General features: G+C 46.0%; 54 protein-coding genes, 1 pseudogene and 1 other annotated feature (1 of these 56 cut by a window edge). Of the genes and pseudogenes, 43 read left to right on the top strand and 12 right to left on the bottom strand.

Annotated features, from left to right (window positions below):
- From R5H20_RS17550 to motS, 10 genes are all read left to right on the top strand, one after another.
- Positions 1-2,983, top strand: partial view of a DNA translocase FtsK gene (locus R5H20_RS17550; protein WP_088272774.1) — the 3' portion only. 56 nt of this gene lie to the left of the window's left edge; the window shows 2,983 of its 3,039 coding nt (coding positions 57-3,039); its start codon lies beyond the left edge, outside the window; it ends in the stop codon at positions 2,981-2,983.
- A gap of 281 nt (positions 2,984-3,264) precedes the next feature.
- The gene (murC, locus tag R5H20_RS17545; RefSeq protein ID WP_006638030.1) at positions 3,265-4,563 is read left to right on the top strand and encodes a UDP-N-acetylmuramate--L-alanine ligase; all 1,299 of its coding nucleotides are present in this window, start codon (positions 3,265-3,267) and stop codon (positions 4,561-4,563) included.
- 169 nt (positions 4,564-4,732) lie between these two features.
- Positions 4,733-5,155, top strand: a complete 423-nt coding sequence (locus tag R5H20_RS17540; RefSeq protein WP_006638029.1) for a DUF948 domain-containing protein — start codon at positions 4,733-4,735, stop codon at positions 5,153-5,155.
- 3 nt (positions 5,156-5,158) lie between these two features.
- Entirely contained in the window at positions 5,159-5,557 is a 399-nt protein-coding gene (locus R5H20_RS17535) for a YtxH domain-containing protein (RefSeq protein WP_006638028.1), read from the top strand.
- Positions 5,558-5,582: 25 nt separating this feature from the next.
- The gene (gene ytxJ, locus R5H20_RS17530; protein WP_006638027.1) at positions 5,583-5,906 is read left to right on the top strand and encodes a bacillithiol system redox-active protein YtxJ; all 324 of its coding nucleotides are present in this window, start codon (positions 5,583-5,585) and stop codon (positions 5,904-5,906) included.
- Positions 5,907-6,057: 151 nt separating this feature from the next.
- On the top strand, positions 6,058-6,426 hold the full coding sequence (locus tag R5H20_RS17525; protein WP_254726425.1) for a hemolysin XhlA family protein: 369 nt from the start codon (positions 6,058-6,060) through the stop codon (positions 6,424-6,426).
- A 243-nt stretch (positions 6,427-6,669) separates the two neighbouring features.
- A complete protein-coding gene (locus R5H20_RS17520) occupies positions 6,670-7,746 on the top strand; it encodes a bifunctional 3-deoxy-7-phosphoheptulonate synthase/chorismate mutase (RefSeq protein ID WP_006638025.1) in 1,077 nt (358 codons plus the stop codon).
- A gap of 319 nt (positions 7,747-8,065) precedes the next feature.
- On the top strand, positions 8,066-9,070 hold the full coding sequence (gene ccpA / locus R5H20_RS17515; RefSeq protein WP_006638024.1) for a catabolite control protein A: 1,005 nt from the start codon (positions 8,066-8,068) through the stop codon (positions 9,068-9,070).
- Positions 9,071-9,165: 95 nt separating this feature from the next.
- Positions 9,166-9,978, top strand: a complete 813-nt coding sequence (motP, locus tag R5H20_RS17510; protein ID WP_006638023.1) for a flagellar motor protein MotP — start codon at positions 9,166-9,168, stop codon at positions 9,976-9,978.
- Positions 9,968-10,663 (top strand): flagellar motor protein MotS, encoded by a 696-nt coding sequence (gene motS, locus R5H20_RS17505; RefSeq protein WP_006638022.1) that lies wholly within the window; start codon positions 9,968-9,970, stop codon positions 10,661-10,663. The genes motP and motS overlap by 11 nt, the downstream gene beginning before the upstream one ends.
- Positions 10,664-10,705: 42 nt before the next feature.
- Here the strand turns inward: motS and R5H20_RS17500 are convergent, their stop codons facing one another.
- Genes R5H20_RS17500 through R5H20_RS17490 form a run of 3 tightly spaced genes read right to left on the bottom strand, consistent with a single transcriptional unit; the run spans position 10,706 to position 13,161 of the window.
- Positions 10,706-11,866, bottom strand: a complete 1,161-nt coding sequence (locus R5H20_RS17500) for an acetoin utilization protein AcuC (protein ID WP_006638021.1) — start codon at positions 11,864-11,866, stop codon at positions 10,706-10,708.
- The gene (locus tag R5H20_RS17495) at positions 11,863-12,507 is read right to left on the bottom strand and encodes an acetoin utilization AcuB family protein (RefSeq protein WP_006638020.1); all 645 of its coding nucleotides are present in this window, start codon (positions 12,505-12,507) and stop codon (positions 11,863-11,865) included. The genes R5H20_RS17500 and R5H20_RS17495 overlap by 4 nt, the downstream gene beginning before the upstream one ends.
- Positions 12,508-12,528: 21 nt before the next feature.
- Positions 12,529-13,161 (bottom strand): GNAT family N-acetyltransferase, encoded by a 633-nt coding sequence (locus R5H20_RS17490; RefSeq protein ID WP_006638019.1) that lies wholly within the window; start codon positions 13,159-13,161, stop codon positions 12,529-12,531.
- 153 nt (positions 13,162-13,314) lie between these two features.
- Between R5H20_RS17490 and acsA the strand changes: the two genes are divergently transcribed.
- The 3 genes from acsA to R5H20_RS17475 all read left to right on the top strand — a co-directional run bounded on the left by acsA (position 13,315) and on the right by R5H20_RS17475 (position 16,898).
- Entirely contained in the window at positions 13,315-15,033 is a 1,719-nt protein-coding gene (gene acsA, locus R5H20_RS17485; protein WP_006638018.1) for an acetate--CoA ligase, read from the top strand.
- Between the two features lie 53 nt (positions 15,034-15,086).
- Positions 15,087-15,321: a binding site (T-box leader), on the top strand.
- A gap of 49 nt (positions 15,322-15,370) precedes the next feature.
- The gene (gene tyrS, locus R5H20_RS17480; protein WP_006638017.1) at positions 15,371-16,636 is read left to right on the top strand and encodes a tyrosine--tRNA ligase; all 1,266 of its coding nucleotides are present in this window, start codon (positions 15,371-15,373) and stop codon (positions 16,634-16,636) included.
- A gap of 127 nt (positions 16,637-16,763) precedes the next feature.
- Positions 16,764-16,898, top strand: coding sequence for a hypothetical protein (locus R5H20_RS17475; RefSeq protein ID WP_006638016.1), 135 nt, complete (start codon positions 16,764-16,766; stop codon positions 16,896-16,898).
- A gap of 325 nt (positions 16,899-17,223) precedes the next feature.
- On the opposite strand, the gene rpsD is transcribed toward R5H20_RS17475, so the two are convergent.
- Positions 17,224-17,826, bottom strand: a complete 603-nt coding sequence (gene rpsD / locus R5H20_RS17470; protein WP_006638015.1) for a 30S ribosomal protein S4 — start codon at positions 17,824-17,826, stop codon at positions 17,224-17,226.
- A gap of 333 nt (positions 17,827-18,159) precedes the next feature.
- On the opposite strand from rpsD, the gene R5H20_RS17465 reads away from it, so the two are divergent.
- Positions 18,160-19,869 (top strand): sensor domain-containing diguanylate cyclase, encoded by a 1,710-nt coding sequence (locus R5H20_RS17465; RefSeq protein WP_040348250.1) that lies wholly within the window; start codon positions 18,160-18,162, stop codon positions 19,867-19,869.
- A gap of 20 nt (positions 19,870-19,889) precedes the next feature.
- Here the strand turns inward: R5H20_RS17465 and R5H20_RS17460 are convergent, their stop codons facing one another.
- Positions 19,890-20,384: a GAF domain-containing protein gene (locus R5H20_RS17460; RefSeq protein ID WP_006638013.1), complete on the bottom strand. Its 495-nt coding sequence runs from the start codon at positions 20,382-20,384 to the stop codon at positions 19,890-19,892.
- A 126-nt stretch (positions 20,385-20,510) separates the two neighbouring features.
- Here R5H20_RS17460 and refZ point away from each other — a divergent pair, with 126 nt between their 5' ends.
- Entirely contained in the window at positions 20,511-21,149 is a 639-nt protein-coding gene (gene refZ / locus R5H20_RS17455) for a forespore capture DNA-binding protein RefZ (protein WP_006638012.1), read from the top strand.
- Here refZ and hisJ read toward each other — a convergent pair.
- On the bottom strand, positions 21,146-21,955 hold the full coding sequence (hisJ, locus tag R5H20_RS17450) for a histidinol-phosphatase HisJ (RefSeq protein WP_006638011.1): 810 nt from the start codon (positions 21,953-21,955) through the stop codon (positions 21,146-21,148). The genes refZ and hisJ overlap by 4 nt on opposite strands.
- A gap of 186 nt (positions 21,956-22,141) precedes the next feature.
- Between hisJ and ezrA the strand changes: the two genes are divergently transcribed.
- The gene (ezrA, locus tag R5H20_RS17445) at positions 22,142-23,836 is read left to right on the top strand and encodes a septation ring formation regulator EzrA (RefSeq protein WP_006638010.1); all 1,695 of its coding nucleotides are present in this window, start codon (positions 22,142-22,144) and stop codon (positions 23,834-23,836) included.
- A 110-nt stretch (positions 23,837-23,946) separates the two neighbouring features.
- Here the strand turns inward: ezrA and brnQ are convergent.
- Positions 23,947-25,283: pseudogene (gene brnQ, locus R5H20_RS17440) on the bottom strand (branched-chain amino acid transport system II carrier protein).
- 197 nt (positions 25,284-25,480) lie between these two features.
- Here brnQ and R5H20_RS17435 point away from each other — a divergent pair.
- From R5H20_RS17435 to R5H20_RS17415, 5 genes are all read left to right on the top strand, one after another.
- On the top strand, positions 25,481-26,626 hold the full coding sequence (locus R5H20_RS17435; RefSeq protein WP_006638008.1) for a cysteine desulfurase family protein: 1,146 nt from the start codon (positions 25,481-25,483) through the stop codon (positions 26,624-26,626).
- 6 nt (positions 26,627-26,632) lie between these two features.
- Complete coding sequence (gene thiI / locus R5H20_RS17430) at positions 26,633-27,838, top strand: tRNA uracil 4-sulfurtransferase ThiI (protein WP_006638007.1); 1,206 nt, start codon at positions 26,633-26,635, stop codon at positions 27,836-27,838.
- Positions 27,839-27,951: 113 nt separating this feature from the next.
- Complete coding sequence (locus tag R5H20_RS17425; protein WP_006638006.1) at positions 27,952-28,167, top strand: alpha/beta-type small acid-soluble spore protein; 216 nt, start codon at positions 27,952-27,954, stop codon at positions 28,165-28,167.
- A 169-nt stretch (positions 28,168-28,336) separates the two neighbouring features.
- Positions 28,337-29,926 carry an acyl-CoA synthetase MbcS gene (gene mbcS, locus R5H20_RS17420; RefSeq protein ID WP_006638005.1) on the top strand — a complete coding sequence of 530 codons (1,590 nt, stop codon included), beginning with the start codon at positions 28,337-28,339 and terminating at the stop codon, positions 29,924-29,926.
- 38 nt (positions 29,927-29,964) lie between these two features.
- Complete coding sequence (locus R5H20_RS17415) at positions 29,965-30,393, top strand: MarR family winged helix-turn-helix transcriptional regulator (RefSeq protein WP_006638004.1); 429 nt, start codon at positions 29,965-29,967, stop codon at positions 30,391-30,393.
- 146 nt (positions 30,394-30,539) lie between these two features.
- On the opposite strand, the gene R5H20_RS17410 is transcribed toward R5H20_RS17415, so the two are convergent.
- A complete protein-coding gene (locus R5H20_RS17410; protein WP_006638003.1) occupies positions 30,540-31,340 on the bottom strand; it encodes an NAD kinase in 801 nt (266 codons plus the stop codon).
- Positions 31,341-31,528: 188 nt separating this feature from the next.
- On the opposite strand from R5H20_RS17410, the gene sppA reads away from it, so the two are divergent.
- The 15 genes from sppA (at position 31,529) to R5H20_RS17335 (ending at position 44,849) form a co-directional block, all read left to right on the top strand.
- Entirely contained in the window at positions 31,529-32,536 is a 1,008-nt protein-coding gene (sppA, locus tag R5H20_RS17405) for a signal peptide peptidase SppA (RefSeq protein WP_006638002.1), read from the top strand.
- 14 nt (positions 32,537-32,550) lie between these two features.
- Positions 32,551-33,069 carry an RDD family protein gene (locus tag R5H20_RS17400; RefSeq protein WP_006638001.1) on the top strand — a complete coding sequence of 173 codons (519 nt, stop codon included), beginning with the start codon at positions 32,551-32,553 and terminating at the stop codon, positions 33,067-33,069.
- Positions 33,070-33,193: 124 nt separating this feature from the next.
- Complete coding sequence (locus R5H20_RS17395; protein WP_006638000.1) at positions 33,194-33,877, top strand: DUF2953 domain-containing protein; 684 nt, start codon at positions 33,194-33,196, stop codon at positions 33,875-33,877.
- A 12-nt stretch (positions 33,878-33,889) separates the two neighbouring features.
- A complete protein-coding gene (gene ytfJ, locus R5H20_RS17390) occupies positions 33,890-34,345 on the top strand; it encodes a GerW family sporulation protein (protein ID WP_006637999.1) in 456 nt (151 codons plus the stop codon).
- 134 nt (positions 34,346-34,479) lie between these two features.
- A complete protein-coding gene (tpx, locus tag R5H20_RS17385) occupies positions 34,480-34,983 on the top strand; it encodes a thiol peroxidase (RefSeq protein ID WP_006637998.1) in 504 nt (167 codons plus the stop codon).
- Between the two features lie 83 nt (positions 34,984-35,066).
- Positions 35,067-36,053 (top strand): class I SAM-dependent methyltransferase, encoded by a 987-nt coding sequence (locus R5H20_RS17380; RefSeq protein ID WP_006637997.1) that lies wholly within the window; start codon positions 35,067-35,069, stop codon positions 36,051-36,053.
- Positions 36,054-36,278: 225 nt separating this feature from the next.
- On the top strand, positions 36,279-37,466 hold the full coding sequence (locus R5H20_RS17375) for an acetate kinase (protein WP_006637996.1): 1,188 nt from the start codon (positions 36,279-36,281) through the stop codon (positions 37,464-37,466).
- Positions 37,467-37,576: 110 nt separating this feature from the next.
- Positions 37,577-38,092, top strand: coding sequence for a MogA/MoaB family molybdenum cofactor biosynthesis protein (locus R5H20_RS17370; protein ID WP_006637995.1), 516 nt, complete (start codon positions 37,577-37,579; stop codon positions 38,090-38,092).
- Positions 38,093-38,265: 173 nt separating this feature from the next.
- Positions 38,266-39,477 carry an argininosuccinate synthase gene (locus R5H20_RS17365; RefSeq protein ID WP_006637994.1) on the top strand — a complete coding sequence of 404 codons (1,212 nt, stop codon included), beginning with the start codon at positions 38,266-38,268 and terminating at the stop codon, positions 39,475-39,477.
- Positions 39,474-40,853: an argininosuccinate lyase gene (argH, locus tag R5H20_RS17360; RefSeq protein ID WP_224254429.1), complete on the top strand. Its 1,380-nt coding sequence runs from the start codon at positions 39,474-39,476 to the stop codon at positions 40,851-40,853. Before R5H20_RS17365 ends, argH begins: the two co-directional genes overlap by 4 nt.
- Before the next feature lie 76 nt (positions 40,854-40,929).
- On the top strand, positions 40,930-41,070 hold the full coding sequence (locus tag R5H20_RS17355; protein WP_006637992.1) for a hypothetical protein: 141 nt from the start codon (positions 40,930-40,932) through the stop codon (positions 41,068-41,070).
- A 200-nt stretch (positions 41,071-41,270) separates the two neighbouring features.
- Positions 41,271-42,032 (top strand): SDR family oxidoreductase, encoded by a 762-nt coding sequence (locus tag R5H20_RS17350; protein ID WP_006637991.1) that lies wholly within the window; start codon positions 41,271-41,273, stop codon positions 42,030-42,032.
- Positions 42,033-42,071: 39 nt separating this feature from the next.
- A complete protein-coding gene (locus R5H20_RS17345; protein ID WP_006637990.1) occupies positions 42,072-42,755 on the top strand; it encodes a metal-dependent hydrolase in 684 nt (227 codons plus the stop codon).
- Between the two features lie 111 nt (positions 42,756-42,866).
- Positions 42,867-43,430 (top strand): PadR family transcriptional regulator, encoded by a 564-nt coding sequence (locus tag R5H20_RS17340; protein ID WP_006637989.1) that lies wholly within the window; start codon positions 42,867-42,869, stop codon positions 43,428-43,430.
- Positions 43,431-43,526: 96 nt separating this feature from the next.
- Positions 43,527-44,849: a CBS domain-containing protein gene (locus tag R5H20_RS17335; protein ID WP_006637988.1), complete on the top strand. Its 1,323-nt coding sequence runs from the start codon at positions 43,527-43,529 to the stop codon at positions 44,847-44,849.
- Between the two features lie 27 nt (positions 44,850-44,876).
- Here the strand turns inward: R5H20_RS17335 and R5H20_RS17330 are convergent, their stop codons facing one another.
- Entirely contained in the window at positions 44,877-45,179 is a 303-nt protein-coding gene (locus R5H20_RS17330) for a YtpI family protein (RefSeq protein WP_006637987.1), read from the bottom strand.
- A 146-nt stretch (positions 45,180-45,325) separates the two neighbouring features.
- Between R5H20_RS17330 and R5H20_RS17325 the strand changes: the two genes are divergently transcribed.
- On the top strand, positions 45,326-46,267 hold the full coding sequence (locus R5H20_RS17325) for a DHH family phosphoesterase (protein ID WP_006637986.1): 942 nt from the start codon (positions 45,326-45,328) through the stop codon (positions 46,265-46,267).
- Between the two features lie 170 nt (positions 46,268-46,437).
- On the opposite strand, the gene R5H20_RS17320 is transcribed toward R5H20_RS17325, so the two are convergent.
- The 3 genes from R5H20_RS17320 to R5H20_RS17310 all read right to left on the bottom strand — a co-directional run bounded on the left by R5H20_RS17320 (position 46,438) and on the right by R5H20_RS17310 (position 47,562).
- Positions 46,438-46,617, bottom strand: coding sequence for a YtzJ family protein (locus R5H20_RS17320; RefSeq protein ID WP_006637985.1), 180 nt, complete (start codon positions 46,615-46,617; stop codon positions 46,438-46,440).
- A 103-nt stretch (positions 46,618-46,720) separates the two neighbouring features.
- Positions 46,721-47,224, bottom strand: coding sequence for a sporulation membrane protein YtrI (ytrI, locus tag R5H20_RS17315; RefSeq protein WP_006637984.1), 504 nt, complete (start codon positions 47,222-47,224; stop codon positions 46,721-46,723).
- Positions 47,221-47,562 (bottom strand): sporulation membrane protein YtrH, encoded by a 342-nt coding sequence (locus R5H20_RS17310; RefSeq protein ID WP_006637983.1) that lies wholly within the window; start codon positions 47,560-47,562, stop codon positions 47,221-47,223. The genes ytrI and R5H20_RS17310 overlap by 4 nt, the downstream gene beginning before the upstream one ends.
- A gap of 139 nt (positions 47,563-47,701) precedes the next feature.
- Between R5H20_RS17310 and dnaE the strand changes: the two genes are divergently transcribed.
- From dnaE to pyk, 6 genes are all read left to right on the top strand, one after another.
- On the top strand, positions 47,702-51,046 hold the full coding sequence (gene dnaE, locus R5H20_RS17305; RefSeq protein ID WP_006637982.1) for a DNA polymerase III subunit alpha: 3,345 nt from the start codon (positions 47,702-47,704) through the stop codon (positions 51,044-51,046).
- Between the two features lie 140 nt (positions 51,047-51,186).
- A complete protein-coding gene (locus R5H20_RS17300; RefSeq protein ID WP_006637981.1) occupies positions 51,187-52,422 on the top strand; it encodes an NADP-dependent malic enzyme in 1,236 nt (411 codons plus the stop codon).
- Positions 52,423-52,787: 365 nt separating this feature from the next.
- Positions 52,788-53,663, top strand: coding sequence for an acetyl-CoA carboxylase, carboxyltransferase subunit beta (gene accD, locus R5H20_RS17295; protein ID WP_006637980.1), 876 nt, complete (start codon positions 52,788-52,790; stop codon positions 53,661-53,663).
- Positions 53,648-54,625 carry an acetyl-CoA carboxylase carboxyl transferase subunit alpha gene (gene accA / locus R5H20_RS17290; protein ID WP_006637979.1) on the top strand — a complete coding sequence of 326 codons (978 nt, stop codon included), beginning with the start codon at positions 53,648-53,650 and terminating at the stop codon, positions 54,623-54,625. Before accD ends, accA begins: the two co-directional genes overlap by 16 nt.
- Before the next feature lie 240 nt (positions 54,626-54,865).
- The gene (gene pfkA, locus R5H20_RS17285) at positions 54,866-55,825 is read left to right on the top strand and encodes a 6-phosphofructokinase (RefSeq protein ID WP_006637978.1); all 960 of its coding nucleotides are present in this window, start codon (positions 54,866-54,868) and stop codon (positions 55,823-55,825) included.
- 26 nt (positions 55,826-55,851) lie between these two features.
- Complete coding sequence (pyk, locus tag R5H20_RS17280; protein WP_006637977.1) at positions 55,852-57,609, top strand: pyruvate kinase; 1,758 nt, start codon at positions 55,852-55,854, stop codon at positions 57,607-57,609.
- The last annotated feature ends 62 nt before the right edge of the window (positions 57,610-57,671 follow it).

The following is a 57,671-nucleotide window of genomic DNA, read 5'->3' as shown; positions in this document are numbered from 1 at the left end:
AAAGAAAACGAAAAACATGTCAGAAGAGCCGCAATATGGGTCGTCTTTTGAAGAAAATGAAGAAATGCCGCAAATATCAGACGCAAAAGTCGTTTATGAATATCCAAAGGGAAAATTCCGCTTTCCGGTGATTCCTGATCAAAAGGTGCAGCAAAGGGAAAACAGCAGGGAACGCCAGCAAAGGAACCGCCAATCCTACAGCAATCCTTCAGTCCGGCAGCGTCCTTCCGATTTTTCAAGAAAGGAAACCGAAAAACCGGCAAAAAGGCCGTTTAAACCGTCTGTCATTCCTTCGCCAGTTTACGGCTTCCACGAACAAAAAAGGGTCAAGCCAAATGATTTGCAGAAAAACAAAACAAGCAATAAACAAAAAGAACAGCGCGTGACGCTTTTCACAGAGGAAATTGAAAAGGAGCAGCGCTTTTTTGAAGAAAGACAGCCATTCCCGCTTCCAGAAGCCGAAGCTGTGAAAACGCCCGCAAAAATGACACAAAACAGCGATCAAATTCCTGTGCATGAAGCTGTACAAACGTTAGAACCCGAATCCCTGGCTGTCGGCGAATCAGCAAGCGAAGCGCCGCTGGCGGAAACACATGAAGAACAAAACGGTCCAGAGGAAAAAGAGGCGCCGGCGGAACAGTCGCAGGCCTATGAAGCTGTACAGGAATCCGCAGAACCCGAATCCCTGGCTGTCGGCGAATCAGCAAGCGAAGCGCCGCTGGCGGAAACACATGAAGAACAAAAAGGTCCAGAGGAAAAAGAAGCGCCGGCGGAACAGTCGCAGGCCCATGAAGCTGTACAGGAATCCGCAGAACCCGAATCCCTGGCTGTCGGCGAATCAGCAAGCGAAGCGCCGTTGGCGGAAACACATGAAGAACAAAAAGGTCCAGAGGAAAAAGAAGCGCCGGCGGAACAGTCGCAGGCCTATGAAGCTGTACAGGAATCCGCAGAACCCGAATCCCTGGCTGTCGGCGAATCAGCAAGCGAAGCGCCGCTGGCGGAAACACATGAAGAACAAAACGGTCCAGAGGAAAAAGAAGCGCCGGCGGAACAGTCGCAGGCCCATGAAACTGTACAAGAGCCCGCAGACAGCGGCAAAGAACAAAGCTTTTTTGAAGAGAAAGAGACAGCAGCATTTGAGTCTCTGCCGCATAAAAGCACGCAAGAGGAACCTTTGATAGCATCAATCAGTACCCCTGATGAACCAAAGATGCCGTATGAACAGGAGGCTGTTCTTGAGAACGAAGCGATTTCAGAAGCTGATGTTCAACATGAAGACGATTCTGACAAGGACGCGGCAGCCGGCGAAGCGCCGGAACGGGCAGAAACAAATGCAGATGAGCCGGAGTTGTTTGCGAAAGAAAGAGCAGAGGACGCCGGACAGGAAGCTGATGAAAATCAAAAGCAGCGGTTCTTTTCTGATTCGAAGACGGGCCGTGAAAAGAACGGATCTTCCGCCGAATCAAAACCGCAGCGCGGATCTTCCGCCGTACCGTTTAATGTCATGATGCTGGCTTCTGACAAACAAAAAGGAACACCTTCAAACGCTTCCGGCGGGTATGAGTTCCCCAACTTGGCGCTCCTAGATGTTCCTCCCGCCCAAAAACAGGGCGATCAAGCATGGGTAAACGAGCAGCGGGAGCTTTTGGATGTGACGCTTGAAAACTTTAATGTCAAAGCACATGTCGTCCATGTCACACAAGGTCCTTCGGTGACTAGATTTGAAGTGCATCCGGAGCCGGGAGTGAAAGTCAATAAAATTACGAATCTTTCAGATGATATCAAACTCAGCTTATCGGCAAAAGACATTCGCATTGAAGCGCCGATACCCGGAAAAAACACAATCGGCATCGAAGTGCCGAACCTACATAGCAAGATGGTGTACTTGCGTGAAATGATCAGGAGCCCGGAATTTAGAACGAATCCGTCTCCTTTAACAGCAGCTCTCGGGCTCGACATTTCCGGAAAACCCGTCGTGGCCGATCTGAAAAAAATGCCTCATGGTTTAATTGCGGGCGCCACAGGGTCCGGAAAAAGCGTATGTCTCAACACGATTTTAGTGAGCCTGCTGTTTAAAGCGGCCCCTTCAGAGGTGAAGCTGCTGCTCATTGATCCTAAAATGGTGGAACTTGCGCCTTATAATGAAATTCCGCATCTTGTCAGCCCGGTTATTACGGATGCCAAAGCGGCAACGGCGGCATTGAAATGGGTTGTAGAAGAAATGGAGCGGCGCTATGAATTGTTCGCCCATTCCGGAGTTCGCGGCATCGAGAGATTCAATGAAAAGGTTTATGAAGAGAAAATGGGTGAAAAACTGCCATACCTTGTCGTCGTCATCGATGAGCTGGCCGATCTCATGATGGTCGCTCCAAATGAAGTCGAAGAAAGCATTTGCCGAATCGCTCAAAAAGCGAGAGCGTGCGGCATTCACCTGCTGATTGCGACACAGCGTCCTTCGGTCGATGTCATTACCGGCTTGATCAAAGCGAATATCCCGACCAGAATCGCATTTTCCGTTTCAAGCGGCGTCGATTCCAGAACGATTATCGACATGGCCGGGGCGGAAAAGCTGCTTGGAAAAGGGGATATGCTCTTTTTGGAGAATGGATCAGGCAAACCGGTGCGCCTTCAGGGCAACTTTGTATCAGATCAAGAAATCGACCGGGTCGTCTCTCACGTCAGAAAGCAGCAGAAACCGTCTTATTTATTTGAGCAGGAAGAATTGATCAGACAGAATCCGGCTGGCTTTGATCATGACGAACTGTTTCTGGAGGCGTGTGAATTTGCCGTTGAGCAAAACAGCGCCAGCACGTCAAGCCTGCAGAGACGGTTCCGCATCGGCTACAACAGAGCTGCCAGATTAATCGATATGATGGAGAGAGAAGGCATGATATCGGAAGCAAAAGGAAGCAAGCCGAGAGAAGTGCTGATCACACGCGCCGATTTGGAACAGCTGATAGAAAGTAGTTCACTTTTCAGCTAAACATGGTATGATAGCAGATGGGTGCGTTTTTCCCGTTTTTTATGCGCGCCGCAAATTAAAGCGCCGTCAGCGGCGTTTTCAATTATTTTTTTAGATGTTTATTGAAGGGTGCAGAAAATCCTTCATTTAAGGTTTAATCAAACTTAAAAATGTCTGATACTAAAATATCGAGCTGATGCTCAAACAATGAGAAGAAAATGGATGCGGCCGTGCTTTAGGTTGCAAATTGAAATAAGCGTCATATACTGGGAAGCAGATAGACGTTTGTTGGAGGTACAATTATGACTGTTTATCATTTTGTCGGAATAAAGGGGACAGGTATGAGTCCTCTTGCCCAAATTCTCCATGATAATGGATATACTGTCCAAGGATCGGATATCGAAAAGTATATTTTTACACAGAATGCGTTAGAAGAAAGAAACATTCCCATTTACCCTTTTGATCCCGACAACATTAAGCCGGGAATGACCGTTATTGCGGGGAACGCCTTTGCCGATACACATCCGGAAATTGAAAAAGCCCATGCAGAAGGGCTTCCTGTTGTCCGGTATCATAAATTTCTCGGTGACTATCTGAAAAAGTTCACAAGCATCGCTGTAACCGGTGCGCACGGAAAAACATCAACGACAGGACTGCTTTCACATGTCATTCAAAAAGCAAAGCCGACATCTTATTTAATCGGAGACGGCACAGGAAAAGGCAGCACAAACAGCGAATATTTTGTGCTTGAAGCTTGTGAGTACCGCAGGCATTTTCTCAGCTATCAACCGGATTATGCAATCATGACAAATATCGATTTTGACCATCCTGACTATTTTGCAAATATCGATGATGTGTTCGATGCCTTCCAAACGATGGCCCTCCAGGTGAATAAAGGGATCATCGCGTGCGGAGATGATGAATACTTGATGAAGATTCACGCCAACGTTCCTGTCGTATACTACGGCTTTGCGGAGGAAAACGATTTTCAGGCGAGAAATGTCATCAAAAATACGGAAGGCACCACCTTCGATGTTTTTGTCAGAAATACATTCTATGACACGTTCTATATACCTGCTTACGGAAGCCATAACGTCCTGAACGCTTTGGCCGTTATTGCGCTTTGCCATTATGAGCAGGTGGATGTCGATATTATTAAAGAAGGGCTGAAAACATTCCGGGGCGTAAAGCGGAGATTTAATGAAAAAATTGTCGGCAATCAAGTACTGATTGATGACTATGCCCATCATCCGACTGAAATCAAGGTAACGATTGAAGCGGCAAGGCAGAAGTACCCGGACCGGGAGATCGTTGCGGTGTTTCAGCCGCACACGTTTACGCGGACGCAGTCTTTCCTGAATGAATTTGCGGAAAGTCTGAAAAAAGCCGATTATATTTATCTTTGCGACATCTTCGGTTCAGCCCGCGAAAACGCAGGAAAGCTGACAATCGGCGATCTGCAGGAAAAAATCGGCGAGGCGAAGCTTATCGATGAACATGACACATCCGTTTTAAAGAAGCATGAAAACGGAGTTCTGATTTTCATGGGAGCCGGAGACATTCAAAAATATTTAAGAGCATATGAAAATGTATTAGCATAGCATAAAAAAGGCAGTGTGAGTCCAATCCGCTGCTTTTTTGTACATATAAGGCGGGCATTCGGCGAAAGGAATTCATTTGTCCGCGTAGAAAAAATATATAGGAATGAGGTTTACAATTCTGCCTATTGGGTAAACAGATCATTGTAAGCCCGAATGTAAGGAGGATTAGATGATTATTATTCTTTATTTAAGCGCTGCACTCATTGCTGTTGCTTTTCTTATTTTAGTAATCTACTTATCAAAAACGTTAAAATCGCTTCAAATGACGCTTACGAACGTGGCATCGACATTAGAGGGGCTTGAAGGCCAGATGAAAAGCGTGACCGCTGAAACGGCGGAGCTCCTTCATAAGACAAATCGTCTGGCGGATGACATTCAGGAAAAATCGCTGAAGCTGAACACGGTGGTAGATGCGGTTCAGGAGGTCGGAACATCAGTCCGGCAATTTAACGCTTCGATTCAGCAGGTGTCTGACTCTGTTACGTCAGCAGCGGAACAAAACCGGGAAAAAATTTCTCAAGTTGTGAGCTGGAGCAATGCAGCTTTGGAAATTTGGAATAAATGGAAGAGAAAGAAGATGGAGGAGGAATAAAAAATGAGCAAAGAAGGAATGAATACTAAAGATTTTCTCATCGGCACATTCGTAGGCGGAATCATCGGAGCAGCGGCGGCATTGCTTATGGCGCCGAAATCAGGCAAGGAGCTTCGCAACGACCTTGGCAATCAGGCCGCTGTGATCAAGGATAAAACCGGAAGGCTGACGAACGAAGCGAAGGAAAAAGGCGCAGAATATGTCAGCATTGCAAAAGACAAAACATCTTCCATTTCACAGCGTGTAGCCGATCAATCAGCACAGCTCATGGATAAAGTCAGGGATTTGCGGAGCCAGGGAGCTGAAAAGGCTGATGAAGTGAAGAAAGATGCTGCTGCTGCTATTGAGGAGGAGGCAGAGGAAACAAAAGCTGAAGGAAAAGAACAAGAAACAGCCCAGTAATTGAACGCGGAAAGGGAGATCCATCATGCCAAAGCAGCTCATTCAAACAGAGGATGAATTTAACCAGCTGGACCACGACGGAACATTCGTCTTTTTTAAGCACAGTGTGACATGCCCGATCAGCGGGCGCGCTTTCGAGGAATTTGAAACCTTCGTCAAACAGTATGAAGACATTCCGGCCTATTATTTACAGGTGCAGGAAAGCCGCCCGTTGTCAAACTATATTGCCGAGCAGTACGGCATCAAGCACGAAAGTCCCCAAGCCATCATTTTTAAAAACGGGAAAGTAAAATGGCACGCTTCCCATTCACAGATTACCGCCCAGTCTCTTGCAGAAAACAGCAAATAAATTTGGAAAATCATAAAAAAGACCAATTCGTACATCGATTTGGTCTTTTTTTGCTGATTCTAAGGCTTTTGCCTCTTGGAAATGCCTTTTTGCGAAAAGGCATCGTTTCGAACCGTGGTAATGCGATATAATAAAGCCAGCGGGAGGTGACATGATGAACAGCGAATTAAAGGACATGCTTCAATCCGTATTAAAGGAAGAAATCAATCCGATCAATCAGCGCCTTGACGGACTAGATCAGCGCCTTGACGGACTAGACCAACGCCTTGACGGACTAGACCAACGCCTTGACGGACTAGATCAGCGCCTTGACGGGATGGATCAACGCCTTGACAGCATTGAACATGATATGAAAGAAATGAAAAAGGGACAGGAACAGCTTCAGAAGAATGTCATTGAAAGCATCGGCCAATATACAGATAAAATCATCGACTATGTTGACGACAAGACTGATGCTTTAAACCAAAGGTTTTATGCCGCGGAAACCGAAATACAGCGTCTAAAGAGAAAATCAAGCTGAAGAATCAAATCATGATTGATTCTTTTTTTTTATGCTAAAATCATCCTTTCTTCTTTAAAAAATACAGGCTAAAAGCATACACGGCACTAAATATGCTGCATACAATACTTTATCACTTAAAAGCGTTTGGGCAATAAAGAATTTTTTCGTGACATTTTAAGAAACATTGTTTATAATTAACCCTAAATCAATTGAACTCATTCTGATTTTAATAGGGTGAAGCCAAAAGAAAGGATGGATAACATGAGCAATACTGAACTTGATTTGCTGAGGCAGCAGGCAAACGAATTGAACTTGCAGATTTTAAAATTAATTAATGAGCGGGGCAGAATCGTTCAGGAGATTGGAAAAGCGAAGGAAGCGCAAGGAATCAACCGCTATGATCCTGTCAGAGAAAGAACGATGCTGAACAGCATTATTGAAAATAATGATGGTCCGTTTGAAGATTCTACCATTCAGCATATTTTCAAGGAAATTTTCAAAGCCGGGCTGGAGCTTCAGGAAGATGACCACAGCAAAGCCCTTCTCGTCTCCCGGAAGAAAAAGCCTGAAAATACGATTGTTGATCTGAAAGGTGAAAAAATCGGCGACGGTGAACAAAGATTTATTGTCGGTCCATGTGCTGTTGAAAGCTATGAACAAGTGGCCGAAGTCGCAGCTGCAGCTAAAAAACAAGGCTTGAAACTTCTTCGCGGCGGCGCATTTAAACCGCGTACAAGCCCTTATGATTTCCAGGGGCTCGGTGTTGAAGGCCTAAAGATTTTAAAGCGTGTAGCTGACGAATATGATCTGGCCGTCATCAGCGAAATCGTGAATCCGGCGCATATTGAAGAAGCGATCGATTACATTGATGTCATCCAAATCGGCGCCCGCAACATGCAAAACTTTGAGCTGCTGAAAGCGGCCGGCTCTGTGAAAAAGCCTGTTCTATTAAAACGCGGTCTTGCCGCTACGCTGAAAGAATTCATCAATGCTGCAGAATACATCATTTCCCAAGGAAATGATCAAATCATCCTTTGCGAGCGCGGAATTAGAACGTATGAAACGGCGACAAGAAACACGCTCGATATTTCGGCTGTGCCGATTCTTAAACAGGAAACACACCTTCCAGTATTCGTTGATGTCACCCATTCAACCGGACGTCGCGACCTGCTGCTTCCAACTGCAAAAGCAGCACTTGCGATCGGTGCTGACGGCGTAATGGCCGAAGTTCATCCAGATCCATCTGTTGCTCTTTCAGATTCTGCACAGCAAATGGATATTCCAACGTTTGAAAAATGGCTGAATGAACTGAAGCCGCTTGTACAAGTCAAAGCATAACCGCTTCATCCTTTTTTCGACCGCTTATCAGAGCGGTCTTTTTTGTGTACTGTAAAAATTGTCGGAAAAATGTCGTATTTTTATCAAAATCAGCTGTTTTTTCTCATTTAAATTAATTATAAAAATAAAGGGAACGTTTTCATATTAGGTAAAACCGTGTATAATTTCAAAGAGACCCCTTTTGTTTTGCATGATAATGAAAAATAATGTAAACTTGTGATCTGTTTATTTTACATAAAGTTTTACATTTTGACATGTCTCGACATGAAAATGTTTATGCTATAGAAAAAGAGTGTACCCAGTTGAAGGAGTGGTTAAAATGAGTAATGTTACAATATATGATGTAGCACGAGAAGCAAATGTAAGTATGGCGACAGTATCCAGAGTGGTAAACGGAAATCCGAACGTAAAGCCGACAACCCGAAAAAAGGTGCTTGAAGCCATCGAGCGTCTTGGCTATCGTCCCAATGCCGTGGCAAGGGGTCTTGCAAGTAAAAAAACGACAACTGTCGGCGTGATTATACCGGACATCTCCAGCATCTTTTATTCTGAGCTGGCAAGGGGAATCGAAGATATCGCCACAATGTACAAGTACAATATTATTTTGAGCAACTCTGATCAAAATATGGACAAAGAACTGCACCTGCTCAATACGATGCTTGGAAAGCAGGTCGACGGCATCGTGTTCATGAGCGGCCATGTAACGGAAGACCATGTTGAAGAATTCAAGCGTTCTCCGGTTCCGATCGTCCTTGCGGCATCTGTTGAAGAAAAAGGCGAAACGCCGTCAGTTGCGATTGATTATGAACAGGCGATTTATGATGCGGCAAGCATGCTGATAGAAAAGGGCCATAAGCGTTTAGCATTTGTATCAGGCCCGCTGCAAGAACCGATTAATAAAGTCAAAAAGCTTCAAGGTTTTAAAAGAGCCCTTCAAGATAAAGGTCTTGAATTCAAGGAAGAGTATGTTGCTGAAGGCGATTATACATATGATTCCGGCATGGAGGCGCTTGAGACGCTCATGAAGCTTGATGAAAAACCGACGGCTGTTATTTCTGCCACAGATGAGATGGCGCTTGGGATCATCCATGCGGCACAGGATAAGGGGCTTTCCATTCCGGAAGATCTTGAAGTGGTCGGATTTGATAATACACGTCTGTCGCTGATGGTCCGTCCACAGCTCACAACAGTTGTCCAGCCGACATACGATATCGGCGCCGTCGCGATGAGACTTTTAACAAAACTGATGAATAAGGAAGAGGTCGAAGAGCATATCGTACAGCTTCCGCACCGGATTGAACAAAGACAGTCTACGAAATCCTAAAAAAATAAAAATAAACAAGAAAGAAAGCAAGTTTTCACAGTTTTTTTCGTGAATGTCTTGCTTTCTTTTCCTTGAGCTGGAGAGAATGTAAAAAGATGAAACGTTTTGATTATCTTACACCAGTCGGATTGCTGTTGGGCATTTTCATTTTGGCGGCCGGCGTGATATCGGGAGCAGGCCTTTCCGGATTTTATTCATTTATTGATGTTACGTCTTTTCTGATCGTCACGGGCGGATTATGTGCAGCCGTCTTTATCAGCTTTTCTCCAAAGGATCTGAAAAGAGCGCCGGCAGTACTGAAGCAGGCGTTTATTTCAGAAGATGATGACATAAGGGACCTGGTCAAAACATTTGTCAACCTTTCCGAGCAGGCGAGGAAACAGGGGCTTTTATCATTGGACGCCAATATTCATGAAATGAAAGATCCATTTTTGAAAAAAGGTTTGCTGCTTGCCATAGACGGCTGGGACGAGGAAACGATCCGGAATGTCATGAACTCCGAAATTGCAGCGATGGAGGAAAGGCACAGAAAGGGAAGAAGGATTTTTGAAAAAGCGGGAGAGTTTGCACCTGCGTGGGGAATGATCGGGACTCTCGTCGGACTGGTCTTGATGCTCAAAAATTTGAACAAACCCGAGACCCTCGGCCCGAATATGGCCGTCGCCTTATTAACAACGCTTTATGGCTCTCTTTTATCAAACATGCTGTTTATTCCAATCGCCGCAAAGCTTGAAGAAAAGACGGAAGCCGAAATCTTTAAGAAGCAGGTAATGATCGAAGGGATCATCGGCATTCAATCAGGAAGAAATCCGCGAAATCTCGAAAGCGAACTCGTCGTATTCAGCTCCAAGGAGGAATGGAGACAAAAACAGGCGGAAAACATAAAGGGTAAAGCCCATGAAGCTTAGACGTGAGAGAAACAGGCGTGAACCCGGACGCAAATCGTCCGCTTGGATCATTACCTTTTCGGACTTGATTACGCTGATTCTCGTGTTCTTTATTTTGCTATTTTCGATGTCGCAAATCGATTTGCATAAATTTAAGGCTGCAGTCGGATCCTTTCAGGAAAGAGGAGATGAAAAGGCTGCCTTGGAACAAAAAGCAGATGGACAACATAAGAAAAAAACGAAACATAGTGAAGATGATTTATTAAAGAAAATCAACGACTATATCGAAAAAAATCAGCTGTCAAGCCTGATTACCGCCAAACGCGACGAGCGGGGCGTCGTTCTCGTCATGCAGGAAGCGGTTCTCTTTGATTCCGGAAAAGCGGATATCAAAGACCAGGCATACCCGCTCTTGCATAAAATCGCGGTTTTGCTAAAAACGGTCTCCAACCCGATCAGGGTCGAGGGGCATACAGACAGCCGGCCGATTTCAACATACCGTTTTCCGTCCAACTGGGAGCTTTCCGCGGCAAGGGCGAGCACTGTCATCGGCTATTTTACGGCAATAGAAAAACTCGATTCTTCACGCTTTCTTGCGGTCGGATATGCCGATACAAAACCGGTCAGAGATAATCGAACGGAAAGCCATATGAAGGAAAACCGGCGTGTCGAGATCGTAATCGGCAAATCGAATAAGACGGATTAAAGGCCTTGCGTCAAGCAAGGCTTTTGTTCATGCCAACCCGCGCTAGGTTGAACGGGAGGCTGAGCGGATCGGAAAAAGTGTTTTTGCAACAGTTTGCGCATTTTTTTCTGTAATTTCGGCTTTTCTCGGAATTGGGGCATACAGGCCGTCAGGATCGCCCCAAGCGGCTGAAAGGGGGACGGATGCTTGCTTTTCCCACCTTTTCAGCCATTTTTCAGGCATTTGGCCCTCGGCTTTAATTCCCTTCATTTCAAGCCAGATTCTCCCCCACGCCCGGGGGACGACCCTCCAAATATCATAGCCGCCTCCGCCGACGGCAATCCATCTGCCATCGCAATATTTGTGGGCGAGCTCATGGGCAAGCTTTGGAATCTCTTCATAGATTCTCATCGTCGTACACAAATGTGTGAGCGGATCATAGAAATGAGCATCGGCTCCGTTTTGCGTCAAAATGACGTCGGGCTTGAAAAATTCGGCTATTTCCGTTACCGCTGTGCGGTAGGAATCGATGAATGACTGATCTTCAGTGAACGCATCAAGCGGAATGTTAAAGGCATATCCATAGCCTTCCCCATGCCCTCTTTCCTGAACTTGCCCCGTTCCCGGGAAGAGATAGCGTCCTGTTTCATGGATCGAGACGGTGCAGACCGATGGATCATCATAAAAGGTGAATTGCACACCGTCTCCGTGATGGGCGTCTGTATCGATGTACAACACTCTGGCATGATAGTTTTTCTGCAAATAGCGGATAACGACTGAACTGTCGTTATATATGCAAAAACCTGAAGCTCTCCCTCTGAATCCGTGGTGAAGCCCGCCTCCGAGATTGAGGGCGTGTTTTGCCATGCCTGTCATGACATAGTCGGCAGCCGTCAATGTCCCGCCCACCAAAAGGGAAGCTGCTTCATGCATACCGGCGAATACGGGCGTATCCTCTGTACCGAGCCCGTAGCCCTCGCCGTCAGCCGCCGGCAGTTTTCCCGCTCCGGCCAGCTTGACGGCCTTGATATAATCGCTTGTATGAACAAGGCTGAGTTCAGACTCCGACGCCATCCGCGGAGCGATGATCTCTCCCTTTGCGAACGCGTTCATTGTGTTGAGAAGATCGTATGTGACATAGACTCTCAGCTGGTTAAATGGATGATCTTGATGAAATTGATAGGTTTGATATGAGGGAGTAAATATAAAAACGCAGTCTTTCATAGCGAATCCCTTTGTTCTGCGGGCCAAAGGACTTGATACCCTTTTGATTTGACGTCTTTCATGCTTGATTCGGGATTCATCGTCTGTACGCGAAACACGAGAATTTTGGAGTTTTCCTCTTCGCCTGGATAAACGAGCACGCTTAATATGCTGATTTGACGCCTGCTGAAAATCAAGCTGATGTCAGCGAGGCTTTTGGCGATATTATCTGTTTTGATTTCGATTTGCGAACCCGGAAAATGGGCGCCTGTCAGCTGAACAAATGTATGAAGCAAATCCGACTTGGTCACGATGCCGACGAGCTTACCGTTTTTTACGATCGGGAGGCAGCCGATCTCGTGTTCGAAAAATACGGCTGAGATCTCCTCGGCAAAATCGAGCGGATGCCCTGTTACTACATCTGTTGACATGATCAGCTCAACCGGTTTTTGCAAATCGTCGGCCGAGCTGTTTTGAGAAAATATACTCGGGCTTGCCGTTTTGACATCCCGATCCGTCACGACGCCGACGACAGTCCCCCGTTCATTGACGACGGGGAGGTGTTTAATGTGAAACGTCCTCATTCGTCTGATCGCTTCTTCGATCGTATCTGTTCTTGAAAGCGTCACAACATCCCTTTTCATGATTTTTTCGACAATCATTTTCAGATCCCCTTTGCTCCCTTAATACATAAAGCGGTTGTGGAATCGGAGGCGGTCAAAGCGCTCGATCGATTCCCGGCTGACCTCCTTTCCGATTCGGGCCATTAAACAGTTGGCGGGATGAGAACTGATTTCCGGATCATCCGTGGCAAACCAGACAAGCCCTCCGGCATTCATCATCTTCTCCATCATCTTTCTGTATTCCCAGACATCTTTGTTTGTCCCCTTTAAATCCCAATGCCAGTAATATTCAGTCGTAATGACAATGTATTTTTCCATTTGTTTATCCATCATGCTGACCTCTAAAAGCGTCTTTCCGACGGAGTGGCCTCTGAACTTTGGAATCACCTCGATGGCGCCGAGTTCAATTAAATTTTCCATGTTTCCTTCAGACCATCTTTCGAGCGGATCGGGATAAACATAGGTGACATAGCCGACAATGGTATGATGGAAACGAGCGATGATAATTCGTCCTTCGGGAAGCCCTGCGATTTCGATTAATGCTTCATGCTGTTTTTGAGATGGGCGAAAGGCTGTAAGCTCGGCATGAAATTCATAGTCTGCCAGCTTATCGGGGCTGATAGGGCCCTCTACCAGCAAGGTGCCTTCCCCTGTGTGCAATTCTTTGGCATGATAGGTTTTGTGATGCTCCACGTATCCACCGCCTCATCTTAGTTGAAGTCTTTTATACATAACATACCAAAATATTAAGCGTTTTCAAAGGAAAGAATAATATTTTTTAAAAATTGAGAAAATAAAAAATCTATACTATAATATATTTTGACGATCGAACAAAGGGGGATGGGCATGGAATTGAAAGCGTTACCAGCTGTAAAGGGAAATTATAATCTTAATGACTATGATGAAGCATACCGGACTTTTGACTGGAAAGATGCTGAAAAAAACTTTTCATGGTACAAAACGGGAAAAGTGAATGCGGCTTATGAAGCCATTGACCGCCATGCTGAATCAAGCTTGAAAAACAAAGTCGCTTTTTATTACAAAGATCCGGTCCGCGAAGAAAAGTACACCTTCAGAGAAATGAAAAATGAAACAAATAAAGCCGGGAATGTCTTGAAGCAGCATGCCGATGTAAAAAAGGGAGACCGTGTGTTTGTGTTTATGCCAAGATCGCCCGAGCTTTATTTTGTGATTCTCGGCGCTGTCAAACTTGGAGCCATTGTCGGACCTTTGTTTGAAGCGTTTATGGAGGGAGCGGTGAAAGACCGGCTGCTGAACAGCCAGGCCAAGGTGGTTGTCACCACGCCTGAACTGCTGAACCGCATCCCGGTGAATGAGCTTCCGGATCTGAAATCGATTGTGGTCGTTGGAGAAGGGGTAAAGGAAGAAGGGCTTATTCTAGATTACTTTTCAAAAGTTGGAGAGGCGGACACCCATCTTGACATTGAATGGGTCGATCATGAAGACGGGATGCTTCTTCACTATACATCAGGCTCTACCGGCACACCAAAAGGGGTTCTCCACGTCCATCGGGCGATGCTTCAGCACTACCAGACGGCAAAGTGGGTTCTTGATCTGCGCGATGATGATATTTATTGGTGTACAGCTGATCCCGGGTGGGTGACCGGAACCATCTACGGCATCTTTGGTCCGTGGCTGAACGGGGCAACGAATGTCGTCATCGGCGGCAGATTCAGCCCCGAGTCATGGTACGAGACGATTGAACGATTGGAAGTCACCGTATGGTACAGCGCCCCGACAGCCTTCCGGATGCTGATGGGGGCCGGTGACGAGCTTGTAAACAAATATAATTTGAGCTCGCTGAGACACGTTCTGAGCGTCGGGGAACCTTTAAATCCTGAAGTCATCAGATGGGGACATAAAGTCTTTCATAACCGGATCCATGACACATGGTGGATGACGGAAACAGGCGCACAGCTGATTTGCAACTATCCTTGCATGGAAATCAAACCGGGTTCGATGGGCAAGCCGTTTCCCGGAATCGAGGCTGCGATCGTCGACAATCAGGGAAATGAGCTGCCGCCGTACAGAATGGGCAATCTCGCCATCAAAAAAGGCTGGCCGTCCATGATGCGCTCGATCTGGAATAATCCCGAAAAATACAGCTCATATTTTATGCCGGGAGATTGGTATGTATCCGGAGATTCTGCATATATGGATGAGGACGGATATTTCTGGTTCCAGGGACGCATCGATGATGTCATCATGACATCGGGCGAGCGCGTCGGCCCGTTTGAAGTGGAAAGCAAGCTTCTCGAGCACCAGGCTGTGGCCGAGGCCGGAGTCATCGGCAAACCCGATCCCGTCCGGGGAGAAATTATCAAAGCATTCATCGCCCTTCGGGAGGGATATGAACCGTCGGATTCCTTAAAAGAGGACATCAGGCAGTTCGTGAAGAAAGGATTGGCCGCACATGCCGCTCCAAGAGAAATCGAATTTAAAGATAAACTGCCAAAGACGAGAAGCGGAAAAATCATGAGGCGCGTCCTGAAAGCATGGGAGCTGAACCTTCCGGCCGGTGATCTGTCGACGATGGAGGACTGACACCTCATTGACAATACAAAAATATTATGTTAAAAAAGATTTAGTCAAATAATTAAAAGGTGAAGACTGAGACCAGTAGAACGCATCCGTCCCTGTCGCAGAGAGCTGATGGCCGGTGAAAATCAGCACATATGGATGGTTTGAATTACACTCACGAACCGCTTTTGCGAAAAAGCGCACGGCTTGACTAGCAGAAGAACGGATGATTTCCGTTATCAACACGAGTGAAAAGGGCGCCCCGTGCGTTCTTTTAAGCAGGGTGGTACCGCGATATTCATCGTCCCTTCGTTTCAACGAAGGGGCGTTTTTTATTTTATTGAAAAAGGAGCCAATGACGATGACACACTTACTTGATGATTTGTCCTTCCGGGGATTGATTCAGCAGCAGACGGATGAGGAAGGATTAAGAGAACTCCTTGATCAGGAGAAAATCAGCCTATACTCAGGATTTGACCCGACTGCTGACAGCCTTCATATCGGACATTTACTGCCGATCTTAATGCTTCGCCGTTTTCAGCTGGCCGGGCATCGCCCGATCGCGCTCGTAGGCGGCGCGACAGGCCTGATTGGCGATCCAAGCGGGAAAAAAGCCGAGCGGACGCTGAACAATGAAGAGATTGTCCGTGAATGGTCGCAGAAAATCAAAAACCAGCTTTCCCGTTTTCTCGATTTTGAAGCAGACGAGAACCCGGCGATCATGGCGAACAACTACGACTGGATCGGGCAAATGAATGTGATCGATTTCTTAAGGGATGTCGGCAAAAACTTCGGAATCAACTACATGCTTGCCAAAGATACGGTAAGCTCCAGAATTGAAACGGGCATATCCTACACAGAATTCAGCTACATGATCCTGCAGTCTCTCGATTTCTTGAATTTGTACAGAAATCAGGAATGCAAGCTGCAGATCGGCGGCAGCGACCAGTGGGGCAATATTACATCCGGCCTTGAGCTGATCCGCAAATCTGAAGAAAACGCAAAGGCGTTCGGTTTGACTATTCCGCTCGTCACAAAAGCGGACGGCACGAAATTCGGAAAAACAGAAGGCGGCGCGATCTGGCTTGATAAAGAGAAAACGTCGGCTTACGAGTTCTACCAATTCTGGATCAACACAGATGACAGAGATGTCGTGAAATACTTAAAATACTTCACGTTCTTATCCAAGGAAGAAATTGAAGAACTGGCTGAAAAAACAGAGACTGCTCCGGAAAAACGCGAGGCGCAAAAACGTCTTGCCGAAGAAGTAACGGTCCTTGTTCATGGCCGTGAAGCGTTTGAGCAGGCTGTCAACATCTCAAAAGCGCTCTTCAGCGGAGATATTCAAGAATTGACAGCCGAGGAAGTCAAGGTCGGCTTTAAAGGGGTTCCTTCTTTGGAGCTCGAGCAAACGGATGAGCTGCCGCTCGTCGATGTTCTCGTCCAATCAAAGCTGTCGCCATCAAAACGCCAGGCGCGCGAAGACATCACAAATGGCGCAGTCTACATCAACGGTGAACGACGCACTGACGTAGGCGCAGTGCTCAGCCGCGAAGACCGCATCGAAGGCCAATTTACCGTCATTCGCCGCGGGAAAAAGAAATACTTCCTGCTGACTTACAAGTAAGCTGTCAAACCCTTGCCAAACGGCAAGGGTTTTTTGCATTCAAACGTTTTACGCATGTTCATTCGGGAAATGTCAAAAATACAATTGTAAAGAGCTTTTGATTCTCAAAGCGAGGGAGGCATTCAGAATGAACTTGTTTATTTCAGCGAGAGAGAAGTTTATGGAGGATTATCAAAAGCAGGTTGAGAAGGAAGAGGAAGAACGAGATGTGGGAGCGGACAATCAGTTGAATCAGGCAGAGGATACTAAACGGTTGAAATAAATGGACAATTGGTGTGGCAAGTTCCACTTCTGCTCAAACTGATAACGCTTCTTATAAAATTGCAGAGAGGTTAGCATCATAATAAACATAAACAAGACTTTTTAATGAAGATATGTGACAGAATGGAAAGGGGCTCAATGAGCCTCTTTTTGTTAAATGGACAATCATTCTATTCCTTCCCGAGAACCAAATCTCAAAAGTGGAATGCGTCTGTCAACTTAGAACTCCCCACTTGATGAAGAAGAATACAAAAAAACGACAAAGCAGGGAACAAACAAAAAACCCTGAAATCAAAGATTTCAGGGTTTTTAAAACAAAGCCGTCATTAACGAGAGTAGAACTCAACGATAAGCGCTTCGTTAATCTCAGCAGGAAGTTCAGAACGCTCTGGAAGGCGAGTGAACGTACCTTCAAGCTTTTCAGCATCAAAAGTCAGGTATTCAGGAACGAAGTTGCTCACTTCAACCGCTTCTTTGACGATCGCAAGGTTTTGAGATTTTTCGCGAAGCGAGATCGTTTGGCCAGGTTTTACTTGGTAAGACGGGATGTCAACGCGGCTTCCGTCAACAAGAATGTGACCGTGGTTTACCAATTGGCGTGCTTGGCGGCGAGTGCGCGCTAGGCCAAGGCGGTAAACGACATTGTCAAGACGTGATTCAAGAAGAATCATGAAGTTTTCACCGTGTTTACCAGTCATTTTCGCAGCTCTGTCAAAAAGATTGCGGAATTGGCGCTCGTTCACACCGTACATATGGCGAAGCTTTTGCTTTTCTTGCAATTGCAAACCATATTCTGATAGTTTTTTGCGTTGTCCCGGACCGTGAGGACCTGGTGCGTAAGGACGTTTTTCTAATTCTTTACCCGTACCGCTTAAAGAGATTCCCAAACGGCGGGATATTTTCCAGCTTGGACCTGTATAGCGAGCCATAATGTGACTCCTCCTTTGGTTTTATTTTGTGAAAATAAAACCCATCTGTTCAATTCAGCCATGTCCATTTTGTTTTCATGTATCCTCGCTCCAGCAGCAAAGAGTTACACGATACACCTTACTTCTGCGTAAGGAACAAAATGAAACACAGATGTAGAACAAAAAGGCTGCAATATTTCACACAAAGATGATTATATAATGTCCGAGAATCAAAGTCAACCATCGATTGACAGCGTCAAAAGTTTCATGCTGTCAACAAGGATAAAGTCCTGGTTTTGTGATATAATCAGGAAAATCAAATTAGATATTTATGGATATTTTTGGGTGATAATCATGAATAAACAAACAAAAGACCTATATCTGTCTTTTCAACAGGAGATGCTGCAGTTTTTATCGGAAAAACGGGGCGTCTCATACAGCGAATCGGTCGCCTGGCTTAAAGCGGCGGCAGAATCATTTTTTTCATTTATATCTTTAACTTTGCGCGCTTTCTCCGGCCCGGACGCTTTGAAAGGACAGAGCGGCTCCTTGAAAGAAACCAATGAACATTATATCGTGCTGACAATTGAAGAAAACAAATATATTGAACTGTCGTGTCATAAGAATCACAAAATACCTGATGGTCTGGCTGAGTCTGTCCGCCTGTTTTTAAAAAACTGTTTGCAGGCTGAAGCGTCTTATGGTGAGATGGACCGCCAAAGAAAGCTTTATGAACAGACAGCGTTATTTCATGAGCTGATGGATCAGGAACACGTGCTGAAGACGATGCTTGAAAGCTTAAGAGCCGTGTTTCCTTCCTTAACGTACTGCCTTTTCTTGTCTTATGACCAAGATCAGTATCTACAACTGCCCGCAAAAGAAATCGATGTCGATGATGAATCGGCCGATTCTTTCGCGCTGGAGGCCTACCTGACCGGGCAGGTTAAGCTGCAAAACGGCTCTGCCGTATATTTTCCGCTTCAAGGCCGCCAAGGCACGTACGGCATTTTGAAGGCCGCGGGTCTGCATGCGGCCGAAACCGCCGCTGATATTAGCGTGATCTCGAATGCGGCAGGAATCGCTTTTGAAAATGCGCGGCTTTATGAGCAGGCGAAAAATATGATCTCCAATCTTGAGCTGATCAACGAGACGTCACATCAGCTAAACCGGACAAAGCAGCTTCCGGATATGATGAAATGCTTGTCTGAAAGGCTGATCGACTCTTTTGGAGCAGAAGAGGTGGGCTTTTTTTATCACGATCATTTAGAGGAGCAGCATTTGCTGCCGGGGAGCACCGGTTTTTTTCAAACGGATGCGGCTGATCCGTATATCCGCTATGTCAAAGAGAAATTTTCCGAAGAAAGCGGCGTATTTGTCGGCAACGGTTCTTCTCTGTTCGGCCGCGAAGGCTATGCTTCTTTAATGGGGGTTCCGATGATTGAAAACAATGAAAGCAAGGGATTTGTGATCGCCCTGAAAAAAAATGCCTGTTCCTTTACATTCGAAATGTTCAAGCTGTTTCAGACGCTTATCAGGCATTCCACTCTGGCCATCACAAATTCGATGCTGCGCGACCGCCTAAAGCATTTGGTTCAGACGGACCGGCTGACAGAGCTGTATTCGAGAAGCTACCTAGATGAAAAGATTCAATACAGCATGGAGGTGGATCAGGAAGGGGTGCTGCTTTTAATCGATATTGACAATTTTAAACAGATCAACGATACGTACGGACACCAGACAGGTGATGCCATTCTCATTCAGGTTGCCCGCGTGATCCAGCAGAACATCTGCGAACAGGATGTAGGAGCAAGATGGGGCGGGGAGGAGCTGGCGGTGTACGTTCCGAAAATCGATATGTCGGCCGGAGAAAAGCTGGCTGACCGCCTGATTGAACTTGTCAGGGAAAACACGGAGCCGAAGGTGACGATTTCCTGCGGAATATCACACTGGTCGGCGGACTTCCCAAAATCCCTGACATCTCTTGTCAAGCATGCGGATATCGCCTTGTATGAAGCAAAACGAAACGGAAAAAACAAGCTGATGATTTTTGATCCCCATTTATAGCTGCAAAAAAAGAGCCGGAATTACCGGCTCTTTTTGCTGATGCGCTCTCCAAGTTTTTCGGTGAATGTTTTCAAATAACGCTCATCTACTTCATCAAAACGGTTTTTAATCGGGCTGTCGATATCGAGGACACCGATCACTTCACCGTCCGCTTTAAGCGGAATCACGATTTCAGATTGCGAAGCCGCGTCACAGGCGATATGCCCGGGGAATTTCTGAACATCCTCTACACGTTCGACTTTGGCATTCGCATATGCCGTACCACAGACGCCTTTTCCAAATGGAATGCGCACACAGGCAGGAAGCCCTTGAAACGGTCCTAACACAAGCTCGCCGTCTTTCGCGAAGTAAAAACCGGCCCAGTTGACATCTTCGAGTGAATGGTACAGCAGGGCGGAGGCATTTGCCAAATTCGCAATCATATCAGGCTCGCCCTCTGTCAATGCATCTATTTGCTTGAGCAGAAGCTCGTATTTTTTTTCTTTGCTGCCTTCTGTTTTTTCGACATGAAACATGTTATTTCCCTCGCTTTTTCTTTGAAATGGCAAAATCACGCTTGGTGTGATGTGATTTGTCGAGCACTTTTTACAGGACACATCCGCTTTTCGTGGAATTGTTTTTAGTAAGAAGGGGTGAGCTAGATGGGATCTAACTCTTTTTTAACCACAAAGGACAGAATTATTGAATCTGCTGTCGAGCTGTTCAATCAAAAAGGGTTTTCAGGAACGTCCGTCCGTGAAATTGCCAAAACCGCTAATGTCAATGTGGCCCACATCTCCTATTACTTTAACGGAAAAGGCGGATTAATGGAACATTTGGTATCCCGTTTTTATGAAGGGTATTTGCGGATCCTTGAAAAGGGGTACGAACGCCTTCGCGACACAACTGCAAAAGACTGCCTTCTTCAATTGATTTTTGATATTCTATCGTATCAGCATGAACATCGTCAATTAACTCGGTTCGTCTATCGGGAGGTTACGATTGATTCGACGCTGATTCGCGAGGTCATGTCGACATACTTAACAAAAGAAAAGTACATTCTCCATCTGATCATTGAAAAAGGAAAAGAGGATGGGGAATTTTCGCATTTTCCCCTGTCACATTTTATGATCCAGCTGAAATCTCTTTTGACAATGCCTTATTTGCAGCCGCAATATATTTCTGAGGTGCTGTATTTGCAGCCGCACGAACCTTACTTTTACCGGGCGTATTATCAAGAGGTCAAAACATGGATCACCAGCTTGTTTGACAGGAAGGCTAAACAGATTGCCGCTGTTTAGCAAATCGTTCGTTCATAATGTTCATAACCAAATCCGGCATCCTTAGCTTGATGGGCATCAGATCCATAAACAAGCGGGATGTTTTTTTGTTTTGCTTCTTCAATCATCCATTCCTCCAAATAAATGGCACCGGCATAAGGTTTGCGGAGGCCGGATGTATTAAAATCGAGCTCAAGCCCGCGCTCTGCGGCTTCCGTCAGGCAGGAGGAAGCCAGCCGGCGAACCTCGCCGGACATCGTATATGGAAAAAGTTTGACGAATTTTTTCACCAATGTGATATGACCGATTCGTTTTGGCTTCCATGCGCCCAGCGATGATACAATAGAAGAAAAGATTTCCTGATAATAGGCCAGATACACTTGCTCGATCGTTCCGTAGTGCCTGATCAGTTTTTGAAATGCGTCTTCATCATAATCAAGACAGATATGCGATGAGCCGGCCGGCAAAAAATGAACCGACAGGATGCCGTCATCAAGACCGGGGCCGTATTGATCAAGGAACGCTTCGATTTCACGCTCAAAGGCCCGGATGTAATCGACTTCAAGTCCGATGCGAATCTCAATCTGCCTTTTGTATTCTTGTTTCAGCTGTGTAAGGCGTTCCATATAGCGCTCCAATGCTGCCATCGGCATGGCGCTGTCCTGCTGCGGCGTCGGATCGGTGAAAGAAGGCGGCAACGGGGCATGCTCCGTAAAGGTAACAGATTCAAAGCCTTTTTTGCATAATTCTTCTATATATTGTCTGAATTCATCCTTTGTTCCGTGAGGGCAAAAAGGAGAATGAACATGAGCATCGCGTTTCAGCATGATGTCACCCCGTAAAAAAGTCAGATGTTGTCACTTTGATGTAAAAAAATTAAAAATTCTGCTCAAAAAATGTTGGTTACATGGTATCATAAGAACAATGAAAACGATAGCTAAACATTTAGTTTTACATAATATTTTAAATATCATAACCCTGACAGAACAAGATAAACAGCAAGGGGGCTCATTATGGAGTTTGTCATCGGCTTATTAGCGTTATTTTTAATCTTATTCGCTACAGGCTACTTATTCAGGAGAAATATATATAAAGAAATCGACCGATTAGAGGCGTGGAAAATCGAAATCCTGAATCGTTCGATTGTGGAGGAAATGTCAAAAATCAAGCATTTGAAAATGACGGGACAGACCGAGGAGTTCTTCGAAAGATGGCGAAGAGAATGGGATGAAATCGTCACTTCACACATGCCGAAGGTTGAAGAGCTTTTATTTGAAGCGGAGGACTGCGCGGATAAATACCGCTTTCAAAAATCAAAGCAGGTGCTCGCCCATATTGAGAATCTTCTATCAGCGGCCGAGTCCAACATCGAAGACATTTTAAAGGAAATCGCCGACCTCGTCTCAAGCGAAGAACAAAACCGCAAGGATATTGAAGACGTGAAAGAACGGTATACAAAAGTACGCAAAAATCTGTTGGCTTACAGCCACCTGTACGGTGACCTCTATCCGAAAATAGAAGCCGATCTAGATACGGTGTGGGAAGGGATCAAACGATTCGAAGCCGAAACTGAAGGCGGAAACTACATAGAAGCAAGAAAGGTGCTGCTTGCACAGGACCGCTTGCTTGAAGAGCTTCAATCCCACATAGACGATGTACCCAAGCTGCTTGCCAGCTGCAAGCAGACGGTGCCGCACGAGCTCGCAAAACTGAGGGCGGGCTATCAGGAAATGATCGATAAAGGCTATAAGCTTGATCATATACAGATTGAAAAAGAGCTTGAAAACCTGATGAAAGAACTGAACCGCGCCGAAGCCGCGCTGATGGCCGACCTCAATCTGGAAGAAGCATCAGCGATCGTGCAAATGATTGATGACACGATCCAGACATTATACAGCGACCTGGAGAAAGAGGTCGAAGCAGGCCAGCTCGTTTTAAGCAAAATGCCTGAGCTCGCTGTCACGCTTGAAAAACTTGAAAAACGCAAGCTGGAGACAAAAACCGAAACAGAGCTCGTGAAAGAAAGCTACAGGCTGACGGCGGGTGAACTGGAAAAACAGCAGTCATATGAAAAGCGCCTTGAGGGCATCCATAAACAGTTTGAACAGGTGAAGGAAAGGTTAGATCAGAAGCATGTCGCCTATTCTCTCCTGAAGGAAGAGCTTTTGGACATAGAAAAACAGATTGAAGCGGCCCAAAAAGAGCACGATGAATACAGGGATATGCTGCAGCTGTTGAGAAAGGAAGAGCTTCAGGCAAGAGAGCTTCTGGAGCAGCTGAAGCGCACTGTCAAAGATACGGCGAGACGTCTGGAAAAAAGCAATGTTCCGGGCATTCCCGAGTCATTAACAGAACAGATTCAGCAATCGCGTTCCATCGTTCAAAAAGTGAATGAGCAGCTTGATGTGCTGCCGCTGAACATGGATGCGGTCAATGAACGTCTGCAGGAAGCGGAAAAGCTTGTCACAGATGTGAAAGAACAGACGGATGGTCTTGTGGAAAAAGTGTTGATGATCGAACGCATCATTCAGTACGGCAACCGTTTCAGAAGCCAGAACCATTTGCTTTCCGAGCAGTTGAAAGAAGCGGAAAAACGGTTCTATTCATATGATTATGATGAGGCGTATGACATTGCGGCCAGCGCGGTGGAAAAAGCGTCTCCGGGTTCGGTAAAACGGCTGGAATCACAGCAGGAACAGCCTGAGTAAACAAAGCCGGCATCGTTTAGGAGATGCCGGTTTTTTGTCCTATATGTCGCTGCGGCCAGCGTCTCTATTGAAAAACCCCTCCGCTTTATGAAACGGGGGGTTTTTTCAATTTAGCTCACTTTCTTTAAGCGGTCAGGGCTCACAGGAATAAAGAACGTCAAGATGTATCCGATGATACCGCCGATGATGGCCGGGATGAGCCAGCCGATCCCGAAGCTGTAAAATGGAATGTGCTGTCCCAGAAATTCATTTAACGTGCCCAACGGGATTTTTGCGGCGTTCAAGCCGTCGATAATGCTGAAAATACCTGTTGCCAAAGTCGTGCCGATATACACTTCACGGCGTTCTTTAAACAGCTTATCAATAAATGACAGAAAAATCACGACGATCGCAAGCGGGTACAGTGCTGAAAGAATCGGCACTGAAAGCGAGATGATTTCATTCAGGCCGAAATTGGCAATCACCAAGCTGAACAGGGAGACGATTATTACGACTGTTTTGTATGATAGGCTTGGGATCAGCTTTGAAAAATATTCTCCGCACGAGGAAACAAGTCCAACGCTTGTTGTCAGACAGGCGAACAAAATGGCGACACCGAGTACGACATTACCAAATGAACCGAACAAAAACGCGGAAGCCTTTGATAATATTTGCCCGCCGTTATCGAGGGAGCCGACCGTATCAACGCTTGTCGCTCCGAGATAAGCGAGAGAAACATATACCAATGCAAGACCCGCTGCGGCAACAATGCCCGCTTTTATACAAGAAGCGGCGATTGATTTTGGATTTGTAACACCGCGTTCTTTAATCGCCGTAATGACGACGATGGCAAAGACGATCGATGCAATGGCGTCCATTGTTTTATAGCCTTCTAAAAATCCGGTAAACAGCGGAGCGGACTGATAAGCTTTCGTAACAGTCCGATCTCGCCCATAGGCGTAATAAATGCTTTAATGACTAATATTGCAATAACTGCCAATAATATCGGTGTTAAAATTTTACCGATCCGGTCGACCAGCTTGCTTGGATTTAATGCCAAGAAATACGTGATGCCGAAAAATATTAATGTAAAAATAAACAGATAAATACCTGATGATTGCTTTCCTAAAAACGGCTCAACGGCAATGACATATGACACATTTCCCGTTCTTGGGATCGCAAACAGCGGTCCGATCGTCAAATAAATGCTGACGATTAAAATCGTACCGAAGACGGGATGTGCTTTATCCGCAAGCCCTTTTGCACTGCCGGTAAGGGCTACAGCAATGACGCCGAGAAGCGGCAGGCCGACGCCTGTCAGCAAGAACCCGATGATGGCCGGCAATACGTTTTCTCCAGCAGCTTGGCCGAGCTGCGGAGGAAAAATCATGTTTCCCGCTCCGAAAAAGAGAGCGAACAACATCAGCCCGATCGCTATCGTTTCCTTAGCGGATAGTGAAGTTTTCATTAAAAAGAACCTCCTGCTTTTGTTAAAATTTTCTGTCAATTTATTTTTTAAAAATATAATATGACAAAAGTCCAAAGACTATTATATTTTAAATATCAGAGAAGTCAAACACTTTATAATTAATTTTTCAAGTGCAAGTTGATATGATAACATATACAGTCATGAAAAAGAACGTTCAATTTCAAAGGAGAAGAATTATGATTTATCTTGATAATAGTTCGACAACTAAACCTTACCCTGAAATATTACAAACTTATGAACAAGTGAGTCAGCGTTTTTTTGGCAATCCATCATCATTGCACCTCCACGGAGTGGAAGCCGATCAATTGCTGAATGAAGCAAGGCAGCAAATTAAAACGGCCCTGTCCGTCAACGGTTATGATATCGTATTTACGTCAGGGGCCTCGGAAGCCAATAATATAGCGCTGAAAGGCATTGCTTTGGCACATAGCCAAAAAGGAAAGCATATTATCACTTCTTCGATTGAACATCCTTCTGTTACCGAGTCTTTGGAACAGCTGAAAACGGCGTTCGATTTTGATATTACGTACCTTCCTGTTGACCGGGACGGACGCGTTTCGCTTGACCAGCTGGAAAAAGCGATCCGTAAAGATACGATTCTTGTCAGCATCATGCATGTGAATAATGAGACAGGCGTGATTCAGCCGGTAGAAGACATTGGAAAAATCGTAAAAAGGACGAGCAGGGCGTACTTTCATGTCGACCATGTTCAAGGGATTAACAAGGTGCCTTTGGATATCGCCCGTGCAGACATTGATCTCTGTACAATATCGGGCCATAAATTTCACGGCTTAAAAGGGACAGGAGCTCTTATACTAAAAGAAGGAATGTCTCTTTTTCCCTTGATTTCAGGCGGCCAGCAGCAAAACAACAGGAGGGCCGGGACTGAGAATACAGCCGGCGCGGTTGCGCTCGCAAAAGCCATCAATTTGTCTTCAAAGGATTACGCCGAATATATAGAAGAGATGAAATCGGCAAAAGAAAATTTCATCAAGCAGCTGAAAGAGATAAAAGATGTTATATTAAATACGCCGGAAGAAGGAAGCGCGCCGCATATCATTAATTTCTCTGTTCCGGGAATCAAAGCTGAAGTCCTCTTGCATATGCTCGAGGAACGGGATATTTTTGTCTCGACGACATCCGCATGCTCATCCAAGCAGCATAAGCCGAGCAAGGTGCTTTTGGCTATGGGGAAAGGAGAGCAGGCGGCCGCGAGCAGCATCAGAATCAGCATGACTTACCGGGGGAACAAAGAGATTGTCGAGCCGTTTATGACGGCTTTAAAAGAAAGTGTACACAAACTAAAAGGAATTATGAGGTAGAGAAACATGAAATATGATTACATTTTAATCCGCTTTGGAGAAATCTCAACAAAAGGAAAAAACAGACGCCTTTTTGTCGATCGTCTGAAGAGAAACATTAAAATGGTCTTGCGTGATTATACGGGCATCCGCTATGAATCAACAAGGGACAGAATGACCCTTACATTAAACGGAGAAGATGCGGAAGGCGTGACAGCCCGCTTAAAAAACGTGTTCGGCATTCAGTCTTTCAGCCTTGCCGTCAAATGTCCGACAGACCTGCACAGCATTAAAGAGACGGCTCTTGCCTCTGTCAAAGAGCAGTACAAAGCTGGTGATACGTTCAAAGTATCGACAAAAAGAGCCTATAAACAGTTTGAATTAGACACCAATGAAATGAATGCCGAAATCGGCGGCCATATCCTGCGCAATACAGACGGCTTGACCGTTGACGTCCACTCGCCTGACATTCATCTCCGGATCGAGATCAGGGAAGATGCCACTTATTTGACGTTCCGTGATGAAAAAGGAGCGGGCGGACTTCCGGTCGGCAGCGGGGGAAAAGCAATGCTCATGATTTCAGGCGGTATCGACAGCCCTGTTGCCGGCTTCTATGCCATGAAGCGCGGCCTTGAGATTGAAGCCGTTCACTTTTTCAGTCCGCCATACACAAGCGAGCGCGCCAAGCAAAAGGTTATCGATCTTACGGAAAGGCTCACGGCGTTCGGCGGGGACATCAAGCTTCACATTGTTCCGTTTACCAAAACGCAGGAGCTCATCCAAAAACAAATTCCTGAAAACTATTCGATGACAGCGACCCGCAGACTGATGCTCCAGATCGCAGACAAGCTTCGCGAACAGAACAACGCCTTGGCTATTTTTACGGGAGAAAGCCTCGGACAAGTCGCCAGCCAAACGCTGGAAAGCATGTATGCCATCAATGCTGTGACAAGTACGCCGGTCTTGCGTCCGCTGATCGGGATGGATAAAACCGAAATCATCGAAAAGGCGAAAGAACTCGGCACCTACGATATCAGCATCAGGCCGTACGAAGACTGCTGTACGATCTTTACGCCGTCAGCGCCGAAAACGCGTCCGAAAAAAGAGAAAATCGAGCATTTTGAAAGCTATACAGACTTCGAGCCGCTCATCAAAGAAGCCGTAGAAAAGACGGAAACAATTGTGCTGAAGGGAAAAACAGAGGTGAAAGAGAAGTTTGCCGACTTCTTTTAACAGCATATTCATTTAGGTCGGGCAGCGTTTTGTTTTGCATACAATTACCAAACATTCTTTGCATGAAGTCATGTGTTTTGACACAATCTATACTCACAAGGAGGTGAGAACACATGGCTCAAAACAACAGACAAAGCAATTCTAACCAACTATTGGTTCCAGGAGCTGCTCAAGCTATCGACCAAATGAAATTCGAAATCGCTTCTGAATTCGGTGTTAACCTTGGAGCGGAAACTACTTCTCGTGCAAACGGTTCAGTTGGAGGAGAAATCACTAAGCGTTTAGTTTCTTTCGCTCAACAACAAATGGGCGGAGGCACACCTCAGTAATTCAAAAATTAAAAAGTAATGGATAATGGGTGGGGTTTTCCCCACTCTTTTTATTTATGTTACACCCAAGCAGCAGCTTCTCAGCAGCGATACATAAAAACAAAACGTTTTTCGAATGCATACCGGGTTATGTATAATAAAAAGATGGCAGACCATGAGGAGATGTAATGTGAAAAGAGAAGAGTTAATCGCTCCGGAAAAGTATAATGCGGTGGATGAAATTGAAAAATTCAAATCCGTTTCAAATAAGACCGCTTTAATCTGGGAAGACGAAGCAGGACGCAAAGCTGCCTGGACATATGAGATGCTGATTGATAAAGCAAATCAGATCGGCAGCGTTCTGACCGGTTCCGGTTTTAAAAAAGGTGATAAACTAATCGTCATGATGCCCCGCATATTGGAAACTTATGCTGTATATATGGCAATTTTAAAAGCGGGAATGGTCATCATTCCATGCTCTGAAATGCTCCGGGCAAAAGATTTGGACTACAGGATCAAGCATGCTGGTGTTACAGGCGCGATTCTTTATTCTTCATTTGTTGATTCCTTTCAGGATGTGCAGGCAAAAGGAGAACTGAAAACTTTTTCAGTCGGGAAAAACCAAGAGGGCTGGCCGGATCTCCTTGAGGAAATGGAAAAAAGCGATGGGGCTTCCTTCCGGGCGGCAGATACGAGCCGTGATGATATCGCGCTATTATCCTATACATCTGGAACGACGGGGCAGCCGAAAGGCGTTGTCCACACACATGGCTGGGCTTACGCTCATCTAAGAACAACGGCTTCCGCCTGGCTTGATATCAGGGAAAATGATCTCGTCTGGGCGACAGCGGGCCCAGGGTGGCAAAAATGGGTATGGAGTCCGTTCTTGGCCGTGTTAGGGAGCGGTGCAACCGGGTTTGTCTATCATGGAAAATTCCGTCCGGAAACGTATTTGGACCTAATCGACCGCTATCAAATCAATGTGCTTTGCTGTACGCCTACAGAGTACCGTTTTATGGCGAAGGTCGATGATCTGTCGGGATATGATCTATCTTCTTTACATAGCGCTGTTTCAGCCGGTGAACCGCTAAACAGGGAAGTCATTGACACGTTCAGAAAACATTTTCGTGTCGAAGTCCGGGACGGATACGGACAAACAGAAAGCACACTGCTCGTCGGCGTCCTCAAAGGAATGAAAATCAAACCTGGAAGTATGGGCAAACCGACACCTGGCAACATCGTTGAAATCGTAAATAAAGCCGGGGAAATCTGCGGGGCCGGCGAAACAGGGGATATCGGCGTTCATTTGAGTACGCCGGCCTTGTTTAAAGAATACTATCAAGATCCGGAACGAACGCTTCTGCAAAGGAGAGGGGATTACTTCATCACCGGTGACAAGGCGAGGAAAGATGAAGATGGCTATTTTTGGTTTGAAAGCCGCGATGACGACATTATTATCAGCTCCGGATATACGATCGGCCCTTTTGAAGTTGAAGACGCGCTGATCAAGCATCCGCTCGTGAAAGAATGCGCGGTTGTTGCGAGTCCTGATGAAATCAGGGGCTCCATTGTAAAAGCCTACGTTGTATTACGAGAAGGCGCCGGAGATGAAAGCCTTGTGAAAGAGCTGCAAAACCATGTGAAGGCATTAACGGCACCGTATAAATACCCGCGGGAAATTGAATTTATCGATCAGCTCCCAAAAACCCCGTCTGCGAAAATCAGGCGTTTTGAATTAAGAGAACGGGAAATCGCCAGAAAAACGGGAGAAAACCGTTAAATGCCGGCAACCCATTTAATATTAAGGGGGGATATCCTTTGAGTCATGACTCACTCCGACAAATCGAAAAGGAGATCGCGCTCTTGGTGCGTCTGACGACGGCCTACAGTCCGCGGTTTGGAAGTTTGGACCGTTCGGAATACCTGCTTTTGAGTGAGCTTGATAAGCAAAGTCCTCTTGCCATCCATACGCTGGCTGATAAGCTGATGCTGAATCTTTCAACTGCGAGCCGGCAGGTCTCTGCCCTGGAGCGGAAGAAACTGATCAAGCGTTTTCCCGATCCGCAAAACGGCAGGATCAGCCTTGTGGAGATGACCCATGAAGGCATTGACATTCTTCATAAGGTGCAAAAGGCACGCTATGAGGTATATGCCGAAGTTCTTCAAGAATGGCCTGATGAAGACCTGTCTGTATTGAAGGCCAATTTAACCCGGCTGAACCGGGATTTCAAAAAATGGAGCAAATAAAAAAAGGTGGCAGAGAAGATCAAAGTGAAGATTTCGCTTCACAATCCATCTTCAAAAGTCCTCCCGGGAATGAATGCCGATATATAATCCGGAAAGAGGCAAGCGCTTAGCGCTTGCCTCTTTCTTATGAAAAGGCTTCCAGTTTTTTAAAGGAACGTACGCTTTACTTTTTCCCAGAATGAATTATCCTTCAGCTTGATCGTTTTGATCACTTTTCCGGACAGGCTGACGTCGACCTCTTTCACGTGCATCGTGCTAAAAGCTTCATTGTCAAGGCCGATGATCGGATAATCATTTCCATCCTGGACGATTTTCAATGTGAGTCTGCGGTCTGCGCTTAATATAAACGGCGATCCGAGTGTTCTGTAGGTGTTGTTGTTTAATGATGCGAGCTCTGTCACCTGTACGCACGGCAGCTTCGGATCGACAACCGCTCCCTCGACGGATTTATTATAGGCCGTGCTGCCCGTCGGTGTTGAGATGATCATTCCGTCGCCGCGGAAGGTTTCAAAATGAAGATCATCGATAAACACATCCATCACAAACGTTTTAATAATGCTTGAGCGGATGGACACCTCATTCAGACATTGAAATCGGTTGGTCCCGTCAACCGTTACATCGATCAGCGGATATTTTCTGACTTCTATTTGTTCCGAGTTTGTCGCTTCTATCATTTTATCTGTATCATGTATATTAAAATCCGCATATAAATGAGCCTTCCCCTTTTTTGCTATCCCCACATACAGACAGTCGTCCCTGAAATTCGTTTTCCGAACCGCCTGCAAAAATGTACCGTCCCCGCCGATACTTGCGATAATGTTGGCCTGCCGGTGATCGTCAACGACTTGAAATCCGTGTTCTGTGGCAAGCTGTTTGAGCATATTGCACTGTTCATCTGTTTCCGAATTTTTCTTGTAAAAGAAATAAATGTTTCGGCGGTCTGTCACACCCATTCTCCCCTTTGTCTGTGAAATTTAGATTTCTCTGCCATCCAACATATATGTTAAAATGACCTGTGACCCTAGTTTACCATGTCCTGCACATTTCTTGTATATGAAGCACTTTCATATCGAACTTTTTCCCTTCATATACGTACAATGACATGCAGCTTTTTTTAATTAAAGGAGGAGAATACATGAATCCCAAACGATGGGTAGCGCTCGTGATTGCATTGGCCATTTTTGGCTGCTCTCTGATCATGAGCCTTGTTTTAGCGGTGTTTGAAAATTTCGGAGAGGACAGTAAGATGCAGCTTGGACTAAGCGACGGACAGGAAGAAACGGTATTGGAACATGGGAGCGGTTCAAGCAAAATCGCCGTCCTTGAAGTTGACGGAACAATTGCCGACAACGGCGATGGCGGAAGCCTGCTCGGTTCTGACGGATACAATCACAGATCATTTTTGAAAATGCTCGAAAGGGCCAAAGATGATTCCGCAGTAAAAGGAATTGTATTGCGCGTGAATTCTCCGGGAGGCGGAGTATACGAAAGCGCTGAAATACATAAGAAACTCGAAGAAATCAAAAAAGAAACGAAAAAGCCGATTTATGTTTCAATGGGGTCAATGGCGGCATCTGGAGGCTACTATATTTCAACGGTTGCCGACAAAATTTTCGCGGCGCCGGATACGCTGACAGGTTCTCTCGGGGTCATTATGGAAAGCATGAATTACGGCAAGCTTGCTGAAAAATTGGGCCTGAAAACTGAAACAATTAAAAGTGGTGAATATAAAGACATTATGTCCCCGACGCGCGGCATGACGAAAAAGGAACGGGAGATCATGCAGGCCATGGTCGATGATTCCTACGAAGGCTTCGTTGACGTTATTTCAGAAGGGCGCCATATGTCCAAAGCCGATGTCAAGAAAATCGCTGATGGACGGGTGTATGACGGGCGCCAGGCTAAAAAAATCCATTTGGTTGATGAACTCGGCTACTACGAAGATACGGTAAAAGCGTTGAAAAAAGACCATAAAAATTTGGATGGTGCATCTGTAGTCACCTATAAAGAATCAACAGGCCTGTCGTCTTTCCTTTCAATGAGCGCAAACAAAATATTTAAGAGCGAAGCGGACTTTTTGAATATTAAGGAAGCAATTTCACAATCCGGCGCACCAAGATTGATGTATCTTTACGCCAAATAGGAGGGGACCGAAAAATGGATATGACTTATGATGGAAAGGATCATCATGAAATATCTGCGCCAGCTGATGATTCCCGGCAGCAATCGGCCCCGGCGCTTGAGCATGCATATGCCGGTTTTTGGATCAGATGCTGGGCTTTTCTGCTTGACGGAATTGTCATAGGCAGCATCAACCGCCTGTTGATATCTCCTGTTTTCAGTTTGCTGAATCTGCCGAAAGAAACAGGGTTTTTCTCTTTTTCGCTGTATTCGATAACGAGTGCTGTCGTGTTTTTCGCTTATTTTGCCCTCATGACCAGATACTTCAAGCAAACATTGGGCAAAATGGTATTCGGGCTGAAGGTTGTTTCCCTTGTCCCTGAAAAAGGGCTGACCTGGGATGTCATCCTGTTCAGAGAAGTGATTGGGCGCTATATCAACAGCTTGTATATCACCTATATCATTTGCGGGTTTACGCCAAAGAAACAAGGAATCCATGATTTCGTTGCCGATACCGCGGTCATTCACGAAAAATTGTACCGGAAAAATAAATAAGCGATTCAAAAACCCGGCTGGAGGAAGCCGGGTTTTTGGTGCTGCCAGGGAAATTGCGGCGATCTTTCACGTTTATTTTTTTTTCTTTTATCCCATAATGCCTAGTATAAGAGGAAGTGAAATCATGGTGTACATATGGATAGCGGTGGCATTGGCTCTTCTTGCTGCTGTTTGGTTCATGAAAATCCGCGTGTCTGTTGAGTATCTTCATACAAATGATGATGATCGGCTGACCATCAACATTCGGACGGGTTTCGGCCTCCTTCGCATCAAAAAAGACATTCCGATGATCAAAGTCAATCAAAAGGATATGAGCGTTAATGTGAAAGAGCGGACGAAGACGGCTGCCGACAGGAAGCAAAAGAAAAGAAAAGTCGGATATCAGAACGTACTGGAAAATGGTCGCCAAATCAAAAACGTTGTCAAACAAATCGTTAATCTTACACCGATCGTCCTGAAATTTATGAAGCATATTCATGTAACCAAAATGGAATGGACGTCGGTTCTCGGACTTCCCGACGCCGCTCTAACCGGGATTGCAACGGGCGCCGCATGGTCGGTAAAATCCGCTACGGTGGCGATTTTGGATCAGGTCTTTTGTTTTGACCGCCGTCCGGAGTACCAGGTGATCCCCGTGTTTAACAGCCCATTCTCCAAAACGCACCTGACATGTATATTCCATTTTCGCGTTGGACATGCTATAACCGCAGCTTTCAGAATCGTGGTTAATTGGAAAGGGAAAATGCGCGGCTTGTTTAAGCTGCCAAAACATCTGTCAGGTTCAACAAAGAATGACTCATCAGTATAGGAGGAATGGAATATGGCTGAACATCCAATTCAAGGTTTGATGAAAACCGCCATGGAAAATTTGAAAGAAATGATTGATGTCAACACCATTATCGGAGATCCTGTAGAAACACCTGACGGCAGCGTCATTTTAACCGTCTCCAGAGTAGGCTTTGGTTTTGCGGCCGGCGGAAGCGAATTCAGCGGCAATAAACCGGCAGAATCAAAATCAAGCGACGGGGAGCGCGAGCGTAAAGAAGCGAAGCTTCCGTTTGGCGGCGGAAGCGGCGGAGGCGTATCGATTACTCCGATTGCGTTTTTGATTGTCGGTACATCCGGCGTAAGAATCCTCCACTTGGATGAAAACACGCACGTCATTGATAAGATTTTAGACTCCGCTCCGCAAACAATCGAACGGATTCAGCAAATGTTCAAGAAAAACGACAAACAAAAACAGCAAATGAATCGTCAAAACAATCCGCCGTTTTAAAAAAGCCATCAGCATAAAAAGTTAACTGTTATTGATGCAGTTAACTTTTTTCTGGTACAGGCCAAACTTAAACTTTGCAGTTTGGCCTAAACTCTTTTATAGTAGAGTCATACATAAGTGAAGGAGGAATGATGATGGCTTCAATAACATTTAAAGGAAACCCTGTTACATTGGTGGGCTCTGACGTACATGCTGGCGACCAGGCTCCTGATTTTACGGTACTGTCAAATTCGCTTGAGGAAGTCACGCTTCAAGACATCAAAGGCAAACCCGCCATTATATCGGTGATACCGTCCATTGATACGGGGGTTTGCGATGCACAGACCCGCCGCTTTAACGAAGAAGCCGCAAGCCTCGGTTCAGTGAAAGTGTATACGATCAGCGCGGATCTTCCTTTTGCCCAGGCGCGCTGGTGCGGAGCAAACGGAATTGAAAATGTGGAAACATTGTCAGATCACCGGGAGATGTCATTCGGGGAAGCATTCGGCGTCTACATCAAGGAATTGAGACTGCTTGCCCGTGCTGTTTTTGTGCTAGATGAAAACGGAAAAGTCGTATACACCGAATATGTAAGTGAAGCGACAAATCATCCGGATTATGAAAAAGCGATTGAAGCTGCCAAATCGCTTGTGAAGTAAATGAACGTTAAAAAGGGCTCCAGGTGATCATCTCCCCGGAGCTCTTTTCATGGCTCTGATTTTTTGATAAGGAGAGACACAGCATGCAAAACAATCAAGTAGAAACCATATATGAATGGCTTGACGGAGGAGCGGGAATCATTGCAGGCGACCTGGATATTCCATACATAGAAGCTTTGGCAGAAGCGGGGGAGGCGTTTTTTTCAGGAGAAACAAGCCGCGCGCTGTCTGAATCAGCCGCTCAAAAGATGAAAGAACTAATCGGCAAAGCCGATTTTTCCGAATGCAGCCATGAAGCGATACGCAAAGCCTTTCAGCTTGCCATCTTGAAGGGGCTGAAAAATGTTCCCCATCCGAACCGCCAGATGACGCCGGATACGATCGGCCTGTTTATCGGATATCTCGTGAACAAGTTCATGGGCCGCAAAAAAGGACTCACCCTTTTTGATCCGGCGGTAGGGACGGGCAATCTTCTGCTTGCCGTGTTAAACCAGTTTTCTGAAGAAGCCGGCAAAGCCTTCGGTTCTGAAATTGATGATGTGCTCATCAAACTCGCCTATGTTCAGGCGAACCTGCAGCAAAAAGAAATCGAATTCTTCAACCAGGACAGCCTGCAGCCTATTTTTATGGACCCCGTTGATGCGGTGATCTGTGACCTTCCCGTCGGATACTATCCAGATGATGAAAGCGCGCGGGCGTTCCAGCTGAAGGCGGAAGAAGGCCATTCTTTTTCCCATCATCTATTCATTGAACAAAGCCTGACATATACAAAACCGGGCGGATATTTATTTTTCATGATTCCAAACCATTTATTTGAAAGCAGCCAAAGTCAACAGCTCCGCGCCTTTTTAAAGGACAATGCGCATATTAATGCAGTGCTCCAGCTGCCGTTATCGATCTTCAAGGATGAGGCGCATGCGAAAAGCATCTTGGTTTTGCAAAAGCAGGGTGAAGGGGCAAAAGCTCCGAAACAGGTGCTGCTTGCTGAACTGCCGTCCTTTTCCAACAAAGAGGCGATGCTGAAGATGGCCGCAAAACTTGACAATTGGTTTAAGAGCAAAAAGAGCTAAAATAGTCAGAGATGGTATTCTCTGACTGTTTCTATTTTCAGAAAATAATAATTTCTTATTGAAAGCGCTACCAAACAAGATCATGGCTTGAAAAGGATTCTTCTGAATGTTTAAATGATAAAGGCAGTTATTTTTTGAATTTACTAAGAACAATTTTATACATATTTTTTATGATCCGGGTTGAACATAAAATCACCGGACTATAGGTAAAAAGGAGCGTCATTTATGTCCAAAATCATTGCAATTAACGCTGGAAGCTCATCACTGAAATTTCAACTTTTCGAAATGCCCAGCGAAAAAGTATTAACAAAAGGTTTAGTTGAACGGATCGGGTTGGATAACGGCATTTTCACCATTTCTGTCAACGATGAAAAAAAGAGTGAAACAACCGACATTCCGGATCATTCCGTAGCGGTAAAAATGCTGCTCGACAAACTGACGAAATACGGCATCATTAATGATTTAAACGAAATCAACGGAATCGGCCACCGCGTCGTTCACGGCGGCGAAAAGTTCAGCGACTCTGTTCTATTAACGGATGAAATGATTCATGAAATTGAAGAAATTTCTGAACTGGCGCCGCTTCACAACCCGGCCAACATCGTCGGAATCAAAGCGTTTAAGGAAGTCCTTCAGAACGTACCTGCCGTCGCTGTATTTGATACGGCATTCCATCAGACGATGCCTGAGCAGTCATATTTATACAGCCTTCCTTATGAATACTATGAAAAGTTCGGAATCCGTAAATACGGTTTCCACGGAACATCTCATAAGTATGTCACTGAACGCGCGGCAGAGCTTCTCGGCCGCCCGCTAAAGGAATTGCGCCTGATCTCCTGTCATCTTGGAAACGGAGCGAGCATCGCTGCCGTTGAAGGCGGCAAATCAATCGATACGTCAATGGGCTTCACTCCGCTTGCAGGTGTGGCGATGGGTACCCGTTCAGGAAACATCGACCCTGCGCTTATCCCGTTTATTATGGAAAAGACAGGACAAACCGCTGATGAAGTTCTGAACACGCTGAATAAAAAGAGCGGACTTTTGGGCATTTCAGGCTTTTCAAGCGACCTGCGCGATATCGTAGAAGCGGCGAAAGAAGGAAATGAACGCGCGGAAACGGCTCTTGAAGTATTTGCAAGCAGAATCCATAAATACATCGGTTCTTATGCGGCGAGAATGAGCGGCGTTGACGCGATCATTTTCACTGCCGGCATCGGTGAAAACAGCGTAGAGGTCAGAGAACGCGTCCTCCGCGGCCTGGAATTCATGGGCGTATACTGGGACCCTGCTTTGAATCATGTCCGCGGTAAAGAAGCGTTTATCAGCTATCCGCATTCTCCGGTAAAAGTCTTGATCATTCCGACGAATGAAGAAGTCATGATTGCAAGAGATGTTGTCAGACTGGCTCAATAAAGCTTCTGAAAACGGCCTTCCCCATAAATGGAGGAGGCCGTTTTTTATTTTTAAAAAAAGCATTCTCTATTATAATGAAGAAGATTTTAGAAAAAGGAGGCGGGACGTATATGAGCGTGGAAGAACATAAAAAAGAAGCGCCCAGCCGCGTGTTATGCAAGGTCATTACAGTAAGCGACACAAGGACGGAAGAAACGGACAAAAGCGGCCGGCTGATGAAAGAATTTTTGACGGAGGCCGGCCATGAAATCGTTTCCTACGAAATTGTAAAGGATGAAAAGAAGGATATTCAGGCCGCCGTGCTTGATGGATGCCGGGATGACCGAGTTGACGCGGTTTTGTTAAACGGAGGGACAGGCATTGCGGCAAGAGATGTGACGATTGAAACGATTGCTCCGCTTTTTTCGAAAGAGATCCCCGGCTTTGGAGAAATCTTTCGCATGCTGAGCTATACCGAGGATATCGGGGCAAGCGCGATTTTATCCAGGGCGGCAGCCGGCGTTATTCAAAACAAAGCTGTGTTTGCGACGCCTGGATCAAGCGGCGCGGTCAAGCTGGCGATGACAAAACTGATTGTCCCGGAGCTTGCCCATGTGATAAGAGAATTGAGAAAAGATATCAAGTGAGAAGCTGTAGAATATTGGCGAAACTTCATTCATAAAAAATGAATGAAGTTTTTTTTATAAAAAGGTTGAAAAAACCGGGACTCCTTGTTAAAGTGTATACATATTAAATGTATTTTTATTAAACAAAACTTATTTTTATACAAAAAGCACCTAGATGAGAGGAGTTTTTCAAAATGGCAGAAAAGAAAAAAGTAGTGCTGGCATACTCAGGAGGTCTTGATACTTCCGTTGCGATAAAATGGCTGCAAGAGCAGGGTTATGATGTGGTTGCCTGCTGTTTGGACGTAGGTGAAGGAAAGGATCTCGCTTTTGTCCAGCAAAAAGCGCTTCAGGTCGGTGCCGTCAATTCTTACGTGATCGATGCAAAGGAAGAGTTTGCACAGAACTTCGCTTTGGTCGCGCTTCAGGCCCATACGCTGTATGAAGGCAAGTATCCGCTTGTATCAGCACTTTCAAGACCTCTGATCGCAAAGAAGCTTGTTGAAGTCGCCGAAAAAGAGAACGCGGTCGCCGTCGCTCACGGCTGCACGGGTAAAGGAAATGACCAGGTGCGCTTTGAAGTTTCCATTAAATCATTGAATCCGGAACTTGAGGTCCTTGCTCCAGTCCGGGAATGGAAATGGTCGCGCGATGAAGAGATCGCTTATGCGGAAAAGCACGGCATTCCGATCCCGGTCAATTTGGATAGTCCGTATTCAATCGACCAAAATTTGTGGGGCAGAAGCAATGAATGCGGCATCCTTGAAGATCCTTGGGCAGCACCGCCTGAAGGAGCGTATGACCTGACAAAACCGCTTGAAAAAACGCCTGATACGCCTGAAATTGTTGAAATTGCGTTTGAACAAGGCGTTCCGGTCTCGATCGACGGTGTTCGCTACACCCTTTCAGAATTGATTTTAAAGCTGAACGAACGAGCAGGGGAACACGGTGTTGGCCGGATCGATCATGTCGAAAACCGCCTTGTCGGCATCAAATCCCGCGAAGTATACGAGTGCCCGGGAGCCGTCACGCTTTTAAAGGCGCACAAAGAGCTGGAAGATTTGACATTGGTGAAAGAAGTGGCGCATTTTAAACCGCTGATCGAGCAAAAAATGGCTGAAGTCATTTATAACGGCCTTTGGTTTTCTCCGCTGCAAAACGCGCTTTCCGCCTTTCTGAAGGAAACGCAAACACATGTCACAGGCGTCGTCCGCGTCAAGCTGTTTAAAGGGCATGCGATCGTTGAAGGCCGCAAGTCCGAGTATTCTCTTTACGATGAAAAGCTGGCGACCTACACAAAAGATGATGCATTTGACCACCATGCGGCAGTCGGCTTTATCGAACTGTGGGGTCTGCCGACAAAAGTGAATAGCATCGTTAAACAAAAGGAGCAGATTAAAGCATGAAAAAGCTTTGGGGAGGCCGGTTCCAAAAAACGCCGGAAAAATGGGTCGATGAGTTCGGGGCATCGATCCGCTTTGACAAAACGCTTGTAAAAGAAGATATCGCAGGGTCTCTCGCACATGCTTCAATGCTGAAAAAGTGCGGCATTTTAACAGAAGACGAAGCGGAAAAAATAAAGGGCGGCTTGACAGTGCTGTTGGAAAAAGCCGAAAAAAACGAATTGGCGTTTTCCGTCGATTATGAAGACATTCATTTAAATCTTGAAAAAATGCTCATCGATGAAATCGGTCCGCTCGGCGGCAAGCTTCATACGGCGAGAAGCCGCAACGACCAGGTCGCAACCGATATGCATCTTTATTTAAAAGAGCACATTGAACATATTCTGGCTGCCATTTCGAATTTTCAAGGCGTGCTTGTCGAAAAAGCGGAGCAGCATATTGAAACGATTTTACCAGGGTACACGCATTTGCAGCGTGCTCAGCCGATTTCATTCGCACACCATTTGCTCGCTTATTTCTGGATGCTTGAACGGGATAAGGAGCGCTTCCGCGATTCGCTGAAGCGGATCAATAAATCTCCGCTCGGATGCGGGGCGCTTGCGGGGACAACGTTTCCGATCGACCGCGAATATTCCGCTGAACTGCTCGGATTTGATTCAATTTACGAAAACAGTCTCGACGGAGTCAGCGACAGGGACTTCATTCTTGAATTTTTAAGCGCGAGCAGCATTTTGATGATGCATTTATCGCGTTTTTCAGAGGAAATCATTTTATGGTGTTCACAGGAATTTAAGTTTATCGAGCTTGATGACACTTATGCCACAGGCAGCAGCATGATGCCGCAAAAGAAAAACCCGGATATGGCGGAGCTCATCCGCGGGAAAACCGGACGCGTTTACGGCAGCCTGATGAGCCTGCTGACGATTATGAAGGGGCTGCCTTTGGCATACAACAAAGACTTGCAGGAAGATAAAGAAGGCATGTTTGATACCGTCAAAACGGTTGAAGGAAGCCTGGAAATTTTTGCGGGCATGGTTAAAACAATGACCGTTAATCAAAATATGATGAAAAAAGCTACTGAGCAGGATTTCTCGAACGCCACCGAGCTCGCTGATTATCTGGCGAAAAAAGGAATGCCGTTCAGGGAGGCTCACGAAGTCGTCGGAAAGCTCGTGTATACCTGTATTGAAAAAGGAATTTACCTCAGCGGCCTTCTATTTGAAGAATTCAAACAAGCAAGCGAACTGTTTGAGGAAGACGTCTATGTCGTGCTCGATCCGCACCATGCCGTCGAAAAAAGAATGAGCGAGGGCGGAACAGGATTCAAAAAAGTAGAGGAAGCCCTGCAAAAAGCGAAACAGATGTTGAACAATTTTTAACACTTCCCGTTTTGATTCATAACTGCAGGAAGTCAGACGCAAAATAACGTTATGAATCGAAAAGAGGGGTGTGGGAATGAGACAGGATAAGCGAAAGCAGGCCTATATGTATGATGCAGACGGTGATAAGGAAACCGTTCAGCAAATATCTGATGCCTATTTCAGCGGATTTGTCGGTCATGATGCCGAACAGCTGTCTGATCAAGATGAACAATAGAAACGAGTTTATATGAAGCTGGAGCCTGGTGGTTTCAGCTTTCATGCGTTTTTTACAGATTGCCCGGGCCTGCCGTCTTTGTAAAGATTGCCGATGCTCTATATGTGATATCCTCCGGATTTTGTAGTAAAGTATAGATAGACAAGAATATCATGCCAATGATGGTGAATACAGAGAACCAATGCTTGGGAGGGAAAGATGTGCGCCATGCGTTAATTACAGCCGGTTCAAAAGGTTTGGGGCGTAAAGTCACCGAAGCCCTGCTCGAAAAAGGATATTCGGTGACGGTCAATTACAGACAGGATGAAGAAGCTGTCAGCCGCCTCAAAACCGAATGGCAGTCTAGCCTTGACCGATTGCAGTTTGTAAAGGGAGATGTCACGAAAAAGGAAGATTTGCATCAGATGGTGAAGGCGGCTCTCGAGCGGTTCGGAAAAATCGATCTGCTTATCAACAATGCCGGCCCATACATATTTGAGCGGAAGAAGCTAGCGGATTATACTGATAATGAATGGTATGAGATGCTTGAAGGAAATCTCAGCTCTGTTTTCCACCTGTTCAAAGCGGTCATTCCCGTCATGAGACGTCAGCGGTTCGGGCGCATCATCACATACGGATTTCAGGGAGCCGACCATGCACCGGGCTGGCTGCACCGTTCCGCCTTTGGGGCGGCAAAAGTGGGGCTCGCGTCCCTGACCAAGACGATTGCCATCGAGGAAGCGGGCTCAGGCATTACAGCGAACATGGTCTGTCCGGGAAACATCGTCGGGGACATGAAGGAGTCCTCGATATCGGAAGCGCGGGCTTCCCTCGACCGGGAGACGCCGATTGGCAGATCGGGAACAGGAGAAGACATCGCAAGGATTATTACGTTTCTCTGCGACGAAAATTCGGACTACATTACGGGAACGGTCATTGAGGCAACAGGCGGTCTGAACGTGATTAACCGCCACTCTCTCTAAGTTTTGTTTAACATGATATATGAAATAGGGGTGGATAAAATGAAAGTGACATACCATGGCCATTCAGTGGTTACAGTTGAAACGGAAAAGCACAATCTGATTTTTGATCCTTTTATTACGGGCAATCCTTTAACAGACTTAAAAGCACAGGATGTCAGAGCGGACGTCATCCTGCTGACGCACGGCCATAATGACCATGTCGGCGACACATTGGAAATTGCCAAGCGGAACGATGCCCTTGTCGTCGCTCCGAACGAGCTTGCCGTTTATCTCGGCTGGAAAGGCTTGAATGTCCATCCGATGCATATCGGGGGCTCACACCAATTTGACTTCGGGAAAGTGAAATTGACGCAGGCTTTCCATGGTTCCGCTTATACGGAGGAGGACAGCCAGACCATCGTTTATACCGGAATGCCGGCGGGCATTCTGCTGACTGTGGAAGGAAAAACGATTTTCCACGCGGGAGATACGGGTCTTTTCTCAGATATGAAGCTCATCGGCGAATTGAACCACATCGACCTCGCATTTTTGCCGATCGGCGACAATTTCACGATGGGACCGGAAGATGCGAAATTGGCTGCGGAATGGCTCAGGGCCAAACAGGTTGTTCCCGTCCACTACTCTACGTTCCCGGTTATCAAACAGGATCCGCACGCTTTTGCCGACAGCCTGCCGGGCGGCGTGGGAAAAGTGCTGGAAGTCGGCGAATCAATCGACATGTAAATCATAACAACAATGGGGCCTTTGCGGGCTCTTTTTTATGTGTAAATGAAAACATGTACAACGTGATATAATAGGTTCAACAACATCAAGATGCATCTATGGAGGATGAATATGAGGGTATTGAAGTACGCGATTTTAGGGCTGCTGGATAAAGGAAGTTTAAGCGGCTACGATATGACGAGCCATTTCAAAGCCGAGCTTGGCCAGTTCTGGAGCGCGAAGCACAGCCAGATTTATCCCGAATTGAAAAAGCTTACAAATGAAGGGTTTATTGAATTCAAGACGGTCATACAAGGATCGAAGTTAGAAAAAAAGATGTATTCCATCACAGACGACGGAAAACGGGAGCTTCATGAATGGCTTACGGCGTATAAGCCCGTGCCGGACACGGTAAAAGACGAATTTATGTTAAAAGCCTATTTCATATCATCGATGAAGCCCGCTGAAGCAGAAGGTCTTTTTGCCGATCAGCTGGCCAAGCGGAAAGAAAAAGCCGCTTTTTTAAAGGAAAGGCTTGAAACGCTGAAACAGGAAGCAGGCCCCGGGATTTCCTTTCGGTCTCCGCACTTTGGCCACTATCTCGTGTTGACGAGGGCGCTTGAACGGGAGAACGGCTACTGTTCCTGGCTTGAAAAAGCGCTGGAGCTGATAAAAAGCGGTCAAGCGGGATCATGACGGCAGGGGCATTTTGCAGGGGCCGAATTGCGGTCAAAACGTCCAAGCATTTATAATAAAACCATATTTAGCAGTCAGAGGATGAAGGTGAAAAGATTGGCGACAAAACATGAACAGATCTTAAAATATATTGATTCCTTGCCCGTCGGCGAAAAAATCTCTGTCAGACGGATTGCCAAAGAAATGAAAGTAAGCGAAGGAACGGCTTACAGAGCGATAAAAGAAGCCGAGAATAAAGGGTTTGTCAGCACGATTGAAAGAGTCGGAACGATCAGGATCGAACAAAAGAAAAAAGAAAATATTGAAAAGCTGACATATGCCGAAGTGGTAAATGTCATTGACGGACATGTTCTTGGCGGCAAAGCAGGGCTTCATAAAACATTAAATAAATTCGTCATCGGAGCGATGGAACTTGATGCGATGATGAGATACACGGGAGCCGGAAATCTTTTGATTGTCGGGAACCGGATCGATGCGCACCGCCAGGCGCTTGAAGCGGGCGCCGCTGTTTTGGTAACGGGCGGGTTTGATACCGAACCGTCGATCCTTGAGCTTGCCGACAGGCTTGAGCTTCCGATCATGTCTACAAGCTATGACACGTTTACCGTCGCAGCCATGATCAACAGGGCCATCTACGACCAGCTCATTAAAAAAGAAGTCGTGCTTGTGGAAGACATTTTGACTCCGCTTGAAAAAACGGTCTGCTTATCTCCGGACGAAAAGCTTGAAAGATGGTATGAAAAAAACTTTGAAACGGGCCACGGAAGGTTTCCGGTCGTTGACGAGCAGATGAAGATCCACGGCATTCTCACATCAAAAGATGTTGCGGGATATGAACGTTCTGTTCTTATAGAAAAAGTCATGACGAAAAATCCGATTACGGTCGTCGGGAAAACATCCGTAGCTTCGGCAGCGCAGATGATGGTCTGGGAAGGAATCGAAGTGCTTCCGGTTGTAGATGAGCGGCAGAAGCTGATCGGCATGATCAGCAGACAAGATGTTTTAAAAGCGCTCCAAATGATTCAAAAACAGCCGCAGGTCGGTGAAAAACTTGATGATATCGTCACAGGCGGATTTAAAGAAACAGAAATCGACAAGCACAAGCCGTCTCCTGTTTATCAATATGAGGTGACACCGCAGATGACAAACCATTTGGGGACGATCTCATACGGCGTATTCACGACAATATTGACTGAAGCGGCAAACCGCTTTCTGCGTTCTCACAAAAAAGGGGATCTCGTGATAGAGAGCATGACGATTTATTTTTTAAAGCCCGTGCAAATGGAGTCTGTGATTGAAATTAAGCCGCACATCCTAGAAGCCGGAAGAAAATTCGGGAAAATGGATATTGAAGTGTTTCATCAGGGAGCTCTCGTCGGCAAAGCGATGATGATGGTGCAGCTCATGGAAAGAAGCTGAGGACGCGCCCGGATGCCCCCTCCTCCCTCAGGCATTCTCCCTTTCGTTTTCCTTGGCGAGCAAAGGGACATAATGCTTGTAGGCCCTGTATCCGGCCCACATGCTGCCGATTCCTGTCAAAACAAAAATCACGCCGATCCCGGCGCTTAAAGCGCCCCTGTTTAAAAACAGCTGATTCAGTCCAAAAAACATAATAAAAAGGCCTAAAGACATGCTCGATTTCGCGGACAAATATTCTTTCAACAGGGCCCTTTTTGTACGTACGTATTGAATCTTGTAATACACATAAAGAATCGCTGAAACCACAATGAAAAAAACAAAAAACGGCATAATCGACATCCTCCATTGTAAGTTTTACAAACCCATTGTATACATAATCGGGTTTGCTTTCTACAATAAAAAGTCATGACTTTCACTTTCCACCAGCAACAGATTGTGATTTAATGGTTAAAAATAACGTAAAGAAGGGGCACGGAATGAAAAAAGAAATCATCAGAACCATATCATTATATGACACTATTATTATACATAGACATGTGAGGCCGGACCCTGACGCCTACGGGTCCCAGTGCGGTCTTACGGAAATCTTGAAAGCAACCTATCCTGAAAAAAATATTTTTGCTGTTGGGACGCCGGAGCCGTCTTTGTCATTTTTATATACGCCGGAGACAATCGAAGACTCGGTTTATGAAAATGCCCTTGTCATCGTTTGCGATACGGCTAATCAGGAAAGAATCTCCGATCCCCGCTACAATAGGGGAGGCAAGCTGATCAAAATCGACCACCATCCGAACGAAGACCAGTATGGCGACCTTATTTGGGTCGACACAAATGCAAGCTCTACGAGTGAAATGATTTATGAATTATATTTGGCCGGGAAGGAAGCGGGATGGAAGCTTCCGGTAAAAGGAGCCGAGCTGATCTACGCGGGCATTGTCGGCGATACCGGGCGTTTTCTATTTCCGAATACAACGAAAAAGACATTAAAATATGCGGGTGAGCTCATCGAATATCCTTTCTCGTCTCAGGAGCTTTTTAATCAATTGTATGAGACAAAATTAAACGTTGTGAGGCTGAACGGATACATTTATCAAAATGTTTCCTTGACGGAAAATGGCGTGGCATCTGTTTTCATTACACAGGATATTTTAGAACGGTTCAATATCACGCCGTCTGAAGCATCACAGCTCGTCGGCACGATTGGCAATATATCCGGCATCAAAGCATGGGTGTTTTTTGTTGAAGAAGCTGATCAAATCAGGGTAAGGCTGCGGTCGAAGGGGCCGATTGTAAATGAAGTCGCGAAAAAATACAACGGGGGAGGCCATCCGTTGGCGGCCGGCGCTTCCATTTACGATTGGAAAGATGCCGACCGCGTCATCGCCGATTTGGAGCGCATATGTAAAGAACACAAATAAGAGGGGGAGCCCTCTTTTTTTGTGGTTGGTATGAAAGCGATTTCATTTATAGGTGTCCAAGAGCGTAAAATGTGTGACAGGTAACCGGCAAACGCGGCCGGCATCGCTGAATGAAGCCGGCACAAAAACAATCGTTTGTACGCGTATGAGCGCCTTATCTTATGTTTGGCTCATTCCGGTATAAACCAGGAGCCGATATCGGTTATATCCTCATATACATGGATGTTTTGTGCTTTTAATTCTTTTTTGATAAGGGACGCGAGACTTTCAGTTTCCGCATAAGCTGAATAGCCAAGCTTAATCCGGTTGACTTTATCTCTTGCCAGCTGATGGTAACTGTAAATGTACATTCTGCTTTCCTCCCTTTTTTATCATATCATTTACTGTCAGTTTAAAATAAAAAATGGAAAAAAGCGACGCATGTCTTTAAATAGTTAAAAAAAATCCATATTTTTATTCAGAAAAAGAAATTTTTATTTCAACGGAAAGCCTCGTATAAATCGTCAGCTCAGCAACCTTTGCTTTGTAGGTTTTATCATTGATGGTATACACTTTGTTTTCAATCGTCCGCTTCAAAAGCTCCTTTGTTCTATAGACGCTCTCAATATCCTTCGTAATGACATCGGAAATATTATCTTTGATATGCTCTTCAAAATTCATCTGGTCAGGCTGGGACAGTTTGTATTGTTTGCCGTTCACCAGCTTGACGTCCACGCTTTGAATCAGCAGCTTTCTTTTATTGTCTTCGTTCAGTTTGTGGAGATCCTCCCGGTAAATGGTGATCTGGTCATTCAAATCCTTGATCCGTTCTTTCTGATCGCGAATCATCACAACCTGCTCCTCCTGAAACGTACCGTACGTAAACAGGAAAACAAGCCAGCTGACGATGGCCCCGCACATCATCCCGGCAAAAAAACGCTGCCATCCCGGCTTTTTATAGTAAGGAGGAATTCTCATGAGGAAATATGCTCCTGTGTGAGCCAATTGATGATCAGATATCCCGTCTGTGCGCCTCCCATTGCCGACAGAATCAGGAGAAGCTGCTTGACAATGTCTCTTGTATTGCCTTCGAAAATGCCTCTTTCAAAGCTGTAAACCGCATCAAACGTACCGCCGATCGCAGCTACCAAAGCCCAGATCTTAAGCCGGTTTGCAAGGCTTGTAATAATCGTTAAAGGCGGCTGCCCCGATAAATAAGCGCCGATTCCGCCGATTAAAGCGCCGCCGAGAAGAACGCCGAGCGCGATAAAGTAACAGCTGATAAAGTTTGGAAAAAACGGTTGTTCAGGGTCCATTCTGATCACCTCACCTTTTAACATGATATGGACAAAGCAAGACAAGTATGATTGATGTCATGAAGAAAGAACATTTGTTTCTGATTCATTCACATCATATAATGAAAGGAGATTGCTCGAAAAAGGAAGGGGTGACAGAATGCCTTTCGTTCACCTGCAAGTACATAGCGGCTACAGTTTATTAAACAGCGCCGCCTCCGTGGAGGATCTCACAGCCAAGGCAAAAGCGCTCGGCTACGGCGCGATGGCGCTGACGGATGATGAGGTTATGTACGGGGCGGTCGAATTTTATAAAGCATGCAAAAAACGCGGAATCAAGCCGATTATCGGGCTGACCGCGTCCGTGCTCACAGATGAAAAAGAACAGCTTTCATATCCGCTCGTTCTTTTGGCAAAAACAAATAAAGGATATAAAAATCTGCTGAAAATCACCAGTGTGCTGCAGTCAAAATCAAAATCAGGGATCAAAGAAAAATGGCTGAAAAGCTACCACGAGGACATCATTGCGCTTACAACAGGGGAAACCGGTTATGTTGAAACGCTTCTGAAAGACGGGCAGACGGAAAAGGCAAGAGAAGCCGCTCTCCGGTATCAATCGATTTTCGGTGAGGAAAACTTCTATCTGTCCTACCAGCCGTACAAGGCTGATCCGCTTCTGTCCGAGCGCATTCTCGAGCTTTCTGAACAAGCTGGGATTCCGATTGCGGCCACAGGAGATGTAAGGTACCTCGAAAAAGGGGATATGACGGCTTACACCTGCTTAAAAGCGATTAAAGCGGGGGAGAAACTCGGGGAAAATGTGACCGATAAAGGCGATCACCATCTTGATCTGAAACCGGTTGACGAAATGCTCCATATTTACCGTAACCGCCCTGATGCCTTGGAAAACACCGTCAAGATCGCGGCTCAATGCCATGTCGATTTAAGCCTCGGCCAGACGCGCCTGCCCAAGTATCCGGCGCCCGGCGGCAAAAATCCGGACGAGTTTTTAACAGAGCTTTGCTTTGAAGGGCTGTCCAAGCGGTTTCCGGCACCCTCCCGTGAATATGTCCAACGGCTTGAATATGAGCTTTCCGTTATTAAAGACATGGCGTTCAGCGACTACTTTCTGATCGTCTGGGACTTTATGAAATTCGCGCACGAAAACGGCATTATCACAGGGCCGGGCCGCGGATCTGCGGCAGGTTCGCTTGTCGCCTATACGCTGTTTATCACAGATGTAGACCCGATCAGACACAAACTGCTGTTTGAACGTTTTTTAAATCCCGAACGGGTCACCATGCCTGATATTGATATTGATTTTCCCGATACGAGAAGGGATGAAGTCATTCAGTACGTCAAAAATAAGTATGGCGATCTTCACGTTGCCCAAATCATTACATTCGGGACATTGGCCGCAAAAGCCGCGCTGAGGGATGCCGGACGTGTGATGGGCATCAGTCCGAAGGAAGCGGATCAGCTTGCAAAACTGATTCCGTCAAAACCGGGGGTGACTCTGGAGGAAGCGAGAAAACAATCTCCTGAACTGGCAAGGCGCCTTAATGAATCGAAGCGGTTTCTAGAAATATTTGAAACGGCCCGGAAGATCGAAGGGCTGCCGCGGCATACATCGATACATGCGGCAGGCGTCGTTTTAAGCGAAGAGCCGCTCACGAATATTGTGCCGATCCAGGAAGGACATGACGGCGTATATTTAACGCAATATTCGATGGGCTACCTCGAAGACTTAGGGCTTCTGAAAATGGACTTTCTCGGCCTCCGAAATTTAACGCTGATTGAGTCCATCAAAACGCTGATTGAAAAGAACGAACGGATCACGATTGATTTTTCCAGCATATCCTATGAAGATGAGCAAACGTTTAAGCTTTTGTCTGCGGGGGATACGACCGGCATCTTCCAGCTTGAATCAGCCGGAATGAGAAACGTTCTAAAAAGGCTAAAACCAAACAGCCTTGAGGACATCGTCGCCGTCAACGCCCTGTACCGCCCCGGTCCGATGGAAAATATCCCGCTGTATATCAGCAGAAAGCATGGCCAGGCGCCTGTGTTTTATCCGCATGAAGATCTGGCGGACATTTTAAAGGATACGTACGGCGTCATTGTGTACCAGGAGCAAATCATGATGATCGCCTCGCAAATGGCGGGCTTCAGATTGGGGGAAGCCGATCTTTTGCGGCGGGCCGTCGGCAAAAAAAACAAGGAAATTCTTGATACAGAGAGAAATCATTTTATAGATGGATGTCTGAAAAAAGGATATTCCGTAAAATCGGCAAATGAAGTATATGATCTGATTGTGAAATTTGCCAATTACGGCTTCAACCGCAGCCATGCGGTCGCCTACAGCATGATCGGCTACCAGCTCGCTTATTTGAAAGCCCGCTATCCTTTGTATTTTATGTGCGGTCTGCTGACAAGCGCGATCGGCAATGAAGATAAGCTCGCCCAATACATCTATGAAGCAAAGGGAAAAGGGCTGAAGATTTTGGGGCCGTCGATCAATAAAAGCGGCTACCCGTTTACAATTGAAAACGGAGCTGTACGCTACAGCCTGAGAGCCGTTAAAGGCGTCGGGATATCGGCCGTGAAAGAAATTTACAGGGCGAGAAAGGAAAAGCCGTTTGCAGACTTGTTTGATTTCTGCATCAGGACATCTGTGAAAAGCGTCAACCGCAAAACGATCGAAGCTTTAATTTTTGCCGGAGCAATGGATGAGTTCGGAGAAAACCGCGCCACTTTGCTCGCTTCGATCGACATCGCTTTGGAGCATGCCGAATTATTTGCGGGGGACAGTGAACAGCTTGGATTTTTTCTGGATGAAGCCATCACCATCAAGCCGAAATATGCCAAAACGGAAGAGATGCCGCTCGTCGATCTGCTCGCGCGCGAAAAAGAAACGCTCGGCATCTACTTTTCAGACCATCCGCTGACCGTTCACCGCCCCATGCTCCAACAGGCGGGCGCGCTTCCGGTCATTCAGCTGCTCGGAAGCAGCCAGAAAAAAGCTGCTCTCGGCGCTCTTGTGACAAAAATAAAAACAATCAGGACGAAAGCAGGACAAACGATGGCGTTTCTTGAATTGAGCGATGAAAGCGGGGAGATGGAAGCAGTCGTTTTCCCAGACCAGCTCAGACAGCTTTCCCCGATATTGGAAGAAGGGGTATTGCTTTATACCGAAGGCCGGCTTGAAACGAGAAACGAAAAGCGGCAGCTCATCATTGCCAGGGCTTCCCTGCTTGATGCGCTTCATACAGAAAAAAAGCCTTCAGTTTACATCAAGGTTGAAGAAGATCAGCATACACAGGATATCCTTGAAAAAATCAGCGCGATTCTGCAGGAGCACAAAGGAGAGACGCAGGTCTGCATCTATTATGAAAAGAAAAAACAAACGATGAAGCTTCCTGAAGCCTATAATATACAGGCTGATCACGCTGTACTGTACCGGCTGAAAAGCGTTGTCGGAGATAAAAATGTCGTGCTTCGGTAAGGGCAATCTGAGCATATAGCATTAAAAAAGTCCTGAAGTATGTTATCATTTTTAAGATTCTATTGTCGTCCAAAAGAATCTTACAGCAGAAAACGAAGCAAAATTTTAGGCAAAATTCCCTTGAAGGAGTGTTTGTTAACATGTCATTGAAAGAAAAAGCGCTGCATATGCACAAAGTGAACCAGGGTAAACTGGAATCCAAATCAAAAGTCCAGGTTCGGAATGCGGATGATTTGAGCCTTGCCTATTCACCGGGTGTAGCCGAGCCTTGTAAAGCAATTTATGATGATAACAGCAAAGTATATGATTATACGATGAAGGGAAACATGGTAGCAGTTGTATCTGACGGAACAGCTGTGCTCGGTCTTGGAAACATCGGTCCTGAAGCAGCGCTTCCCGTTATGGAAGGAAAAGCGGTTCTTTTTAAAAGCTTTGCCGGTGTGGATGCCTTCCCGATCTGTTTAAATACATCTGATATAGATAAAATTGTTGAAACCGTAAAGCTCCTTGAGCCGACTTTCGGCGGCGTCAATCTTGAGGATATTGCAGCACCGAACTGCTTTGTCATCGAGGAACGCCTCAAAAAAGAAGCAAAAATCCCGGTTTTCCATGATGATCAGCACGGGACTGCGATTGTGACAGTAGCCGGGCTTGTCAATGCCCTTAAGCTGTCAGGAAAATCAATGTCTTCGATCAAAGTGGTGGCCAACGGCGCCGGTGCGGCCGGAATCGCCATTATCAAGCTTCTGTACCATTTCGGTGTCCGCGATATCATCATGTGCGACACAAAAGGCGCGATTTATGAAGGCCGTCCGAATGGCATGAATGCCGTTAAAGCCGAAGTTGCCAAATACACAAACAAAAACAGAATAGAAGGAACGCTTCAGGATGTGATTAAAGATGCGGATGTCTTTATCGGCGTTTCCGTTGAGGGAGCTCTGACGAAAGAAATGGTTGAAAGCATGGCGGATCAGCCGATCATTTTTGCCATGGCCAATCCAAATCCGGAAATCATGCCGGACCAAGCGCGTGCGGCAGGAGCCAGCGTTGTGGGAACCGGACGTTCCGACTTCCCGAATCAGGTGAACAATGTCCTCGCCTTCCCGGGCATTTTCCGCGGAGCGCTTGACGTAAGGGCGACACACATTAACGAAGAAATGAAAATCGCCGCCGTTGAAGCGATCGCATCCCTTGTTTCCGACGAAGAACTGAGCCCTGAATACGTCATCCCGGCTCCGTTCGATCCGAGAGTTGCTCCTGCCGTAGCCAAAGCGGTTGCGAAAGCCGCCATGGAAACAGGTGTGGCAAGAATTGACGTAGATCCTGAAGAAGTCGCTGAAAAAACAAGAAAACTCGCGATTATCGAAGAAAATTAAAACACCCCATTTTGATTTTTATCAGCGCGTGATCACTCGGATCCTAGAGTTGTCACGCGCTGTTTCTTGAAGAAAATGATTGATATTTCCTCTTATTGGAGACGCTTAAGAAGAAATCAGCCGCCTGAAAAAATTTTTTTCAGCCTGCATTTCCGGACATTTGTATCCGCTCTCAAGGCTTGTATATCAATTTGTCGGTCTTCAAGCTCATAAATGATAACCGCTCTGCTGCCGATTAAAAATTGTCGAATTGAGGATGACACCGTTTGACAAAAAAAGTACAATAGTTTCGGTATAGTGATGTTCTAGTCTAAGAGTGAGGACAGGCATATATGAGGAACCCTTCAGAAAAGGGAGGTAATCTTTTGTTAAAGGATATATTCAGCAAAAAGAAGAAAAAATACGCTTCCGTTCCCGCGGAGAAAGCGAAACAAGATGTACCTGAAGGCATCATGACAAAATGCCCTGATTGCAAAAAAATCATGCTCACGAAAGAGCTGGATAAAAACTTAAGGGTCTGCATGAACTGCGGATACCATCTGCAAATGAACGCAAAGCAGCGCATCAAAAGCCTGCTTGATGATGGAACCTTTGAAGAATTCAATCAGGACATGGTTTCAGAAAATCCGCTGGGATTTCCGGGATATTTAGAAAAACTGGAAAAAGACCGGGAGAAGACCTCTATAAATGAGGCGGTTGTAACCGGAAAAGGCTTAATCGACGGGTCTCCTGCGGTCGTTGCCGTCATGGACTCCACATTCAGAATGGGAAGCATGGGGTCTGTCGTCGGTGAAAAAATCACGCAGGCGATCGAAAAAGCAAGAGAAGAGAAAGTTCCTTTCATCATTTTCACCGCATCGGGCGGCGCGCGGATGCAGGAAGGCCTTCTCAGCTTGATGCAAATGGCGAAAACAAGCTCGGCGCTAAAGCTGTTCAGCGAAGAAAGCGGCTTGATCATTTCGGTGATGACACATCCGACGACAGGGGGAGTCTCTGCAAGCTTTGCATCTCTTGGAGACTATAACCTTGCGGAACCGGGCGCGCTCATCGGCTTTGCCGGGAGAAGGATTATCGAACAGACGATCCGAGAAGAGCTGCCTGAAGACTTTCAAACCGCAGAATTCTTGCTCAAGCACGGTCAGCTTGATTCCGTCGTTCACAGGGCAGACATGAAAAAAACGCTCAGCAGCATTTTAAAAATGCACCAACCTGGAGGTGATCTCGAGTGGCTGGAGAATTAGAGTTTGAAAGGCCGGTAATCGAACTGCGCAACAAGATTGCCGAACTGAAAAAATTCACACAGGATTCAGACATGGATTTAAGCTCTGAAATTACAAAGCTTGAAGCCCGTCTTGAAAGGCTTGAAGAAGATATTTATACAAATCTGAAGGCGTGGGACAGGGTGCAGATCGCAAGACATCCAAACCGTCCGACAACGCTTGATTATATAGAACATCTCTTTACCGATTTTTTCGAATGCCACGGGGATCGTTACTTCGGTGATGATGAAGCGATTGTTGGGGGGATCGCCAAGTTTCGGGGACTGCCCGTCACGGTGATCGGCCACCAGCGCGGCAAGGATACAAAAGAAAACATCCGCCGCAATTTCGGGATGCCGCATCCGGAAGGATACAGAAAAGCGTTGAGATTGATGAAGCAGGCTGACAAGTTTAACAGACCGATCATCTGCTTTATTGACACGAAGGGTGCTTATCCGGGCAAAGCGGCTGAAGAAAGAGGACAAAGCGAAGCTATCGCGAAAAACCTTTTTGAAATGGCCGGACTTTCCGTGCCCGTCATCTCGATCGTTATCGGTGAGGGAGGCAGCGGAGGAGCGCTTGCTCTCGGCGTTGCAAACCGTTTATTCATGCTGGAAAACTCCACGTATTCGGTCATTTCTCCGGAAGGAGCGGCAGCGATTTTGTGGAAGGATTCAGGACTTGCGAAAAAAGCGGCTGAAACAATGAAAATCACTGCTCCAGATCTTAAAGAATTAGATATTATTGATCATGTTATAAAAGAGGTGAGAGGCGGAGCGCACCGTGATATGAAACAGCAGGCTGCCTATATTGACGAGGCATTAAAACAAGCCCTCAAGTCCCTGATGAAACTGGATAAAAACGAACTGATCCAGCAGAGATACGAAAAATATAAATCCATTGGAAAAATTTCGACTGAAAACCAATATGTTGGGATAAAATAAGTAAACGTGAGGCCTTTTGGCCCACGTTTATTTTTATGGAATTGCCTAGAAAGTGAAAGGATTGTGTCAATCGCCGCGATTTTTCCAAGAGTTTGTTTGAAATTTATTTAAAAACTTTTTGTTTAATTGTATAATAATTAAGGTTTACAAAGGGACTTCGAAAAATTGACATCCCTTTTCATTGTTTTTGCGGCAATGAACGTGTTAAGGTAATTTATATATGTTTTCGAGGTGAAAAAGATGAAGCGAATCGGAGTATTGACGAGCGGCGGGGATTCCCCGGGAATGAATGCAGCTGTTCGGGCGGTTGTCAGAAAAGCGATCTATCATAACGTAGAAGTATACGGAATTTATAATGGGTATTCAGGTTTAATAAACGGAAAAATAGAAAAGCTCGAAATCGGCTCAGTCGGAGATATCATTCACCGCGGAGGAACGATGCTTTATACGGCAAGATGTCCTGAGTTTAAAACGGTTGAAGGACGGGAAAAAGGTATTGAGAATTTAAGAAAATATGGGATAGAAGGATTAGTTGTCATCGGAGGCGACGGTTCATATATGGGAGCCAAAAAACTGACTGAACACGGCTTTCCTTGTGTAGGCGTGCCTGGAACGATCGACAATGACATTCCGGGAACAGATTTGACCATTGGATTTGATACGGCACTGAACACGGTTATTGACGCAATTGACAAAATCAGAGATACCGCAACATCTCATGAACGTACATATGTGATTGAAGTAATGGGCCGCCATGCCGGCGATATTGCTCTATGGTCAGGGTTGGCCGGAGGAGCGGAATCGATCCTGATTCCTGAAGCGGACTATGATATGGAAGAAATCCTTGCCAGACTGCAAAGAGGACACGAACGCGGCAAGAAACACAGCATCATTATCGTTGCCGAGGGCGTCGGCAGCGGAGTTGAATTCGGAAAACGAATTGAAGAAGCCACAAATCTCGAAACTAGAGTATCAGTGCTTGGGCATATTCAGCGCGGGGGATCACCGACTGCTGCCGACCGCGTTTTGGCAAGCAGGCTCGGTGCATTTGCGGTCGAGCTGCTGCTTGAAGGAAAAGGCGGCCGATGCGTTGGTATTCAAAACAACCAGCTTGTGCATCATGATATTATTGAGATTCTTGATGAAAAACACACCGTTGATCAAAGCATGTACCGGCTGTCTCAAGAGCTGTCAATCTAGTGTATAACCCGAGGAGGAAGTAATAAATGAGAAAGACGAAAATAGTTTGTACAATTGGTCCGGCCAGCGAAAGCGTTGAAAAGCTTACTCAGCTTATGGAAGCAGGAATGAACGTTGCGCGCCTTAACTTTTCTCACGGAGATTTTGAAGAGCACGGCGCAAGAATCAAAAACATCCGTGAAGCTGCCAGCAAGCTCGGAAAAGATATCGGTATTCTGCTTGATACAAAAGGACCGGAGATCCGTACACATACAATGGAAAACGGTGCAATCGAACTTGAAGCGGGCGCTGAATTGATCGTTTCAATGGAAGAAGTCATCGGAACGACTGAAAAAATTTCTGTGACATATGACGGTTTAATTCATGACGTGTCAAAAGGATCAACAATTTTGCTTGATGACGGCCTGATCGGGCTTGAAGTTCTTGAAGTGAATGCGGACAAGCGTGAAATTTTGACAAAAGTCATGAACAGCGGGACATTAAAAAATAAAAAAGGCGTGAATGTGCCGGGGGTCAGCGTAAATCTTCCGGGAATTACGGAAAAAGACGCGAAAGACATCGTTTTCGGCATCGAGCAGGGCGTAGATTTCATCGCGGCATCTTTTGTGCGCCGCCCGTCCGATGTTCTTGAAATCCGCGAACTGCTTGAAGAGCACAATGCGACAGATATTCAAATCATTCCAAAAATCGAAAACCAGGAAGGCGTCGACAACATCGACCGCATTCTGGAAGTGTCAGACGGCTTGATGGTCGCGCGCGGAGACCTGGGTGTTGAAATCCCTGCTGAAGAAGTTCCGCTCGTCCAAAAAGAACTGATTAAAAAGTGCAATGCGCTTGGTAAACCTGTTATCACGGCTACGCAAATGCTTGACAGCATGCAGCGCAACCCGCGTCCAACCCGTGCGGAAGCAAGTGACGTTGCGAATGCGATTTTTGACGGCACTGACGCGATCATGCTTTCAGGTGAAACTGCAGCCGGGAATTATCCGGTAGAAGCTGTTCAAACCATGCACAATATTGCATCCCGTTCAGAACAGGCGCTGAACCATAAAAAAATCCTTTCTGCAAGAAGCAAACAGGTCGGCATGTCGATTACGGACGCTATCGGACAGTCTGTTGCGCATACGGCAATCAACTTGGATGTTTCGGCTATCGTGGCGCCTACGGAAAGCGGCCACACAGCGAGAATGATTTCCAAATATCGTCCAAAAGCACCGATTGTGGCTGTTACGGTCAGCGATTCAGTATCCAGAAAGCTGTCCCTTGTATTCGGCGTTTTCGCAAAAAGCGGACAAAATCACAGCTCCACCGACGAAATGCTTGAAAATGCTGTGCAAAAGTCACTTGACAGCGGCATCGTTCACCACGGCGATTTGATCATCATTACAGCCGGCGCGGTCGGTGAAGCGGGTACAACGAATCTGATGAAAGTGTATGTCGTCGGCGATGTGATCGCAAAAGGCCAGGGAATCGGACGCAAATCCGCGTTTGGTGAAGTGGTCATCGCACAAAACGCCAAAGAGGCGGGCGAAAAAATGAAAGAAGGCGCCGTTTTGGTGACAAAAAGCACGGATCGTGATATGATGGCCTCTCTCGAAAAAGCGTCTGCGCTTATTACGGAAGAAGGCGGCTTGACCAGCCATGCGGCAGTCGTGGGCTTAAGTCTAGGTATCCCTGTTATCGTCGGAGTGGAAAAAGCGACTTCCATTTTGACAGAAGGAGAAGACATTACGGTCGACTCTGCCCGCGGAGCGGTTTACTGCGGACGCGCCAGCGTGCTTTAATCGCTTATGTTAGGAAGAAGGGGAAGTGATTTCCCTTCTTTTTTTACAGGCGGGGACCGGCC

The organism is Bacillus sp. KICET-3, from assembly GCF_033261025.1.
Taxonomy (GTDB): Bacteria; Bacillota; Bacilli; order Bacillales; family Bacillaceae; genus Bacillus; species Bacillus sonorensis.
This window is presented reverse-complemented; position numbering and strand designations above follow the sequence as displayed.

Coding starts and splice junctions, on each gene's coding strand:
- murC (WP_006638030.1), top strand. CDS start 3,265: ATGACTGTTTATCATTTTGTCGGAATAAAGGGGACAGGTATGAGTCCT.
- R5H20_RS17540 (WP_006638029.1), top strand. CDS start 4,733: ATGATTATTATTCTTTATTTAAGCGCTGCACTCATTGCTGTTGCTTTT.
- R5H20_RS17535 (WP_006638028.1), top strand. CDS start 5,159: ATGAGCAAAGAAGGAATGAATACTAAAGATTTTCTCATCGGCACATTC.
- ytxJ (WP_006638027.1), top strand. CDS start 5,583: ATGCCAAAGCAGCTCATTCAAACAGAGGATGAATTTAACCAGCTGGAC.
- R5H20_RS17525 (WP_254726425.1), top strand. CDS start 6,058: ATGATGAACAGCGAATTAAAGGACATGCTTCAATCCGTATTAAAGGAA.
- R5H20_RS17520 (WP_006638025.1), top strand. CDS start 6,670: ATGAGCAATACTGAACTTGATTTGCTGAGGCAGCAGGCAAACGAATTG.
- ccpA (WP_006638024.1), top strand. CDS start 8,066: ATGAGTAATGTTACAATATATGATGTAGCACGAGAAGCAAATGTAAGT.
- motP (WP_006638023.1), top strand. CDS start 9,166: ATGAAACGTTTTGATTATCTTACACCAGTCGGATTGCTGTTGGGCATT.
- motS (WP_006638022.1), top strand. CDS start 9,968: ATGAAGCTTAGACGTGAGAGAAACAGGCGTGAACCCGGACGCAAATCG.
- R5H20_RS17500 (WP_006638021.1), bottom strand. CDS start 11,866: ATGAAAGACTGCGTTTTTATATTTACTCCCTCATATCAAACCTATCAA.
- R5H20_RS17495 (WP_006638020.1), bottom strand. CDS start 12,507: ATGATTGTCGAAAAAATCATGAAAAGGGATGTTGTGACGCTTTCAAGA.
- acsA (WP_006638018.1), top strand. CDS start 13,315: ATGGAATTGAAAGCGTTACCAGCTGTAAAGGGAAATTATAATCTTAAT.
- tyrS (WP_006638017.1), top strand. CDS start 15,371: ATGACACACTTACTTGATGATTTGTCCTTCCGGGGATTGATTCAGCAG.
- R5H20_RS17475 (WP_006638016.1), top strand. CDS start 16,764: ATGAACTTGTTTATTTCAGCGAGAGAGAAGTTTATGGAGGATTATCAA.
- rpsD (WP_006638015.1), bottom strand. CDS start 17,826: ATGGCTCGCTATACAGGTCCAAGCTGGAAAATATCCCGCCGTTTGGGA.
- R5H20_RS17465 (WP_040348250.1), top strand. CDS start 18,160: ATGAATAAACAAACAAAAGACCTATATCTGTCTTTTCAACAGGAGATG.
- R5H20_RS17460 (WP_006638013.1), bottom strand. CDS start 20,384: ATGTTTCATGTCGAAAAAACAGAAGGCAGCAAAGAAAAAAAATACGAG.
- refZ (WP_006638012.1), top strand. CDS start 20,511: ATGGGATCTAACTCTTTTTTAACCACAAAGGACAGAATTATTGAATCT.
- hisJ (WP_006638011.1), bottom strand. CDS start 21,955: ATGCTGAAACGCGATGCTCATGTTCATTCTCCTTTTTGCCCTCACGGA.
- ezrA (WP_006638010.1), top strand. CDS start 22,142: ATGGAGTTTGTCATCGGCTTATTAGCGTTATTTTTAATCTTATTCGCT.
- R5H20_RS17435 (WP_006638008.1), top strand. CDS start 25,481: ATGATTTATCTTGATAATAGTTCGACAACTAAACCTTACCCTGAAATA.
- thiI (WP_006638007.1), top strand. CDS start 26,633: ATGAAATATGATTACATTTTAATCCGCTTTGGAGAAATCTCAACAAAA.
- R5H20_RS17425 (WP_006638006.1), top strand. CDS start 27,952: ATGGCTCAAAACAACAGACAAAGCAATTCTAACCAACTATTGGTTCCA.
- sppA (WP_006638002.1), top strand. CDS start 31,529: ATGAATCCCAAACGATGGGTAGCGCTCGTGATTGCATTGGCCATTTTT.
- R5H20_RS17400 (WP_006638001.1), top strand. CDS start 32,551: ATGGATATGACTTATGATGGAAAGGATCATCATGAAATATCTGCGCCA.
- R5H20_RS17395 (WP_006638000.1), top strand. CDS start 33,194: ATGGTGTACATATGGATAGCGGTGGCATTGGCTCTTCTTGCTGCTGTT.
- ytfJ (WP_006637999.1), top strand. CDS start 33,890: ATGGCTGAACATCCAATTCAAGGTTTGATGAAAACCGCCATGGAAAAT.
- tpx (WP_006637998.1), top strand. CDS start 34,480: ATGGCTTCAATAACATTTAAAGGAAACCCTGTTACATTGGTGGGCTCT.
- R5H20_RS17380 (WP_006637997.1), top strand. CDS start 35,067: ATGCAAAACAATCAAGTAGAAACCATATATGAATGGCTTGACGGAGGA.
- R5H20_RS17375 (WP_006637996.1), top strand. CDS start 36,279: ATGTCCAAAATCATTGCAATTAACGCTGGAAGCTCATCACTGAAATTT.
- R5H20_RS17370 (WP_006637995.1), top strand. CDS start 37,577: ATGAGCGTGGAAGAACATAAAAAAGAAGCGCCCAGCCGCGTGTTATGC.
- R5H20_RS17365 (WP_006637994.1), top strand. CDS start 38,266: ATGGCAGAAAAGAAAAAAGTAGTGCTGGCATACTCAGGAGGTCTTGAT.
- argH (WP_224254429.1), top strand. CDS start 39,474: ATGAAAAAGCTTTGGGGAGGCCGGTTCCAAAAAACGCCGGAAAAATGG.
- R5H20_RS17355 (WP_006637992.1), top strand. CDS start 40,930: ATGAGACAGGATAAGCGAAAGCAGGCCTATATGTATGATGCAGACGGT.
- R5H20_RS17345 (WP_006637990.1), top strand. CDS start 42,072: ATGAAAGTGACATACCATGGCCATTCAGTGGTTACAGTTGAAACGGAA.
- R5H20_RS17340 (WP_006637989.1), top strand. CDS start 42,867: ATGAGGGTATTGAAGTACGCGATTTTAGGGCTGCTGGATAAAGGAAGT.
- R5H20_RS17330 (WP_006637987.1), bottom strand. CDS start 45,179: ATGCCGTTTTTTGTTTTTTTCATTGTGGTTTCAGCGATTCTTTATGTG.
- R5H20_RS17325 (WP_006637986.1), top strand. CDS start 45,326: ATGAAAAAAGAAATCATCAGAACCATATCATTATATGACACTATTATT.
- R5H20_RS17320 (WP_006637985.1), bottom strand. CDS start 46,617: ATGTACATTTACAGTTACCATCAGCTGGCAAGAGATAAAGTCAACCGG.
- ytrI (WP_006637984.1), bottom strand. CDS start 47,224: ATGAGAATTCCTCCTTACTATAAAAAGCCGGGATGGCAGCGTTTTTTT.
- R5H20_RS17310 (WP_006637983.1), bottom strand. CDS start 47,562: ATGGACCCTGAACAACCGTTTTTTCCAAACTTTATCAGCTGTTACTTT.
- dnaE (WP_006637982.1), top strand. CDS start 47,702: ATGCCTTTCGTTCACCTGCAAGTACATAGCGGCTACAGTTTATTAAAC.
- R5H20_RS17300 (WP_006637981.1), top strand. CDS start 51,187: ATGTCATTGAAAGAAAAAGCGCTGCATATGCACAAAGTGAACCAGGGT.
- pfkA (WP_006637978.1), top strand. CDS start 54,866: ATGAAGCGAATCGGAGTATTGACGAGCGGCGGGGATTCCCCGGGAATG.
- pyk (WP_006637977.1), top strand. CDS start 55,852: ATGAGAAAGACGAAAATAGTTTGTACAATTGGTCCGGCCAGCGAAAGC.